The following is a 56,999-nucleotide window of genomic DNA, read 5'->3' as shown; positions in this document are numbered from 1 at the left end:
TATATGTTGCTCTATCTGCCTGTGGCGCTGGCCTTATGCTGGTTTCTGCTGCTGATTTGGGTGTATGTTTCGGCGGTATCCGCCCGCCGCATCACCATCGAAGAAATCCAACCCGCCGATGCCGCGTTGGTGTTGGGCAATGCCGTCAACAAAAACGGCCGCCCCAACCCCTGCCTGCGCTCGCGCGTGGCCGCCGCCGCCGACCTTTATCATGCGGGCAAAGTGCCCAAACTGGTGGTGAGCGGCGGCACCGACAGCGACGGCAGCAACGAAGCCCGCCATATGAAAGCCATCGCCATCGAGCTGGGCGTGCCCGAATCGCGCATCGCCACCGAAGGCAAATCGGAAAACACTTACGAAAACATTTTGTTCAGCTCGATTCCGCTCACCAACAACAGCAACGTCGTTATCGTTAGTGCCGACTACCATCTCAAACGGGCGCGCTGGCTGGCCGACAAGCAATGGGGCCATGAAAAAAACCTACAGGTTTATTCGGGCATAGACGACTGCGACGAAAAAACGCTGGATTATTCGCGCAAAATCGTGCGCGAAAGCCTGGCTTGGGTGAAAGCCTCCGTCAAACCCGAATAAACCGAGCCGCCAAGCGCTTATTGGCAAACCGGCTGTTTGGGTTTCGGGTAAAATGGCGGTTTTCAATACCGGCCTATATCGATTTGAACAGGCCGTCTGAAAAACTTTCAGACGGCCTGAAATCTTTGCCGAACCTGACAAACAAATGACGAACACATCCGACCGCTGGGCCGTCCACCGCCTGCTCGCCCGCAATACCGACGAACGCCTGCAACTGGTGCGCACCGCCCCGCAGCAAATCGTGCTGGCGGGCGCCGATGCCGACGAAAGCCGCCGCCTGCTTGCCGCGCGCTACCCCAAAGCCGCGTTTGCCGAATACGATCCGCGCCCCGCTTTTCTGCAAGCGGCCGCCGACGCGCGCAAAACCGGCTTATGGCAGAAACTCACCGGCAAAACCGTGCCGCAGCACTGCCAAAGCCTTACCGAACCGCTGCCCGAAGCGGCGGCCGATATGTTGTGGTCTAACCTGGGCCTGATCACCGCGCGCGAACCCGTGCCGGTTTTTGAAAACTGGGCGCGCGCGCTGAAGCCCGACGGCCTGCTGTTTTTCACCCATTTCGGCATCGACAGCCTGAACGGTTTGACAGGCCGTCTGAAAGAAGCGGGCATCGCCGTTAACGCGCCGATGCTTTTCGATATGCACGATTTGGGCGATATGCTGTTCCACCACGGCTTTTACGACCCGGTGATGGACACTGCCAAACTCGAGCTTTCCTACCGCCGCCCCGAAACCTTTTGGCAGGATATGGAAACCCTCGGCCTGTGGGCTTCGTTGGATTTCAGCGACGAAGCCGCCGCCCGCGCCGCCGTCAACCGGATGTTCGCCGACGGCGCAACCCTCACCGCCACGCTCGAAACCGTGTACGGCCACGCAATTAAAAAGCGGCAGCTGCCCGCAGGCGAAAGCGAGATTCTGTTTTATCCGAAACCGCGCTGATGGCGGCGGTATCGCAAAACCACTTGTTTAATGGCCGTTTTCAAGTTTGGCCGCCCTATGTTTTCAGACGGCCGAAAGCCTTTGCAAAATTCATTCCGGCCGTCTGAAACTTTCGGCGGCCTGCCTCTCTCTTATCATACAGGCCTACCGCTTGGGCAAAATCCCACGGCATTTTGATAAATTTCGGTACAATACCGCCTGCTCTATATTGCATTGTTTTATTTATGACTTCCCACCAACCGCCCGCCAACCGCCCCCTCACCATCGCCTTGTGCGCCGGCGAAGCCTCCGGCGATCTGCTCGGCGCACACCTGATGGCCGCCATCAAGCAGCGCTGCCCGCAGGCGCATTTCGTCGGCATCGGCGGGCCGCGTATGCTGGCCAAAGGTTTCGAAAGCCTCTACGACCAAGAAAAACTGGCCGTGCGCGGCTTTGCCGAAGTGGTGAAGCGCCTGCCCGAAATCCTGAAAATCCGCCGCGGCCTGGTGCGCGACCTCAAACGCATCCGCCCCGACGTGTTCGTGGGCATCGACGCGCCCGACTTCAACCTCGGCGTGGCCGAAAAACTCAAAAAAGCAGGCATCCCCACCGTGCACTACGTCAGCCCCTCGGTGTGGGCGTGGCGGCGCGAACGGGTCAACACCATTGTGGAACAAGTCAACCGCGTGCTGTGCCTGTTTCCGATGGAGCCGCAGCTTTACCAAGAAGCCGGCGGCCGGGCCGAGTTTGTCGGCCACCCGCTGGCGCAAACCTTGCCGCTCGATGCCGACCGCGACGCCGCACGCCGCCACATGAAAATCGAACCGTGGGAACCCGTGTTCTGCCTGATGCCCGGCAGCCGCGTGAGCGAAATCGACTATATGGCGCCGATATTCTTCCGCACCGCCCGCCTGCTGCTGCAACGCTACCCCTCCGCCCGCTTCCTGCTGCCCGTGGCCACCGTGGCCACCCGCAGCCGCCTGATTTCGATTCTGCACCAAGGCGAATTTATCGGCCTGCCCATCCAACTGATGAGCGCACACGCCGACTTGGCCTGCACCGCCGCCGACGTAGTGCTGGTTACCAGCGGCACCGCCACGCTGGAAGTGGCGCTGTGCAAGCGACCCATGGTTATCAGCTATAAAATCTCGCCGCTCACCTACGCCTATGTGAAACGCAAAATCAACGTGCCCCATGTGGGGTTGCCCAATATCCTGCTCGGCAAAGGCGCCGTGCCCGAGCTGCTGCAAGACGACGCCACCCCCGCCAAACTGGCCGCCGCCGTGGCCGAATGGTATGAATCACCGCAAGACGTTGCCGCCTTGCAGCAGGATTTCCTCAACCTCCACCGGCTTTTGCAGAAAGACACCGACGCATTGGCCGCAAGCGCCGTGCTGGCCGAAGCAGGCATTGCCGCCGCCGTGCCCGAAGCCGCACCCGAGGCCGTCTGAAAGATAACCGCATGAACACCGTTCTCACCGCCGGCGTCGACGAAGCCGGGCGCGGCCCTTTGGTGGGCAGCGTATTTGCCGCCGCCGTGATTCTGCCGCCCTGCCCCAACCTGCCCGGCCTTACCGATTCCAAAAAACTCAGCGAAAACAAGCGCAATGAACTGGCCGCACAAATCAAAGCGCAGGCCGTCGCCTGGAGCGTGGCCAGCGCCGATGTGCAGGAAATCGCCGAACTCAATATCCTAAACGCCACCCTGCTCGCCATGACCCGCGCCGTGCAAGGCTTGGCCGTGCCGCCGCAGAAAGTGCTGATAGACGGCAACCGTGTACCGAAAAATTTAGGCATTGCCGCCGAAGCCGTGGTGAAAGGCGACAGCAAAATCATCGAAATCTCCGCCGCCTCCGTGCTCGCCAAAACCGCACGCGACGCCGAAATGTATGCCCTAGCCGCGCGTTACCCGCAATACGGCTTCGACAAACACAAAGGCTACGGCACCGCCGCCCACCTCGCCGCCCTCGCCGAATTCGGCGCCCTGCCCGAACACCGCCGCGATTTCGCGCCGGTGAGAGCCGTATTGGCGCAGGGTAAGTTGTTTGGGTGAGTGATTGGGTAAGGGCAATAAAGGTTTCAGGCAGAGACCTTTACAAAATTCTTTTCGATACCTTAAAACGCTTGCGTCATGCTCGGGCTTGACCCGAGCATCTGTTTGTTTGAGAAGAAAAAGAGATACTCGGGTCAAGCCCGGGTATGGCGAAATATAAATAAATTCAGGATTAAAACGGCTTTTTTTGCAAAGGTTTCAGGCCGTCTGAAAACTTTTCAGACGGCCTGACCTATTTATAACCATATGAAGATATTAATTTATTTATAACTCTGTCACCTTCTCCACCACCCTGTAACTCACCCCGTCGAACACCTCGAAACACCGTTTGGCACATTGGATTTTCTGCTGCTCGGATTCGTGCAATTTATCCATGTCCACACCTTCCTGTATGCCTTTGCCGGTATTTTTCGTTTCGGCAATGAAATACACTTTTTCCTGATTTTCCATCACCAATGCCCAGTCCGGGTTATAGTTGCCGATGGGCGTAGGAATTTTGAACCACTCGGGCAGTTTAAAATAAAACTTCACATTTTCGTGGCTTTCACAATCGCGGGCAAATTGGTTCTCTGTTCCGGAATCCAGCGGGATATAGTCGGCGAAAATGGTTTTTTCTTTTTTTATGCCGTCTTCCTGATTGATTTCAAAGGTATATTGGTTTTTGAAAAACTCCGCACCGTATTGTTCCAGCTCCTGCCAGCGGGCCAGGCTTTGCCGATAAACCGCATCATCTCTTTCCGGCATTCTGAAATATTCGATACCTTCAATCATCAAGCCGTGCAAGGCCGTTTGGATTTTTTCGGACACCAAATCGATAAACCGCTGAGGGTTGTTGCCGATTTCGCCGATTCTGCCCGATTGGCTCAGAATCTCAAACACGGTTTGCCGAGTCAGCCGGGTTTTCTTTTGGATCTCGTGCAATATATCGGGAATAGCCCAATCAATATCGGTTTGCCCCGCCCTGCTGTTGCGCTCCTCCCCCCAAATGCCGTCCGTCAGGGATTGGTGAATCACCGCCTTTTGCACCACAATCTGCGGCTTTTGGATAACAGGCATCGCTTTGATTTTTTCGCAGGCCGTCTGAATCAGTTTTTCCCGCTCAAACTGCACCGCATAACGCGTTTTATGCTGCAATTTCTGCCAAATTGCCAAAAATTCAGGGTCTAGCGTAAAACCTTTGCGATACGTCTGCCGGGTTCTGTCGCTTGCCCTTTTCGCGCCACCGTTACCAAATTGGATACCGCATTCGTCTTCATACTCTTTTTGCAGATTGGCGGCAAAACTTTCATAGCTTTCATTCGGAATCACAGTAAGAATATTCACGCCGTCATCGCGCACCCGCTCGCCTTTTTGATTGACCGCCAAACGCAAACCGCGCCCGATTTCCTGCCGTTTTTTAATCGGCGAACGCGTTTCGTTGAGCGTACAAATTTGAAACACATTCGGATTGTCCCAGCCTTCTTTCAGCGCGGAATGCGAAAAAATAAAGCGCAATTTGCTGTCAAACGACAACAATTTTTCCTTATCTTTCATAATCAGATTGTAAGTGTCTTCATCGGCCTTGCTGCTACCGTTGGTGTCTTTATCCTTGCCTTTGTCTTGCGAAAAATAGCCGTCATGCACACCGTTTGCACTTTCGCCCGTTTCGCGCTCGTAAATTTCCGCAAACCAACGCGCAAATTTGCCGTTTTCACGATAATTCGCCACTTTATCAATAAAAAACAACGATAAAACCTTAATCCCTTTCGGGTTTAAACGCTTCTCTTTTTTCAAATGCTCTTGAATCGCGCATTCCATCTGCTTTTTCATGATTTCGTCGCGGATTAAATCATCGTCTTCGCCCAGCGTGATGACTTGACCGTTTGATAAGGTTATTTCGCCCGATTCCGCATCCAAGCCATTGACAATAAAACCGTGCCGGTAACTTTCATTCCCGCCTGATTTATCAAACAAATCATCGCCCGAAGATACCTTAACCGTTTTCTTTTTCACTTCTTTTTTATCATTGAAATGAATTTCTACTTCGGCGGTTAATTTTTTCTTGCCTGCTACAAATCCTTTCAACACCACATACGCGCCATTGACATCGTTTTGCGCCAACACAGGTTCCACTTCAATCTGCTTCACCAATTTTTTGTTATAGGCTTGCACGGGATTTAAGCTGTAAATTTTGTGATACGGATTTTTGTGCGTGGCGGAATAACGCAACACAAACAAAGGGTTTAACGAATCAATCGCTTGTTTTGCCAAATCGGTTTCCATGTTTTGTGGTTCGTCCACAATCACAATCGGCTGGGTTTGGCTGATTTGCAATATGGGGGCTTCGCCGCTTTCATTGGCGCGGTTAATCACATTGTCGTCTTTTTTGAAGGCGTCAATATTCATAATCAAAATATCGATATGCGTGCCGGTGGCAAAGCTGCGCAAGCGGTTCAAACGGTCGCTGCTGTACACCGAATGGGCAAAATGCACGCCGTCAAAGGCCGTCTGAAAATGCGCCGTCATCGCGCGAATGCTTTGCAACACACCTTCACGAATCGGCACACTCGGCACAACAATCACAAATTTCCGCCAACCATATCTGCGGTTCAATTCAAAAATCGTCCGCAAATACACATAAGTTTTGCCCGTTCCCGTTTCCATTTCCACGGAAAAATTTAAGCCGTGTTCGCCGATTTGCGTTTTTTGCAGGCTGAAATCTTGTTGCACTTCGTTTAAATTTTTGCCGATTTCGTCCAACGGCAAAACGCGCCGATTGCCTACAACGGGCAAAAAATCCGATTGCAAAGCAAAGGTTTGCTCTTGATTGGGTTCGCCCTGAAACAAACGCACCACCGCATTAACGGCGTCGTGCTGATAATCCAATTGTTCAAACTTCAATTCCATTTTGCACCACCGTTACAGCGTTTCAAAGTCAATATCAGCGTCTTTAAACTGCAAGGCGGCATTGGTTTTCAGCGCATCATCGCCTGCAAACGCCTTATCCAGCACAAACACTTTTTTGGGCGATTGGGCGCGCACTTCGTCCAACACCGCTTGATTGACGGTATCCAACAACAGCGCGGTTTTGCGTGTTTGCGCGGCATTGTTCAGCCACACCACATTATCAGCAAATTCAATGCTGTCCGTTAATTCAAAGCCCAAGCGCAACATCAATTCATAAGCCATATTTTCAACGCCGGCGTTTTCATAGACGATATTTTGAAATTCTTCCAGCAAAGCCAATTGCTGCTGCTCGTTCAGGCTGCCTGAAAGCGGTCTGCGCCATTGTTTGAAATGGCTTTCGGTTAATTTGAATACTTTGAAACCCGTGTCCACCGTAGGTCGGGCATTGATGCCCGACACCGCGCCCGCAGCGGTATCCGCATTTTCAGACGGCATGTTTTGTCGGGTATCAATGCCCGACCTACGGATTTGCGCGCCTGCACGGCGGATGCGTTCTTTGGCAATTTCGGCGATATTGGCGAAACCGGCTTTGCGCGCTTCGGAATTCTCGGCGGTTTCTTCAGGTAATTGCACGCAAATATAACGGCGGCTGCCGCCGTCTTCGGCATTCAGTTGCATTACAGCGTGGGCGGTTGTGCCGGAGCCGGAGAAGAAATCTAGGATTAGGTCATTTTTATTAGAGCAAACAAAACTTACTAAATAAGCAACTAACGATGGGGGTTTGGGAAAGTCAAAAACCGGATCTTCCAGTAAATCAATTAATACATTGCTACCTTGTTTGGTCGTAAATTCCGTAATAATTGTTTTGGGATGAAAGGTGCCTTTTTCTTTTTCATATTGCAGTACCCCATTTGATTTAAAGAAAAAACGGCGAACTTTTTGCCCTTTTTGATCAATAACCTCTTCTCCTTTTAACCAATTTCTTATCATATCCGCCATAGTCCATGCGGCTTCTAATGAAACTGGTTGAGCAAGTTTTCTATTTTTAGATTCAAATTTACCTTTCACTATTTTTATAGGTTCTTTATCACCAATAATATTAGGAAAAACTTTATCTTCACTCTCGAATTCTATTCCTGCTGGAAATTCAATGATTGATAACGGGTTTTTAGAACTTGGTTTTTTAACAGTTCGGTCTGTTACGCATGCCTCACCATCATATTTAAATAGCTCTAGTTCAACCTTACTCTTTGCATAACAAATAATGTTTTCGTGCTCATGCGTAAAATGTGCTGCGGAAGTTCGCCCATTTTTCCAAATCAGAGTTGCCACAAAATTCTCCGCCCCAAACACTTCATCGCAAAGCAATTTCAGTTGCGCTTGTTCATTATCATCAATGCTGATAAAAATCACTCCGTCTTCGCGCAACAGGGTTTTTGCTAAATGCAGGCGCGGCAGCATCATGGAGAGCCAGTTGCTGTGATAGTGTCCGTTGTCTTTGCTGTTTTTGCGCCACGCGCCGGCAAATGCGCCGTCGCGCAATAAATAGCCGTCTTGGTCTTTGTCGCCTACGCGGCGGGCGTATTCGTCGCGGGTTTCGGCGAATTTGTCGGGATAGACAAAGCTGTCGCTGCCTGTGTTGTAGGGCGGGTCGATGTAAATCATTTTGACTTTGCCCGCGTAAGATTTTTGCAGAATTTTCAGGGCTTCCAAATTTTCTGCTTCGATAAATACGTTTTGCGTGTCGTGGAAATTTACGCTTTCGGCAACGCAGGGCGCAAGCGTGTTGAATGTGGGCGATTGCAAGGTGCGGTAGGCATCGGATTTGCCTGCCCAGCCCAGTTGATAGCGTTCGTTTTGGGCGCAAAGATTGTCTTCGCCCAACACCAGTTTGAGTTTTTCAAAATCAATTTGTTCTTCACAAAAGATTTCGGGGAATAATTGTTTTAATTGTAAGATTTTGTTCTGTTTGAAATTATTTTGGTTTTCGTGTATAATTTCGGTTCGGTTCGGTTCGGTTCGGTTCGGTTCGGTTCGGTTCGGTTCGGTTCGGTTCGGTTCGGTTCGGTTCGGTTCGCCATTGTTCCGTCTCCAGTTTCTGAAAAGTTTGGGGCTGACGTCGTTTAAGGACGTCAGCCTTTGGTTTTTAAGCGGATCCTGTCGTTCAGACAGGCAGAGACCTTTGCAAAATTCATTTAGGCCGTCTGAAATATTCAACCATCGTCATTAGCTTCGCAAGTCCGCTGCGCTACCCCCGCGTAGGCGGGAATCCAGTCGTTTTCGTAAACTATTGAAATAAAATACTTAATGGTTTAAAGGCTGGATTCCCGCCTACGCGGGGGTAGCGCAGCGGACTTGCGAAGCTAATGACGAGGCACAAACCTTTTCAGGGTTGAATTGGTTTTTTTTGCAAAGGTCTCAGGCATTCAGTTGCTGCTTGTTAACCCACCTTATCCCCCGGCTGCGCGCCGGCATCCACATCCAACAGCTTCAGTTTGCCGTCGGCGGCGGCGGCGGACAGGATCATGCCTTCGGATACGCCGAATTTGGCCATTTTGCGCGGGGCGAAGTTGGCGACGGCGATCACCATGCGGCCGTTAAGCTCGGCGGGATTGGGGTAGCTGGCGGCGATGCCGGAGAAAATCACGCGCTGCTCGAAGCCGAAGTCGAGGTCGAATTTCAACAGTTTGGTGCTGCCTTCTACGGCTTGGCAGTTGAGCACTTTGGCCACGCGCATATCGATTTTCATAAAGTCGTCGAAACTTGCCTGTTCGGCAACGGGGGTGTATTGGCTGCTTTCTGCGGCCGGTGCGGCTTCGGCAGAGGCCGTCTGAATGCTTTGTTTGTTGGCTTCGATTAAGTCGTCCACTTGTTTTTGCTCCACTCGTTGCATCAGGTGTTGATATGGGTTGATGGTGTGGTTTTCAGACAGGGTTTCGCGGGTGTTGGCCCAGGTGAGGTTGTCTAAATTCAGGAACTTGGCGGCGTTTTGCGCGGTTTGCGGCAACACGGGCGCGAGGTAGGCGGTGAGCATGGCGAAGGCGTTGATCAGCTCGCTGCACACTTGGTGCAGGCGTTCGCTTTGGCCTTCTTGTTTGGCCAGCTCCCACGGTTTGTTGGCGTCGACGTATTCGTTGACGATGTCGGCCAGCGCCATGATTTCGCGCAGGGCTTTGGCGTATTCGCGGGTTTCGTAGTCGGCGGCGATGGTTTCGGATTGTGCGGCGAGTTTGGCCAGTAATTCGCTGCCGGCAACGTTTTTCAGACGGCCTTCGAAGCGTTTGGCGATAAAGCCGGCGGCACGGGCGGCGATGTTGACGTATTTACCGACCAAATCGCTGTTGACGCGGGCGATGAAGTCGTTCAGGTTCAAATCGATGTCTTCGATGCGGCTGTTGAGTTTGGCGGCGATGTAGTAGCGCATCCATTCGGGGTTGAGGCTGCCGTCGAGATAGGAGCGGGCGGTGATGAAGGTGCCGCGCGATTTGGACATTTTTTGGCCGTCGACGGTTAAAAAGCCGTGGGCGAACACGCCGGTGGGGGCGCGGTGGCCGGAAAATTCGAGCATGGCGGGCCAGAACAGGGCGTGGAAATAGAGGATGTCTTTGCCGATAAAGTGGTACATCTCAGTTTGGCTGCCGGCTTTAAAGTATTCGTCGTAATCAAGGCCGATGCGGCTGCACAGGTTTTTGAACGAGGCCATGTAGCCGACAGGCGCGTCTAGCCACACATAGAAATATTTGCCGGGCGCGCCGGGGATTTCGAAGCCGAAATAGGGGGCGTCGCGGGAAATATCCCAGTCGGATAAGCCGCCTTCGCCGTTTTCGTCGGGGTGCAGCCATTCTTTCATTTTGTTGAGCGCTTCGGGCTGCAAGTGTTGCTGGATGCGGCCGTCAATCAGCGTGGTGCTGCCCGAAGTCCATTCTTTCAGGTAATCGGCGCATTCGCCGAGTTTGAAGAAGAAGTGTTCGGATTCTTTCAATACGGGCGCGGCACCGGATACGGCGGAATAGGGGTTAATCAGCTCGGTGGGCGAATAAGTGGTGCCGCACACTTCGCAGTTGTCGCCGTATTGGTCTTTGGCGTGGCATTTGGGGCATTCGCCTTTGACGAAGCGGTCGGGCAGGAACATTTGTTTTTCGGGGTCGAACAGCTGCTCGATGGTGCGGCTTTCGATTTTGCCGTTTGCTTTCAGGGCGAGATAGATTTGCTCGGAAAGCTGTTTGTTTTCGGGCGAGTGGGTGCTGTAATAGTTGTCGTAGCCGATATAAAAGCCAGTGAAGTCGGCCAGATGCTCGGCGTGCACTTTTTCAATCAAGGCTTCGGGAGTGAGGTTTTGCTTTTCGGCCGCCAGCATGATGGGGGTGCCGTGGGTGTCGTCGGCGCAGCAGTAGTGGCATTGGTGGCCGCGCAGTTTTTGAAAGCGCACCCAGATGTCGGTTTGGATGTGTTCGACCATGTGGCCTAAGTGGATGCTGCCGTTGGCATACGGCAGGGCGGAGGTTACGAGGATTTTGCGTTGGGTCATGGTTGGTGCTTGAAAAAACGGAAATTTATAAAGTTTGGAATTATAGCGTATAAAGTGCATGAGGCCGTCTGAAAAGTTTTTCAGACGGCCTTTGAAACTGTTTCTCAAGTAAACAGTCTAATCTTGCGCTCTGCGGCTTTTCTTTATCGGAAAAGCCGCTTTGGCATAACTTTTAACAATAAACCTGCAAAGCGAGCTATTTATGAAAAACCTCGGTATCAAACTTGCGCTGTTTATCAATTATTTTGTGTTTGCGATATTGCTCAACAGCGTCGGCATTGTGATCAAGCAATCGCTGGCCAATTATGGTGTTACGGAAACGGAAGCGAGCATTCTGGAGGCGTTTAAAGACCTGCCGATTGCCATCGTTTCGTTTTTCGTGGCTTCTTTTCTGCCGAAATTCGGTTATAAAAACAGTATGCTGCTGGCGCTGGCCGTGGTGTTCGGCGCGTGTTTATATATGTTTTTCGGCAACAGCTTCGCTGCGTCGAAAGTTTTATTTTTATGCATCGGCGTGTCGTTTGCGTTTATCAAGGTGTCGGTGTATTCGATGATCGGCCTGTTTACCGAAACCAAAGAGCAGCACAACAGCTTTATGAGTTCGATCGAAGGCTTTTTCATGATCGGCATCGCTTCGGCTTATTTTCTGTTTCCCGCGTTTTTCGATGCGGCCGACCCCAACGCCTGGCTGCGCGTGTATCTGCTGCTGGCCGGCCTGATTGCGGTGGCGTTTTTGCTGCTGCTGTTTACCAAAGTGGATGTGGACATCCCCAAATCGGAAGGCAGCCTAGCCGATGATTTTATGGGTATGCTGAAGCTGGTGGCGCTGCCGCTTACCATTTTCTTTGTGTTGAGCGCGTTCTGCTTCGTGATGGTGGAACAAGGCATCATGACTTGGCTGCCCACTTTTAACGAACGCGTTTTGTCGCTGAACGACACCTTAAGCGTGCAAATGGCCAGCATTTTGGCTTTGTCGCTGGCGGCGGGGCGTTTCTTAGCCGGCCAGGCGGTGAAAAAAGTGCATTGGCTGGCCCTTTTGACCGTGTGTCTGCTGGCGGCGGCGGCCATCGTGGCTTTCGTGCTGCCGCAGGCGCTCAACGCCGGCCCGAAAGTGATTCATTCGTTTAGCGAAATTCCCGCCATCGGCTTTATCTTCCCCTTAATCGGCCTGTTTATCGCACCGGTTTACCCGCTAATCAGCTCGGCCACTCTGTCGGCGCTGCCGCAGCGCATGCACAGCTCGATGACCGGCCTGATTGTGATTTTCTCTGCGCTGGGCGGCACGCTCGGCTCGCGGATTATCGGCATGCTGTTCGAGCATGTGGGCGGCGCGCAGGCGTTTTACTTTATGCTGATTCCGATCGCGATTTTGATTGTCGCCCTGTTCCTACTGAACAAATTCATCAAGGATTACGAAAATGCGCATCAACAAAACTGAAACATTGAAAAACCTGCTCGCGCAGGAAGACACCGACGGCAGCAACACCATCACCGTTGACGACCAAGGCCCGAAACGTTTTGTGGTAACCGGCGAAAACGGCGAAACGCTCGAAGTGAAAGGCACTTATTACTTGGCCAACCTGTTGCAGGAAGTGTGGCTGGGCAACGGCGGATTGAACCCCGATAATGTACGGATGAAACCGCTCGAGCGCATCGACTATCTGATGCGCACCCACTATTGGTGCACCCTCAGCCGCCGCATGGATGCCGGCAATATCCTCGCCACGCTGGCCGACGAAAAACGCAGCAGCGACAAAGCCTATTTATATGTGCCCGCCGCCGATTCAGACGGCCTCGAATACTACCGCCGCATTACCGCCGCCCACCCGCAAATCGAAATCATCGAACTGCCCGCGCCGCCGTTTTCAGACGGCCTCTTGGCCGAAATCGACGAAAAACCCGGCCTGCTGGCGCTCAAATACGACAAAGCCGCCGACGCACCACTGCCCTATGTGGTGCCCGGCGGGCGTTTCAACGAAATGTACGGCTGGGACAGCTACTTCATCGCGCTGGGCCTGATGGCGCACGACCAATACGATTTGGCCAAAGGCATGCTCGAAAACACCGCCTACCAAATCAAATATTACGGTAAAATGCTCAACGCCAACCGCAGCTACTACCTCACCCGCTCGCAGCCGCCGTTTTACACCCCCTATTTAAGCGCGTTTTACCGCCGCTACGCCGAACGGCTGCCTGAAAGCTGGCTGGCCGAACACTTGGCCATCGCCATCGACGAATACCAAAACGTGTGGATGAACCCGCAAACCCACCTCTTCGCCGACATCGACCTCAACCGCTATTTCGACGAAGGCCGCGGCCGCCCGAAAGAAACCGAACCCGGCCATTTCAACTTCATTTTGCAGCAATACGCCGCCAAACACGGCGTGAGCGTCGAAGAGATGGAGCGTGCCTACGATGCCGGCGAAATCAAAGATGCCGGCCTCGACCGCTACTTCGTGCACGACCGCGCCATGCGCGAAAGCGGCCACGACACCACCACGCGGCTCGACGACGTATGCGCCGACACCGCCTGCGTTGATTTGAACGCGATTATGTACCGCATCGAAACCGACATCGCAGCCCTAATCGCCGATTATTTCCCGCAAGGCTTTGCGCACAACGGCACGCAACACACCGCCGATATCTGGCAGGCCAAAGCAAAAGCGCGCTACGATGCCGTGCAGCAATATTTATGGAACGAAGCCGACGGCACGTTTTACGACTACAACGCCGCCGCCAAAACGCAAAACCGCTTCGTTTCCGCCACCAACCTGCTGCCGTTGTGGGCGGGATTGTGCAGCCAAGAGCAGGCGGAGCGCATGGTCAAATCGCAACTGGGCACGCTGTTGTGCGCCGGCGGCATCGCCTCCACCGCCCCGATTTCCGCCGAAATCCGCGGCCCCGAACGTCAGTGGGATTACCCCTACGGCTGGGCGCCGCACCAGATTCTGATTTGGGAGGGGCTGCAACGCTACGGTTTCGAGCGCGAAATGCACGAAGCCGCCTATGCGTGGGTGCAGATGATAGTCCGCGCCACGGTGGAATATAACGGCCTGATTCCCGAAAAATTCAACGTGGTCAAAGGCTCGCACAAAACCGATGTGGAATACGGCAACGTCGGCGCCGTGTTCGACTACGTGCCCGCCGGCGGCTTCGGCTGGACCAACGCTTCCGTTATTTTGGGCATCGCCAAACTGACGGACGAACAAAAAGCCGGATTGAACGCGCTGGCCGACAGCACGCCTTAAGGCGGTTATGATTTCATTTGGCAAATGACAAGGCCGTCTGAAAAATTTTCAGACGGCCTTTCAGCAACCCGAAACGGCAGAAATTATTTGTCCAGCCGAACGGTTTTTCCTTTGATTTTGGCGCAAACGCCGCTGCCGTCGGCGCAGCGGGACAGTTTGCCTTTGCCGACGGCGTTATTGATGTCGGCAATCCATTCGGAGCGGATCATTTCCTGACGGGCGTATTTCATCATGAAAGCAGCCGAGCCGATGCTGATAACGGCAGCAACAGCCAGGGCGGCGAATGCCGTCCACTGGAATATTTTCAGCCGCTTGGCGGCTTCGCGCTGCTGTTTGTCCGCATGGGCGGCAATAACGGCAAACTCGCGGCAGAGTTTTTCAACGCCCTGCTCAAATTCCTGCAAAGGCTTTTCCACGGCCGAAGCCACCGTGCCGGCGGTCAGGCTTTTGATGCTGCGCGCCGTATCGCCCAACGAGCGGCCCGCTTCATCCATCGCACTTTTGGCTTTCCAATGCGCCGTTTCAATCAATTTTTGCCGCTGGTCGTTTTTACCCTGAAGCAGAACGATATTCTGAATCAGGCGGTCGATTTTCGTTTCCAAATTCATTTGCTTTTCCCTTTTGCCGTTACAGGCTCATCACCGGCCCGCGCGGGCGCAGCATTTCCTGCTCGCGGTCGTAGTCGATCGCGGCCTGCATGCTTTCGCGTTCAAACTGCTTGGCCTGGTCGGAGGCCATCAGGCTTTCGAGGGCTTTGTCGTGCAGCTCTTCGTCGTCGGAGAGCAGCGCGGCGAAAGCGTAATCGATAAATTCTTGGTCGGTCGCGTTTTTCGGCAGCGGCTGGGAAATATCGACGGTGGCAATATCCGTGTTTTCGGACATACGCTCAAAAAACGGTTCGGAAATTGCGTGGGCGTATTGCGGTTGCTCCGGATTCGGTTCCTGCCGTTGGTTTTCGCCCAAATACCAATACGGGTCGACGGTTTTCCAGAATTTCTCCACCCCGCGCTCGTTTTCGCCGAACGTATAGGTATGCCCGCGGTGTGTTACCGTCAAATCCGCCCCCTGCGGCCTGTGTTTGGCAATCTGTTCGAGAAAGGCATTGACCTGTTTGTCGGGGCGCGCCCAAAACAGCCCGCTGCCGTCGAAGTCTTTGTCGGCCAGCCCGATATAGCCCAAACCCTTACCCGAAAAATCGATGCAGCTGTTGTCGCCCGCATCGTAAACCGAACGGAAGCCGGGGATTCTTCCCGCTGCCGCCAATTTGGGATAGCTTTCCAACTGCTCGAATTGTGCTTTGCTGATTTCTACGGTAATCGAACTGATATTTTTACCTTGGTAGTCTTTCCAGTCGGTTTCGCTGAGATTATCATTTTTGCTGAATTTACTTTCTCCAGTTGACCAGCCCATACTAATTGATGGTTCTCCGCCCAAGTTTTCCCCTGGTTTACGGGCTTCTAACCATACATGCCCCCAAGTGGAAGTTTCCCATTTTTCTGTTTTTTGATTGTAGTAAGATGTTCCACTAGGAGCAAATTTTACTGTTAATGAATAAGTATTTTTCACTACTCTTCCTTTAAAAAATTAATAAAAAATGAGGGTATATGGGAAAATATCTATTGCCGTTCGGACAATACCGGCTTCTTTCAACATGGCTTTGATTTCCGACGGGCTTTCATCCTTAAAATCACAACGGTATCTGCCGTAAGGTAGCCTAAACGCTTTGAGTTGGTGGCTTCTTCCGTCAGCATCAGGATTGTTTGGATTATTAGGGGCCCATCCTCGTCCACCATCTAATATATTTTCATGTCTGATATAGGTTTCATTATCCACCTGATAAGATATATCCCGAATAATATAGATATCTTCGAAAAACAGCACTTCCGCGTTTTTTTCCAAACGATAGCATTTTACGGAAAAACGGTACGGCATATCTGGTATCTTTTTACCCCATTTATTTTCGATATATTCTATTTTTATATTTATGCCATAGGGTTTTTCAATCCACGAAGTAAGCGGGTAACTGATTGTTTTACCCTCGCCCAAAGGAAAATCAACCAATTTGGGTGGAAACAATAATTCGGAAGTTGCGGTGGTTACCAAATCGCATTGCGTTAGCGACAAAGCAGCTATCACACCTCCTGCCAGCAAAACTTTATTTAAGGTTTTCATCTGTCAATTCCTAAATCAATCCTTTCAGACGGCCTTTCTTTAAAGAGCGAATTTTACTGTTAATGTATATTTTCTCGACATTACAAATCCTTTCTATAAATACAATCAATTAAAAATAGAACTTATATGCACCGACATTCACAACAGCTTTGGGAAATTGCCGCTTCGCAGTCTCGGGGCTTTTATCGATAAAATCACAGCGGTATTTTCCCGTCGGTAGAGTGAATCTCGCTAGGCTAAAAAACAAATTGCTAAAGACCTCGCTGTCTAACTCTGATGCCCATTCGGTTTGGTATTTAAAACTCTCTCTCCCGCGATACGTTTGTTGATAGATAACTGTTTTTTCTTTACCGCTTAAGCGCATACAGATAAGTTCCATATCAAGAGTGTCGATATATTTTTTATCTATTGCACCATCACTGTACTTTTCTGCTTCTTCCCTTGGCAGTTCCAGCAATAGATAAGCACGATAAGGTTTCTCTAAAAAATTAACAAATTCAATGGAAGTGGTTTTGCCCTCTCCCAACGGCAGAGGTGTGGTTCGGTTATTAATCAGCTGTGAAGAAACCACCCTGACAAATTCAAATTGTGCAAGCAAACAAATTATTCCTGCCAGCACAATTCCGGTTAACAACGAATATTTGTATTTCTTTTGCATTTTATACTCCTGAAAATATCTTTCCAGATTTGCGGGCTTCCAGCCATACATGCCCCCAAGTGGAAGTTTCGTCTTTATAATCTGTTCCAGGAGGAGCAAATTTAACTGTTAATGTATAGGTGTTCGCCATCTTTTTTCTTTTAAAAAATCAATAAATAAAAGGCTCAAACGGAAAAATTTCTATTGCGGTGCGGACAATACCCGCTTCTTGCAATATGACTTTGATTTCAGGCGGACTTTCGTCCTTAAAGTCACAACGGTATCTGCCGTAAGGTAGTCTGACCTCCTTCAGTCGATAACGTTTTCCTTCTGCATCAGGCACGTTAGGATTATTAAGTTCCCACCAATATCCGTTATCAAAAATATTTTCCCGTACGATACGCGTTTCATTACCAATCCCGTAAGCTATATCCCGTACAACATAGGTGTCCTCAAAAAACAGCACTTCTGCGTTTTTTTCCAAACGGTAGCATTTTACGGAAAGGCGGTATGGTATTTCTGGCACCTCATCTTGTGCCTTTTTATTATTTATATATTCTGCATTTACACTTATTGTATATGATTTTTCAGCCTATGAATCAATTGGATAACTGACTGTTTTGCTCTCACCCAAGGGAAAATCAATTACTTTTGGTGGAAAAAACAAAGTGGAAATGTCTGCTTTTACCCAATCGCATTGTATTAACAACAGGGCAGCTACCCCTCCCTGCCAGCATAACTTTATTTAAGGTTTTCATCTGTAAGCTCCTAAGCAAATTCTTTCAGACGGCCTGATTATTGGCGGTTATTTACCCTCCGGGGCTGCTCTGAAAGTTACGCCTCCTTGTTTTGATTCCATAAATTCCATTTCAACATTGTAATTGCCATTGGTGCATTGAAATTGCCAGATTTCCTCCCAAACTCTCTCTCCGGGTTTGCCGGAAACGTCTTTTTTAACGAAAAAACGGCCATCCTTAACTTGATCACATCCCATAACAGTTGCCTGCCCTCTGGCGGCAAGCATTGCATCGTGTACCAAAGTAGGGTTGCCTAATGTTCCGTTGCGAATAGCGCCTGCAGGCCATTCTTTAGAGGAAGACGGTTCTTTGGCAAAGCTGAAAATGGCACAGCTCATTAAAATAAACGGGAATAGTGCTTTTTTCATAGAAAAAAATCCTTATTTATCGGTGTAATATAAAATTTTTTAGCTTTTTGATTAATCTGCTAATCCGGTTGACTGAAAACTTCAGGCGGTCGAATTATATATTCGATAAGCCGTATTAGCTTGCAAACTCCGACAAACGGTATCCTGATAAATATAAAAATGCTCGTTGCCAGCAAAATCTTGTTGGCCAATTATTTACAATACGAACAAATTCCATAATGACTCAAGCGGAGATGACATTTTTTGCAAAATAAGTATTTTAGGCCTGTTTTCTTAATCTTTTGTGTAAGCAACGCGACGATTTCTAATATCTAACATATAAATAAAGTAAAGTATCTTGCAACGCTTGATTCAAGAGCTTGCATAACGAAGGCCGTCTGAAATCTTTCAGACGGCCTTTCCACATTATGCCACCCGCCTACCAAGCCACATAAAACATGGTTTTCGCCAGCAGCACAATCATCACCATCTGGCAAAACACCGCCAAATGGATATATTTCGACCACGCCGCCGTGAGCGTGCCGCGCCGCATTTTGGTAACGGCAATCAGAAAATGCGCCAACACCCCGAACGCCAGCAACACCTTCAAACACAACTGGGTGTTGAACGGCGCGGCAAACGGTGCGGCGAAAGCGGCGGCATAGCGGTGTGCCATCGTCAGCCCCGACAAAAACACACCGCCCACCACCCACGGCATCACCCGCACGGCGCGCCGCATAATGGCTTTTTCTACCGCTTTTCGCGCTTCCCTCGGCACATCCTTGCTGTGTATGGCTGATAAAACCAAAGTTTCAAAGAAAACGCCGCCCACAAAAACAATGGCGCAAAACAAATGTATGATATGTGCAACAGAATAAACGCTCATAAAATATAATTTCAAACTCTTGCCCAGTTTTAAAACTCTTTACCCCTGCCGATACGCCGTTATCCGCAGCCTATGCCATACTGCGAACGCTCTTACAGGGAATCCCGCCCTTTTACAGGGCTTTCCCGCAATATAACACCTTTTTTAAGGAGGACAACATGAAATCAACCATCGTTAAAGCCATTGCCCTGCTGGCCGTTGCCGGTTCGCTCACCGCCTGCGAAAGCATGAGCCGCACCCAGCGCAACACCGCCACCGGCGCCGTGATCGGCGGCGTAGCCGGTAACCTGATCGGCGGCGACACAGGTTCCACCCTCGGCGGCGCAGCCTTGGGCGGCGTAATCGGCAGTCAGGTAAACCGCCGCTAATCTGGTCGTTTGCCTTAACAAGAGGCCGTCTGAAAATGTTTCAGACGGCCTTTATGTTTTGTTCAAACATCAATCCGAAACCTTTGCAAAAAGCCGGATGCGAATGCAGCCCGAAGCGCAGCAATACACAACGCAGAAATACGCCGCAGACGGCTTTTTTTGGCACAGGCGCCGTCAATCCGGCAAACTTTATCCGCGCCAGCCCTTGAACGCCCGTGCCGCATCATTTAAGCTTGGGGCCGTCTGAAACCCCAACACAAAGGAGCCTGATATGCCGATTACCACCCGCACCGTGGAATACACCACCGCCGGCGGTCTCACCCTGCAAAGTTACCTGTGCCTGCCCGAACACGCCGTCGGCAGTCTGTCGGGCATATTGGTGGCCCCTGAATGGTGGGGTTTGAGCGAACACGCCAAACACGCCGCCGAACGCTTGGCCGAACAGGGCTATGCCGCGCTGGCGATGGATTTATACGGCGGCGCCCGCCTCACCGACGATGCCGCCCAAGCCAACGCTTGGATGACCGAAGCCCTCGCCGACCCCGCCATATTGGCCGAGCGCACCCGTTTGGGCTTGAAAGCGCTGGCCGCGCAGCCCGAAGTGGACGGCAACCGCATCGGCGCCATCGGTTTCTGCTTCGGCGGCCGCGTGGTGCTCGATATGGCGCGCCGTGGCGACGATTTGAAAGCCGTAACCAGCTTCCACGGCATTCTCGCCACGCCCGAGCCTGCCCGAGAAGGCTTTATCAAAGGCGAACTGCTGATCGAATACGCCGGTTTGGATACGATGGTAACGATGGACGCGGTGGAAGCCTTCCGCAAAGAAATGGACGCTGCCAAAGCGCGCTACCATATCGATGTGTTCCCCTATGCCAAGCACGGCTTCACCAATCCGCAGGCAACCCGCAACGGCGAGAAAAACGGCGTGGATTTGGCCTATAACGAAGCCGACGCCGAAGTGGCGTGGCAGAATATGCTGAACCTGCTGGAGCGTACCCTGTAATCATTCTGCCCTGCTTTCCGGCATCGGGTCAGAGATTTGGCGATATACCCCGGCGGTTTGTTGAAAACTGCCGCCATACTCGGGTTTTTACCCGAGTATCTTTTTTATAATCGGATGTTTCATACGGCCTAAACGACTTGCAAAGGCTTCAACCTGCTTATGCGGCGTAAACAAAAGAGCTGAAAAATGCCGTCTGAAAGCGGTTTCAGACGGCATGGTTTCAATCAGCCAGGCGTTTCGGCGCGCCGGCGGTTTAATACATGCCTTCGCGCTCCTCGCGGGTGCTGATATAGATGTTTTTCACCTGGGTGTAGGCGGCCAGCATCATTTTGTGGGTTTCGCGGCCGATGCCGGAGGTTTTATAGCCGCCGAACGGTGCGCCTGCGGGCAGGCGGTTGTAGCAGTTTACCCAAACGCGGCCGGTTTCCAGCGCGCGCGATACGCGCAGGCAGCGGTTGATGTCTTTGCTCCAAACCGCGCCGCCCAAACCGTATTCGGATTCGTTGGCCATGCGGATAACGTCTTCTTCGGTTTTGAACTTGATTACGGTGGCCACCGGGCCGAAGATTTCTTCTTGCGACACGCGCGCATCGTTGCTGTCGGCGGCAATCAGCGTGGGTTCGACAAACTCGCCTTTGGCCAAATCGCCTTCCACTTTCTTGCCGCCGGTTATGATGCGGCAGCCTTCCTGTTCGCCGATTTTCACATAGCTCAGAATGGTTTCCACTTGGTTGGCGTTAACCTGTGCGCCCATTTGGGTGTCGTCTTCCCACGGCAGGCCTACTTTCACTTTTTTAAACTCTTCGGCAAGGGCGGCAACGAATTTGTCGTAAATGCCTTCCTGCACGAAAATGCGCGAACCGGCGCAGCACACTTGGCCTTGGTTGAACAAAATGCCTTTTTGCGCGCCTTCGAGGGCTTTGTCGAAAGGCATGTCGTCGAAGAAGATGTTGGCCGATTTGCCGCCCAATTCGAGCGTGGCGGGAATCAGCATTTCGGCGGCGGCGATGCCGATGCGGCGGCCCACGGCGGTGGAGCCGGTAAACGCCAGTTTGTTGAAGCCTTTGTGGTGCAGCATATATTCGCCGGATTTCGAGCCTTTGCCGGTGATGATGTTCAGCACGCCTTTGGGCAGCAGGTGGTTCACTTTCTGGGCAAACGAAAGCAGGCTCAGCGAAGTGCTCGAAGAGGGGTGGATAACGATGGTGCAGCCTGCCGCCAGTGCGGGGGCGATTTTCCAGGCGGCCATCAGGAAGGGGAAGTTCCACGGGATAATCTGGCCGACCACACCGATAGGCTCGCGCAGCACGATAGACAAATCTTCTTCGTCGAGCTGGTTGCAGGTGCCTTCTTCGCCGCGGATCACGCCGGCGAAATAGCGGAAGTGGTCGGAAGCCAGCGGAATATCGGCGGCGCGTGTTTCGCGTATGGGTTTGCCGTTATCCAGCGTTTCCTGCAGGGCGAACAGTTCGGCATTTTCGTCGATAACGTCGGCGATTTTGTTGAGAATGGCGGCACGTTCGGCTGCGGTGGTTTTGCGCCAGGTTTTGAACGCTTCTTGTGCGGCGGCTACGGCGGCGTCAACGTCTTCGTTGCTGGCGTCGATAAACTTGGCCAAAGCCTCGCCGTTGGCGGGGTTATATGAAACGATGGTTTCGCCTTTGCTGCCTTTGGTCCATTTGCCGTTAATCAGCAGGCCGTATTCTTGGTCAAACACGTTCAGGTTTTTTGCCATAATATTTCTCCTAAATTTTGAGGGTAAGGCCGGGGTGTTGGCATCCGATACCTTGCCAGTAGGTTAAATGAATATCGAAACAATTTAATCCACTGTCAGGTTCGGGGTTCAGAATAGTAGCTTTCGTTGCCGGGTTCAAGCACCGCGGCGGGCAAATATTTTGCAACACTTTTATTCAAGGCATTGTTGTTAAACATTTTATTCAAAATATCGGCAAGACAGGCATAAAGGTAAAACCGAGTAAAAGGCCGTCTGAAAATATTTTCAGACGGCCTTTCTCATCAGTGAAAACGCTTGGGAAAACCGGCGTTATTTATAACCGGCCTGTTTCATCAGCATCACGGCTTTTTTCTGGTTGCTGCCGGCCACCGATACGTTAATCACGTCTTGCTTGAATTTGCCCCACTTGGCCACTTTCGGATCGGGGTTCACTTTCGGGTTGGCAGGGTATTCGTGGTTCAGGTCGGCAAACAGGTTTTGCGCTTCGCTGCCGCTCAACCATTCGATGAATTTCTGTGCTTGGGCGGCTTTTTTGGTGTGTTTGGTTACGCCTGCGCCCGAAACGTTAACGTGGGTGCCTTTGCCTTGCTGGTCGGCGAAGAAGATGCCGATGGGCAGGTTGGGTTTCTTATCCATCAGGCGGCCGTAGTAGTAGGTGTTGGCGATGCCCACGTCGCAGCGGCCCGAGCCGATGGCTTCCAGAAGCGCAGTGTCGTCGGCAAAGGGTTGTGCGGCGAGGTTGGCCACCCAGCCTTTAACCGTTTGCATGGTTTTGGCCTGGCCTTGGTTGGCCAGCATGGTGCCTACCAGAGATTGGTTATAAACGTTGTTGGAGGTGCGCAAACACAGGCGGCCTTTCCATTTCGGGTCGGCCAGCGCGGCATAGGTGGAAAGCTCGGCCGGTTTGACTTTGGCGGTGTTGTAGAAAATGGTGCGGGCGCGCACGGATAAGCCGAACCATTGGTTTTTCGGGTCGCGCAGGTGGGCGGGGATATTGCCTTTGAGCGTGGCCGAGTTAATCGGGCGCAGCAAGCCCATTTGGGTGGCCTGCCACAGGTTGCCGCCGTCAACGGTGATCAGCACGTCGGCGGGGCTGTTGCTGCCTTCGGCCTTGAGTTTTTCCATCAGGGGGCCGGCTTTGTCGTTAACCAGTTTGACGGTTACGCCGGTTTTCTTCTGATAGGCTTCGGCCACGGGGCGCAGCAGGTTGTCGGCGCGCGAAGAATACACCACCAGCTCTTCGGCAAACGCCGGTGCGGCAGCCAACAGCGCCACAGAAACAGCAAGCACCTTTTTCATCATGATTTCTCTTCCTTTATAATAACTTACGAAACAAACAGGGGTTGAAGCGGTTATTCTAAACAACATCAACCGTTAAAACAATATAAATTATCATTTACGATGTAGCAGAATGTATCTGGTTTGCATTCTGAAGCCGCAAAACCGATAATACGCGCTGTTTTCTCTTGAGGCCGTCTGAAACCTTATGAACACGCCCACATCCAAACTGCTGCTGCCGCGCCTGTGGCTGGCGGCCTCTATCGTGCTGATTCTGATTCCGCTTGCGGTGATTGTGGCGGCGTTGGGGGAATTCGACGCCGAAATCTGGACGTTTCTGCTCGACTACCAACTGCCCGAGCTTTTGAAAAACACGCTGTTGCTGGTGGTGGGCGTGGGCGCGGGCACGGCGGTGCTGGGCACCACGGCGGCGTGGTTGACGGCGATGTATGATTTCCCCCTGCGGCGGTTCTTTTTTTGGGCGCTGATGCTGCCGTTGGCGGTGCCGGCTTATGTGCTGGCGTTTACCCAAATCGGCCTGTTTGATTACGGCGGCCCGCTGAACAATTGGGTGCGCGCGCATTACGGCATCGGGCAGTTTTTTCCCGAAATCCGCAACGGTTTCGGGTTGGCGGCGGTGATGAGCCTCACGTTTTACCCTTATGTTTACCTGCTTGCGCGCAATGCGTTTTCGAGCATGGGGCAGCGGGCGCTGGAAGCGGGCGCATCGCTGGGTTTGTCGCCCGCGCGCGCGTTTTTCAGGCTGGCTCTGCCGATGGCGCGGCCGTGGATTGCCGGCGGCGTGATTTTGGCGCTGATGGAAGTGCTGGCCGATTTCGGCACGGTGTCGGTGTTCGGTTACGACACCTTTACCACCGCGATTTACCAGGCCTGGTTTGATTTTTATTCGCTCGAAACCGCCAAACAACTGGCGGCTTTGCTGATTACGCTGGTGTTCGTGCTGTTGGCGCTGGAACAGCTCAGCCGCGGCAACCGCCGTTTCAGCCAGTCGGGCAAAGCGCAGCAGCACCGCCGCAAACCGCTTTCAGACGGCCTCAAATGGCTGGCAACGGCTTATTGCACCCTGATTCTGTTTTTTGCCTTTTTGCTGCCGCTGGTGCAGCTCGGCTTTTGGGCATACGAAACGCGCAACGACGGCTTCAACACCGTTTTGTGGCTGAACGCGTGGCATTCGTTTGCCGCCAGCCTGGCCGCCGCCCTGCTGGTGGCGGCGGCGGCTTTGCTGCTGGCGCTGGCCAAACGCGCCGACAAAAGCCGCTTTGCCGCGGTAGCCGCCCGCATCGCCACGCTGGGCTACGGCATTCCCGGCACGGTGCTGGCGGTGGGTGTGTTTGTGCCGGTGGCGTGGCTGGATAATGTGCTGATTGCACATTTAAACCTGCCGGAGGGCACCACCGCCGTTTTCAAAGGCACGCTTTTGGTAATGCTGATAGCGTATTTAATCCGTTTTCTGGCGGTGGGCTATGCCGCTGTTGAAGCAGGCTTGGAGCGCATCAGCCCCGCTCAGGCCGAAGCGGCGCGCTCGCTCGGCTGCACCGGCGGCGGCCTGTTGCGGCGCATTTATCTGCCCTTGTTGAAAGGCGCGCTCGGCACGGCGGTGCTGATGGCGTTTGTGGACATGATGAAAGAAATGCCGATTACGCTGATGACGCGCCCGCACGATTGGGACACGCTGGCCGTGCGCGTTTATATGTTCACCATCGAAGGGCAATACGCCAACGCCGCGCTGCCCGCCTTATTGATCGTGTTAACCGGTTTAGTGCCCGTGATTCTGTTTTCGCGCACGGAGAAGCATTCATGATTTTAGACGTTTCCAAACTCACGCTCGCTTTCGGCGGCAAACCCGTGTTGCAGGATTTCGGTTTCCGGCTCGAAGAAGGTGAAATCGCCTGCCTGCTCGGCCACTCGGGCTGCGGCAAAACCACCACCCTGCGCGCCGTGGCCGGTTTCGAGCAGCCAAGCGGCGGCAGCATCGCCCTCAAAGGGAAAACCCTTTCAGACGGCCGCACATTCGTGCCGCCGCATTTGCGCCGCATCGGCATGGTGTTTCAGGATTACGCGCTGTTCCCCCATTTAACCGTGGCGCAAAACATCGCTTTCGGCCTCGGCCGCAGCAGCGCTGCCGAACGCAACAAACGTGTGGACGGCCTGCTCGAATTAATCGGCCTGCCCGAATACGGCAAACATTATCCGCACCAGCTCTCCGGCGGCCAGCAGCAGCGCATCGCCCTTGCCCGCGCGCTCGCCCCCAAACCCGAATTGATTCTGCTCGACGAGCCGTTTTCCAATCTCGATGCCGATTTGCGCGCCCGCCTTTCCAAAGAAGTGCGCCGCCTGCTCAAACACGAACAAACCAGCGCGGTTCTGGTTACGCACGACCAGCAGGAAGCCTTCGCCATGGCCGACAAAATCGGCATCATGCACGAAGGCCGTCTGAAACAGTGGGACACGCCCTACAACCTCTACCACCGCCCCGCCGACGCCCACACCGCCCGCTTTATCGGCACCGGCGTGATGCTGCGCGGAGCCGTGCAGGGCGACCGCTGCGTCAGGCTGGCCACCGGCGAATTCTGCGGCACCGTGCCGCTCGCCTGCCGCAGTTGCGGCGAAGTGGAGGTGTTAATCCGCCCCGACGACATCGTGCACGACGATGGGAGCGCCGTTACCGCCGAAGTGCTCGACAAAGACTTCAAAGGCAGCTATTTCATCTACACGCTCAAACTCGACAGCGGCGAAACCGTTTACGCCCACGTTGCCGGCCACCACGACCACCCCGTCGGCAGCCGCATCGGCATCCGCATGGAAATCGAAGATTTGATTGCGTTTCCGGCATAAACCGCACCACAGCGATGAATCAGGCCGTCTGAAAGCTTTCAGACGGCCTGAAACCTTTGCGTTACGCCGCACTTATCCGCCCCGTGCAAATCCGCTACAATAAGCCCACGTTTTCCTGCGGAATATTCATGAACACAACACGTTGGTTTTACACACAGCTTTGGCACATCGCACCGTTTTTCATCCGCCGCTACCTGAAAAAACGCGGCGCCAAAGCCCCCGCCTATCTCGAGCATTGGGGCGAACGTTTCGGCAGCGCGCAGAAAAATCCCGTGCAGCAACCGGTTTGGGTGCACGCCGTGTCGGTGGGCGAAACCCGCGCCGCCGGGCCGCTGATCCGCGAGCTGCGCAGCTATTTTCCCGATGCGCCGCTGCTGCTCACCCAAATGACCCCCACCGGCCGCGCCGCCGCCGAAGCGCTTTACCCCGACGCGCAATGCCGTTACCTGCCCTACGACAAGCCCGAATGGGTGCGCCGGTTTTTGCAGGAGCACCGCCCGCGCTTCGGCATTCTGATGGAAACCGAAATCTGGCCCAACCTGATGCACGGCTGCGCCGAAGAAAACGTGCCGCTGTTTCTCGCCAACGCAAGGCTGTCGGAAAAATCGCAAAACGGCTATTTGAAAGTGCGCCGCCTGGTCGAGCCGGCCATGCAGACCCTGCGCGGCTGCTACGCGCAAACCGCCGCCGATGCCGAACGGCTGCATTTGATCGGCGCCTCTAACGTGCACGTTTGCGGCAACACCAAATACGACATCACCCCCACCGGCGATATGCACGAATTGGCGGCAACGTTCCGCAGCCGCATCGGCAGCCGGGCGGTAACTGTGTGCGCCAGCACGCGCGAGTACAAGGGCGTGGACGAAGCCGAACTGCTGTTGCAGGCGTGGCGCGCCTATCACGGCGATGCCCTGCTGGTTATCGTGCCGCGCCACCCCGAACGTTTTCAGACGGCCTACGATACGGCGGTGCGCCTGGGTTTTAAAACGCAAAAGCGCAGCGATAACGAGGCAATCGCCGCCGACACGCGCGTGTGGATAGGCGACAGCATGGGTGAAATGATGGCTTATTATCTGGCCGCCGACGTGGCGTTTGTGGGCGGCAGCCTGGTCGATACCGGCTGCCAGAATCTGATCGAACCCGTGGCCTGCGGCGTGCCGACCCTGTTCGGCCCTTCCACCTACAACTTCGCTGCCGCCGCACGCGGCGCGGTGGAAGCGGGCGCGGCCAAGCAGGTGTTCAGCGCGCAAGAATGGCAATACACCGCCGCGCAATGGCTGGCCGATGCGGAAACGCGCAACCGCTACGCCGCCTGCGCCGAAGCGTTTGTGGGCAAACACCGCGGCGCCAGCCGCAGAATGGCCGAACGGATAGCGGAAACAGTGCAGGAAATATAGCCGCCGCGATATTCGGTATTTATTAAAGAATCAGGCCGTCTGAAAAATATTTTTCAGACGGCCTGTGTTGTTTAACGGGCTGCTGTTTAATCGAAGCGGATACTGTATTTCACCTCGCCGCCCCACGATACGTTGCCGATGCGGGCCACGGCCTGCACGGCGCGGGAGAGCTGGTAAACGAGTTTGACCGACTGCTCGGCGCTGCCCACGCCGTATTCGTAGCCCATATACAGGTTGTTGGTGAGCTGTTTGCCCACGGTGAGCACCTGTTCGGCGGGGTTCAGCTCGCCCGTTTGGGCGTTGCGGCTGCGCTTGCTGGTGAAGCCGAAGTCGTCCACCAGGCCGAGTTTGTCGTTGACACGGCCGGCCAAAAACGCGCCGGCGGCGGCGGAAAGGGCGGCTTCGTCGCCGTCGCTGCCGCTGCTGGCGCGGTTGAGGATCAGCCACGAGAGTTTGTCTTTTTCGCTCATGGCTTCGTCGGCCACCAGCGAAATGCGCGGGTTGTTGAGGCTGCCCAACACTTCCACGCCCGCACCCACGGGCGAGAGGCGGCGCTCGGCGCGGATGTTGAGGTTGGGGTCGGAAAGCGGGCCGACAAACGAGATGTGGCCTTTGGTGATGTCGAGGTCTTGGCCGTAGGCTTTATAGCGGCCTTTCACCACGGTTACGGTTCCCACACCCTGCACGGTTTCGCCGGGCTTGGCGGTGAGCCTGAGCTGGCCGCCGAGGGTAACGTCCAACCCTTCGCCGCTGAAACGCAGGTTGTTGTTGAGGTCGAGCACCAAATCCATGCTGATGGGGGTGGGGGCGACGGGGGCTTTTTCGGGCTGGCCCAGCACCACCACGTCGTCGTCGAGCGTGGGCATAGACGATTTTTGGAAGCCGAAGTGGCCGGCATCGGCTTTGAGCGTGCCGGTGAGGGTAACGCCGTTGGTTTCGGTGTAGAGCATTTTGGCGTTGCCGCTGAGGGTGAGGCGGCGGTTGGGTTTGTCGAGCGCGTTGTATTTGTTGAACGCCAAATCCACGTTAACGTTCGGCTCGGCGTTGTTCAGGCCCACCGTGCCTTTGAGTTCGACCGTGCCGCCGCGGTGGAAGCGCAGGTTGTCGATAATCCACGTTTGGCCCTGAATGCGCGAACGCAGGATGCCGTTGTCGAGTATCAGCCCCAAATCCTGGTTGCGGTAGTAGAGGTCATTGCCGTTGAGCGTGCCGTTGAACTGCGGCTGGCCGACGCGGCCGCCGATGGTGGCCACGCCGAGCAGGTTGCCGCGCAGGCTTTGGCCCACGGGCAGGAAGTTGCGGAAGGTCTCGAGATTGGGTGCGCTGATGCTGATTTTGCCGCTGACGGGGGCGAGTTTGATGTCGTTGCCGAACTGCTGGCTGATAACCAGGTTGCCGTCGAGTTTGCCGTAGCCGGTTACGCCGTCGAGCGTGCTGTCGATGCGGCCGTTTTGGAAGCGGGTGTTCAGCGAAAGCGTGCCCAAACCGAGCATCTGTTTGCGGTAAGGCAGTTCCACGTCGCCGCTTTGGCGGCGGATGTTGAGGTAGCCGCGGGCGTTTTGGCTGTATGACAAGTCCCAGTCGCCGGCCAGCACAAGGTTGTGCCGCACGGGCGGGGTGTAGAAATTGTGCAGTTGCGCGATTTCGAGGTTGTTGGCGCTGCCTTTGGTGGTGATGCCGTTTTTCTTGTCCCACACGAAGTTTTCGAGGTTGAGGCTGCCGCCCATCGCGCTCCAGCGGGCGGCGGTCATGGCTACGCGCTCGGCGCCGGCTTCGAGGTTGATGCGGTTTTGCAGTTTGAGGTTGAAGGCGCCGCTGATGTCGAGCACGCTGAGCGTGCCTTTCCATTGTTGTTTGTTGTCCAGCCCGCCGTTGGCGTCGATTTCGAGTTTGTAGGGCTTGCCGTCGAGCGCCAGGCTGCCGCCGCCGTGGATGCGGTGGTTGCGGCCGGTGCCGTTGACGAACAGGTTAACGGCGTCGATAACGGTGGGCTGGCTGCCGCCTACGCTGATGCGGTTACCTTTGAGTTCGATGTTTAAGGGGCGGGTGTAGTCGGGCGAGCCTTTGAGTTTGAAGTCGAGCGAGTCGGCTTGTGCCACGCCGGTGATACGTAGCTTGCGCGCCTGGCCGGTCAGGTCGGCTTCGAGCTGTTTGGGTTCGCCGGCGATATAGCCTTTGGCGGTTAGGAGGCCGCCCATGCCGAAGCCGAAGCGGCCCAGATCGGGGGCGTTGATGTCGATATTGAGGCGGTCGCTTTTTTTGCCGAAGCTGCCGTTGGTTTTGATGCTGTTGCTGCCCAAAAGAATATCGGTTACGGCGCGGGCGAGGTGCCCGTTTTCATAAAGCACGTCGGCGCTGCCGCGCAGGGCCACGCCGGAGAGGGTGCTGGGGCCGAACTGCATTTTGCCGCCGTATTTTTGGTTGGTGATTTCGCCGTTGAGGTTGGCTGTGCCGTTCACGTTGCCTTCGGGAAACTGTTTGTTGAGTTTGGCGGGGTTGAAGTTTTTGCTGGTAACGGCCAGTTTCAGGGCTTGGTTTTTAAACAGCTCCAGCGAGCCTTCGGCGTTGATTTCGCCGCCGTTGGCGGGGCGGATGCGGGCGCGTTTGAACAAAAGGGTTTGCTGGCCGTTTTCCGCATCGGTTTGCATTTGGATCAGGCCGTCTGAAAGGGCGTTGCCGGTGTTTAAATCCCAACCGGTTTCAAGATTGCGGAAGGCACCGCCCAAGGTGATGGTGCCGTCGAGGCTGCCGTCGAGTTTCTGCTGTACGGCATCGGCGGCGCTGATGTTGCGCAGGGCGGCGGCCAAGGCGAGCTGCTGTTTGGCGGTGTCGATGTTGCCGGCAAGGTTAACCGTGCCTTTCTGCATCAGCTTCACGGAGGTGTCTTGGATTTTAATCAGGCCGTTTTCGTTGACGGTGAAGTTGCCGATCAGTTCGCGCACGGGTATGCCGCCCGCGTCGGCGGCTGCGGCGCCGTGGTTGGCCAGGTCGATGGAGCCTTCGAGCGCGAGGCCTTTTTCAAACGATGGCACAACGGTGGCGTCGAATTCGAGCAGGGATTTGGGCAGGGTGGATAAAAACGCCTGCGGGTTGATGTTGAAGCCTTTCACCTGCACCAGTTTGATTTTGTCGTTGAGTTTGGCGGCAAACGGGTGCAGCACCGATTCGGCATGCAGGCGCACGTTGTCGCCGTCGATGCGGATGTCGGTTTCCATATCGCGCAGGCTGCCCCACAGGCGGGTTTGGGCGTCGATGGCCTGTCCGTCGAGTTCGCCTTGGCCGTAAATGGCGGCGTTGAGGGCAAACGGGCTTTTCACGCCGAGGGTGGCGCTGCCCGATGCGGTGTTCCACGGGGTTTGCAGGTCGGCCAGTTTCAGGCTGTGCAGTTGGTGGTTGTAAACATATGATGCGCTCAAACGGTTGAGGTAAACGGTTTGGCGGTCGGCGCGCGAGCCTACGCCGATTTTGCCGGTTTCGAGTTTGTCGAGCGCCACTTCAACGGGCAGGCTCACGCTTTCGGGCAGGCCGGATGCCGGTTTTTTTTCAGACGGCGGCACGGGTTTGGTAACGATTTGAATGTCGCCCGCAATCAGGTGTTTGATGTGCAGTTTGCTTTGCGTGAGCTCGCGCGGGTTCCAGCCGAACGAAAAGCGGGTGATGCCGATATCGGCGCCTTCGGTTTCCACGCGCCAGCCGTCGCCGTGAAAGCCTTTCCACAACGTGCCTTGCAGGGTTTTCGAGCTGATGTTTACGCCGAACCACGAGGGGATTTTATACAGGCCGTAACGCAGCCCCGATTCTGTGCCGGCCAGCCATGCCGCTGCGCCGGCCACCGCGGCAACCAGCAGCAGCAACACCAGCAGAAACGCCCACAGCATCCGCCGCCACAGGCTTTTTTTCGGCCGGTTTTCAGACGGCCCGTTATTTTGGTCGGGTGCGGCCGCTGCTTCGGGTGGTGTGATGGTTGCGTCGGGTTGTCGGTTCATATCGTATTGGCCTGTTTGCATCTTTTGATTTATCAGGCCGTCTGAAAAAACGTTTCCGTGTCCGGCGGATGGTTTTCAGACGGCCTGAAGCGTAACGGTGCGGTTAGAAGCGCGTGCCCAAGCTGATGTGCCAGCGCAGTTTTTTGTCTTGGTGTCCGTAGGCGATATCGAACGAGAACGGTGCCACGGGGCTGAACCAGCGCACGCCCACGCCCGTGCCGTGTTTCAGCGACATCTGTTTGAAGTTGAGCGCGGCATCGCCCATATCGTGGAACACGGCGGCGGAAAAGCTCTTGTTGATCGGGTATTGGTATTCGAAGCTCGCCACCGCCAGCGCGCGCTCGGGCAGCACCGAATCATTGGGGCCGGCCAAACCGATGCTGTCGAGTTCGTAACCGCGGATGGAAGTGGCGCCGCCGGTGCGGAATTGCAGCGAAGAAGGCACTTGTTCGTCTTCTTTGGCATACACATAGCCGATCTGGCCGCGTGCGATAAACGTGCCGATTTTTTTGTTTTCGGGCGTGAAATAATAGCCCGCGCTGGCTTTCGCCCGCGCGATGGCGGTGGAAGAGAGCAGCGAGCCTATGGTGGCGCCGACTTTGCCGTCGAGGTAATAGCCGTTTTCAGGGCGCAGGGTGGTTTCGATTTCCTGCCGCTTCCACGAGGCGGTGAGCATGGTGGCGTGGCTGCGGCCCAAATCGTAATTGGTGTCGGGCACGCGGCTGCTTTCGGTGAGAAATTCGATGCCGAGGCGCGATTCGATGTTGTTGCGGTCGCGCACGCGCCAAATACCGCTGCTCACGGCGTGTTTTTCGAGGTTTTGGGTGGTGGAGCGGGTGTAGGATACGTTGCTGGTGAAGTAGTGGCCGTTGTTTTTGCGCGGCTGGCTGATACCGGCCGCCAGCGTGGTTTCGTATTTGTCGGTGTCCACCACCAGCGAGCCGATGTAGCCTCGGTTGAAGAGGTTGTAGTAGTCGTAGCCGATGCGCCCGCCGGGGCCGTATTCCGAATCATAGCGCACGCCCGCCTCTAATTTGTGCCGCTTCATTTCTTCCACCGACACTTTCACCGGCACGCGGTCGCCCTGCATATTGTCGAAATCGGCCTGCACCGATGCGCCCGAATAGTGCCCGTCCTGCTCCAGCGCCTGTTGGTAGTCGAGCAGTTGGTCCAAATCATAGGGCGAACCGGGCTGGAACTGCGCCATGCCGCGCACCACGCTTTCGGGGTAGCGCTTGGTGCCGCTGATGTGGATGTCGCCGAAATAAACGGGCTGGTTGCTCTCTACCAGCACGTTCAAATCGGCGGTGTTTGTGTCGGGGTTGATGGTGGCCTGGGTTTGCGAGAGTTTGGCCAGCGGGTATTTTTTGCGCGTAACCGCCGCAAGCACCGAGGTTTTGCTGCTGCTCCACTGGCTTTGGTCGAAATAGCCGCCCACAGGCAGTTGCCAATTTTCCATGGCGTTTTTGTAATACTGCGCCAAATCTGGGTCTTGCATCACGTCGCCCACGATGGCCACGCCCACATTGTCGATTTTGGTGCGCGGGCCGGGCGTAACATCGACCACATAACCGTAGCCCGAGGGCGACACCGTTACCTTGCCGTTGAAATAGCCTTTGGTTTTGAGCATGGTTTGTACGTCATCGGGCGCTTCTTCGGCCAAAAAGCCCATCTGCTCGCTGTCGAGTTCTTCTTCCTGCTGCTGGGTGATCAGCGGCAGGTATTCTTCGAGCATGGCTTTCACTTCGTCGTCATCGGTGCGGATTTCCACCGGATATTTTACCGGCAGCTTTTCACCGGCCGCCTCGGCGGTTTTTTTCTCGGTTTTTTTAATCCGCACATAATCTTCGGGCGCAGGGTCGGCCGCAAACGCCTGCATGCAGGCGAGCGACAGCGTGGAAAGCAGCAGGGAGGCGGTGTGTTTTTTCATAAGGTTTGCGCAGGTTGGAAAACGGGCCTGTAATCTGGCGGCAATTTTAGCATTGTTTCGACTGTTGTCGGCAGGGGTTGCCCGCCGGATAACCCTGAAAATTGAATTAATTACCGTGTTTATTGTTTGCGGCGGGCGGAAACGGTTCGGTTTGGCGTTTCGTTTTGCTTCGGCTGTAAAAACATCCGTTTTAATGGTTTGCATTTCAAAATTTAGAAATTTTATTTCAAAATAAACGCATTTGTAGATTTTTGTGCCGTATTTTAGCAAGCATAGTTTGGGAAAGGGGTTTTATTTTAGAATATTAGCCTTTTTTAACGTTTATAAAAGGACGAATCATGGCAAGCGGAAACCCCGTGATAGATGCTGTCAACCGCATCAGCCTGGTGCAGCAGATTGTGGTGGGGCTGGTTTTGGGTATGGTGCTGGCGTGGCTGTCGCCTTCTGCCGGATTGGCGGCCGGCCTGTTGGGCAGTTTGTTTGTGGGCGCGCTCAAGGCGGTGGCGCCGGTGCTGGTGTTTGTGCTGGTAACGGCGGCCATCGCGCAACACCAAAAAGGCAGCGAAGCGCATATCAAGCCGATTATCCTGCTTTATGCCATCGGCACTTTTTCGGCGGCGTTGTGTGCCGTGATTGCCGGCTTTGTGTTTCCCACCGAAATCGCGCTGGTTAACGCGGGCAATGTGGATACCACGCCGCCTTCGGGCATTGTGGAAGTGATGAAAACCCTGTTGATGAATCTGGTGTCCAACCCCGTGGGTGCGATTGCCAACGCCAATTACATCGGTATTTTGGCTTGGGCGATTGTGCTCGGTTTCGCGCTGCGCAATGCGTCGGAAAACACCCGCATCATGGTGGCGGATTTCGCCGAGGCGGTGTCGAAAGTGGTGAAATGGGTGATCCGCTTCGCGCCTTTGGGTATTTTCGGTTTGGTGTCGGCAACCATTGCCGAAACGGGTTTCGATGCGTTGGTCGGCTATGCGCGCCTGTTGGCGGTGCTGCTCGGCTGTATGCTGTTTATTGCGCTGGTGGTCAACCCGGTTATCGTGTGGACGCAAATCCGCCGCAATCCTTACCCGCTGGTGTTTACCTGCCTGCGCGAAAGCGGCGTTACCGCGTTTTTCACCCGCTCTTCCGCCGCCAATATTCCCGTGAACATGGCGCTGGCCAAAAAGCTCGGCCTGCATGAAGACACTTATTCGATTTCGATTCCGCTGGGCGCAACGGTGAACATGGCGGGTGCGGCGATTACCATCACCGTGTTGTCGATGGCCGCCGCCCACACGCAGGGCATTCACATCGATTTCGCCACCGCGCTGCTGCTGAGCCTGGTGGCCACGGTGAGCGCGACCGGCGCGTCGGGCGTGGCGGGCGGCTCGCTGCTGCTGATTCCGCTGGCGTGCAGCCTGTTCGGTATTTCCAACGATGTGGCCATGCAGGTGGTGGCGGTAGGCTTTATTATCGGCGTGGTGCAGGACTCTGCCGAAACCGCGCTTAATTCTTCCACCGACGTGCTGTTCACCGCTGCGGCCGATTACGGCAGACAGCGCAAAACAGGGGCATAAGCGCGTTGCAGATTTTTTATTTTTAAACGAACGGAAAGGCCGTCTGAAATCTTTCAGACGGCCTTTTTTATGAGTGTGCCCGAAACGGTGTTTGCGTAAAGCATCATGCGGCTTGCGGCCGGTTTTGCAAAAATCAGTAAGCAAAATGAATAGAATCACGGCGGCAGGTAAAAAGAAGTTTAAAGGCTTGAGGGCAGGCAGGGCGTGGATTACGATGGCGGCCGCTTGTGTGGTTTGCCGTTCTGCTTTGGATGTGCCGGCATACCAAACCGCTTTTTTAACCGACTGTTTTTAAGGAATGCCCAATGAACAACACCAAAACCTTGATCATAACCGGCCTGATGGCTTTATTTTCCACCAGCGCGATGGCGGCACCGATACCGGGTGAAATTTTCAAACCGCGCGGCGCGGAAGTGGTGAAGGCAGACCGCCAAGGCGACGGTGAATTCGAAGCCGAATTCCGCCTGCACGACCGCGACACCAGTGTGAAGCATTTGGCCGGACAAGTGCGCGCCCACGCACAGCGCCACGGTTTTAAAGTGGTCGAGTCGGAAGTGAAACGCGATGACGCCGATTTGAAATTCAAACGCAGAAACCAAGAGCTGGATGTTTCTATCGAACGCAAGGATCACGGTGTAATCGAATACAAAGCCGATTTGGATTCAAACCGCTAATCGGGTTGGCAATAAAGGCCGTCTGAAATCTTTCAGACGGCCTTCTTCTTGCTTTGATGAGTTTGCTGAAAAGGAAGGGTTAAAGGGGTTAAAACATCGGTTTAGAACCGGTAGCCTACGGTGGCCATATAGCTGTTGTTGGTGGCTTTGTCGCCGCCGCGTTTGAAACGGGTTTGCTCCCACTCGCCGCCCACTTCGACATTGGGCGTTACCGCATATTTCAGGCCGGCGCCGTAGCCCAAGCCGTCCATGCTGCGGTCGCGGCCGTTCACGCCTTCAAACTGGCCGTAGTGGTAGCCCACTTTGCCGTAAACCATCGCATCTTGCGCAAAGCGGTAGCCCTGCACATAAGAAGCCGAAGCATCGACTTTCTGTTTGACCTTGCCTGTGGCATTGGTGCCCACGGTGTGGTGAACCGGCTTCACGGCCACTTCGGTACCGCCGATCCAGTTGTTGCCGTATTCGACATTATAATTACCGCGCACGGCAACATCGGCTTTGTGTTTCTCGTTTAAATTGCTGTTTTTCACATCGGTTTTGCTGGTGCCCACGCCGATTTCCACCGAGGGGCCGGTAAATGTGTTGGACAGCGGCTGGGCAGAAACCACAGCGGCAGAACCCAAAGCCAAAACAGTCAATAACGCTTTTTTCATTGTTTATACTCCTATCGGGATAAAATACGGCAGCGCAACCGCGCCTTCCGTGAACACAGTATTGCGCCGGCCGCGCCCGGCCACAAGCGGCAAAAGGGCGGAATTACACGATTTCGCCACCGCTTAACGTTTGTAATTTAAGCACTTTTTGTGATTATACACAGGCGGAAACTATTTCAAAATATTGATGTTGAGTAAATATTCGCCGCCAAAGTGCTGAAACCGCTGCAAAAAAATATATGATCGGCATGGCGCTTGCCGCCGCCGCGTTCCCGTGTGCGCAGGCCGTCTGAAAAAACACGCCAACCGCCCGCAACAGGGTTTACACTTGCCGGTGTGGTTTTTTGCCGCCAATATGCGTATCTTTTACACAAAACAAGCCGGCCGGGGCATATAGCAAAACCATTTGTTCCGTCATACCCGGGCTTGACCCGAGTATGACGTATGTGCTTGTTATTAAGTTGGTTCACTATATAAACAAACCGCCGCCGACCGTTAACCGACCCAGCCCACAAAGGAAACACCATGAAAAAACTAACCGCTCTCGCTTTTTTACTTGCCGCCCCGTTCGCACAGGCCGACGCCGTTTCCGACGAACTCTTGAGCGCGCAGGCCGCCTACCGCGTGGCCCTGAAAGCGCACCACAGCAGCGGCAACCGCATCGCTTCGCTGCAATCAGGCATTTCCGGCGCCCAAGCGCGCATTAAGCAGGCCGAAGCCGATATCGCCAAAATGCAGGGCGAGTTGCAGGAAGAAACCGCCAAAAAAGCACAGGCCGACAGCGCACTCGAAGCAGCCGGCCGCCGTTTGGATGCTGCCTGGCAAGCCTCACGCGATGCGCGCGCCAAACAATAAGCCGGCTTACATTCACCCGACAAGTGCAACTTTCCATCAAACGAAAAGGCCGATATGCAGTAGCATACCGGCCTTTTCTGACAAGAAAGATTGCAATATGGCCTACACGAAACTGACCTCAGAGCAACGATACCGCATTAGACGTTGCCCGAACGGCGGCCAGCGCCCTGAAGCCGTTCAAAAGCATGATTCACACCATCACATCGGATAACGGTAAAGAGTTTGAGACCTTTGCAAAATCCTTTGAGGCCGTCTGAAACGTCCAGTTATCGTCATTCCCGTGCTGGCGGGCATGACGGAATACAAACGTTTTCAAGCGTAAATCGGTTTTGCAAAGGTCTCGGTTTTACCGGCGGAAAAAAGGTTGGTGGAGAATACCAACGGGCTGATACGCCAATATTTTCCGAAGGGAACGGATTTCAGCAAAGTGGGCAGCAAACAGATTAAGGCGGTTGGGAACGCTCTCAACCGCCGACCGAGAAAAACACCCGGTTATGAGATGCCGGTTGATTTGTTTTTACCGGCTCTTGCCACCGGCATTTGAGTGTTGCACTTGATATGCGAGTGCACGGGTCTGAAGCCTTTATGCCCTCTTTTATCAGCGGATAATCCCGCGCGAAGAAGTGTCGAAAAAGTTTTTAAACACCGCCAGCTCGGGGGCGGTTTCGGCCATTTTCAACACTTCGGCCTTGGCTTCCTCCAAACCCAAGCCTTGGCGGTAGAGGATTTTATACACGTCTTTCACGCGGGCGATTTGTTCGGGCGAAAAACCGTTGCGGCGCATGCCTTCGCTGTTGAGGCCGGCCGGCTCGGCGCGGTAGCCCGAAGCCATCACATAGGGCGGCACGTCTTTATGCACGCCGGCAGCGAAGGCGGTCATGGCGTAATCGCCGATTTGGCAGAATTGGAACACCAGCGTGTAGCCGCCCAACACCACATAATCGCCGATGGTAACGTGCCCGGCCAGCGAGGCGTTGTTGGCGAAGATGGTGTGGCTGCCGATTACGCAGTCATGCGCCAGATGCACATAGGCCATAATCCAGTTGTCGTCGCCGACACGGGTTTCGCCGATGCCGGTAACGGTGCCGGTGTTGAAGGTGGTGAATTCGCGGATGGTGTTGCCGTTGCCGATAATCAGGCGGGTGGGTTCGCCGCGCCATTTTTTATCCTGCGGCTGGGCGCCGAGGCTGGCAAACTGGAAGATTTTGTTGTTTTCGCCGATGGTGGTGTGGCCTTCGATCACGGTGTGCGGCCCGATTTCGGTGCCTGCGCCGATTTGCACATTCGCGCCGATAATGGTGTAGGCGCCGACTTTAACGCTGGAATCCAACTCGGCCTTGGGATCGATGATGGCGGTGGGGTGGATGAAGCTCATTGAGGCTTTCCTTTGTTGGCAGGCCGTCTGAAAACCATTTGCCGGGTTTCAGACGGCCTCTGCGGAGTTACTTATCGACTACGCGTTTGGCGCACATAATCACGGCTTCAACGGCAACCTGGCCTTCAACTTTGGCCACGGCGTTGAATTTGCCGATGCCGCGTTTGTTGGTAATCAGCTCCACTTCAAACACGAGCTGGTCGCCCGGAATCACTTGGCGTTTGAAACGGGCGTCGTCGATGCCGGCGAAGAAGAAGAATTCGTCGTCTTTGCGGCCGCCTTCGCTCAGAATCGCCAGCGTGCCGCAGGCCTGCGCCATCGCTTCGATAATCAGCACGCCGGGCATCACGGGCAGGTCGGGGAAGTGCCCCTGAAACTGCGGCTCGTTCATGGTAACGTTTTTAATCGCGGTGAGACTTTTCATGCTCTCGAACGCGGTGATGCGGTCGAGCATCAGAAACGGATAGCGGTGGGGAATCAGTTTGTGGATGTCTTTGGCTTCGATGGGGAGATTGATTTCCATGGTTATTCCTTATTATTTTCTGCGGATTGCAATAACGGTAAGGCTTTTTCAAGCTGCTTGATGCGTTGGTTCATTTCGCTCAGGTGGCGGATATGGACGGCGTTGCGCGCCCATTCTTTATGGGTTTGCATCGGATACGGGCCGGCAATGTGCTGGCCGCTTTCTTTGATGCTGTGGGTGATGCTGCTGCCGCCGCCGATGGTGGTTTTGTCGGCGATTTCGATGTGGCCCACCGTGCCGACGCCGCCGCCGATAATGCAGTAGCTGCCGACGGTTACGCTGCCGGAAATACCGGTTTTGGCGGCAATCACGGTGTGCGAACCGATTTTGCAGTTATGGCCGATTTGCACCTGGTTGTCGATTTTGGTGCCGTTACCCACCACCGTGTCGCTCATCGCACCGCGGTCGATATTGCTGTTGGAGCCGATTTCCACGTCGTCGCCCAGCGTTACGCCGCCGGTTTGCGGAATCTTAAACCACGAATCGCCCGCAAACGCCAAGCCGAAGCCGTCGGCGCCGATAACCGCGCCGGAATGGATTTCCACGCGGTGGCCCAGCGTGCAGCCGTGATAAACCACGGCGTTGGGGTGGATAACGACTTCGTCGCCCAGTTTGCAGTGGTGTTCGACCACCGCGCCGGCCAGAATGCGGCAGCCTTGGCCGAGCACGGTATCGGCGCCGATATAGGCGTGCGCGCCGATTTCGCATCCGGCGGGAACGGTGGCGCTTTCTTCGATAACGGCGGTCGGGTGGATGAGGCCGCTGGCTTTTTCAACCGGCGAAAACAGCCGCGCCACTTTGGCAAAATAAAGATAAGGGTCTTGCGCCACAATCAGGTTGCGGCCGGCAAACTCATCGGCTGTTTTGGGCGACACGATCACCGCGCCCGCCGCACTTTCGGTAACGTCGGCTTTATATTTGGGGTTGGCCAGAAAACTGATGTGCGCGGCAGAGGCATCGGCCAGCGGCTTTACCGCGCTGATCGAAACGTCGCTACCGCGCCATTCGCCGCCCAGTTCGGCGGTGATTTGCGACAAGGTGTAAGAAACGGTGTCCATTAAAGGAAGTGCCTTTGCGGGTAGGAAGGCCGGAATCCCGGCGAAACTGTTTTCAGACGGCCTCTTGCCGCGTTGTGCGTTTGCGCCCTTTCGGGCAGGATGCGGCCTGTTTGCGGGTAACGGATACGCGCCTTAAGCGCATCAGGCAGCTTTGCGGAATATATACAGGCCGTCTGAAAACGTTAACGGGCGTTCATGGCTTTGATAACGCGGTCGGTAATGTCGTATTTGCTGTTCACATAGATTACGTCTTTCAAAATCAGGTCGTAACCTTCTTTTTTGGCCAAATCGATAATCACGCGGTTGGCGTTTTGCTGCAAGGCGGCGAATTCTTCGTTACGGCGCAGGTTGTATTCTTCGGCCAGCTTTTCTTGTTGCAGGCGGAATTTCTGCACCAGCTCGCCGAGCTGGCGCACGGTGGTTTCGCGCTCGGCTTCGGTGAGTTTGCCCGAAGCAAGTTTTTTCTCCAAATCCGCGCCTTCCTGCTGGATTTTCTGCAACGCTTTATGTTTGCCGCTGAATTCTTTTTCCAACGTTTTCTGAATGCCCTGCGCCTGCCTTGATTCCTGATACAGACGCTCGGCATTGATAAAGCCGATTTTCTGCACGCCCTCGGCGGCGGCATTGCCCATCAGGCACAGGCCCAATACTGCAGCGGCGCACCAACGCGCCCAATGTGAAGTCCGGTTCATATAAAGTCCTTCTGCTTATCCCCTGAAGCCGAAAAGGCGGCATCTTGCGCCAAACGGGCAAGATGCCTTCACGTTTTAGAACGTGGTACCCAGCTGGAACTGGAAGCGTTGGATTTCATCGCCCTGCTTTTTCTTAATCGGATAAGCATAGCTGAATTTCATCGGGCCCAGGGGCGACAGCCAGGTTACCGCCGCACCGGCGGAGTAACGCAGCTCTTCTTTAAAGGTGGATTTGTGGGTGGCTCCGGTGCCGTAAACGTTTTGGGCGGCACCGCTGGTGTAATGGGTGTCGCTGCTGCCGTCGTTATAGGTTTTGCCGTCCCACACGCTGCCTGCGTCGGCAAACAGGCTCAAGCGCACGGTGCGCGAATCTTTAATGCCGGGCATCGGGAACAGCAGTTCGGCGCTGACGTTGGCTTTTTTGTTACCGCCGTAGCTGATGACGTCGCCGTAACGGTCATACACTTTCGGGCCGAGCGTACCGCTTTCAAAGCCGCGCACCGAACCCAAACCGCCGCCGTAGAAGTTTTCAAAGAACGGCATTTCTTTGGTTTTGCCGTAACCGTTGCCATAGCCCACTTCGCCGCCGAGCATCAGTGTGAAGTCTTTGCTGAGCGGGAAGAACCAGGTTTGGTTGTGGGTTAGGGTGTAGTATTGCAAATCGCTGCCGGGCAGACCGATTTCGCCGTTTACATTGGTGATGTAACCGCGGGTGGGCCATAAGGCATTGTCGGTTTTGTTGCGTCCCCAGCCGATATTGCCTTTGTAAACCCAGCCTTTGAATTTGCCGATACCGTCGGTGCCTTCGCCGTGTTCGTTAATGAAGTCGCGATAGCGTTTGGGCGCACCGTCATAAGTGTTTACCGCCAAGTGCTCCGCCCCTAAACCGAGGTTGACGCGGTCGTATTCGGTAATCGGAATACCCATGCGCACGCCGGTACCGATGGTAGAGGTTTTATATTGCTGCGCGCTCGAAGAAGATTCGCGCGGGTCATATACCCGGCCGTAGATATCGTAGCCCAGGCTCACGCCGTCGGGTGTGAAATACGGCTCGGTAAACGACAGCGAAGCGTTTTGGGTGGTTTTACTGCGCGACACGCGGGCGGAAACGGATTTACCCGTGCCGAACAGGTTGTCCTGCGCCACGCCGGCCGCCAAAACCAAACCGGTATCCTGCACCCAACCCGCGCTCAAATCGAGCGAGCCGGTCGAACGCTCTTTAACCGACATATCCAAATCCACCTGGTCGGGCGTGCCTTCTACGGGTTTGGCTTCAAACTGCACGTCGTCGAAATAACCCAGCAGCTCCACACGCTCTTTGGAACGCTGCAACTTGGAAACATCGTAAGGTGCGGCTTCCATTTGGCGCAGTTCGCGGCGCACCACTTCGTCGCGGGTTTTGTTGTTGCCGGAAATATTGATTTCGTTTACATAAACTTTGCGGCCGGGATCAACCGTGAGCACGAAATCCACCACGCCGGTTTCGGGATTGGGCACGGGCTGCACGTTGATTTCGCTGAAGGCATAACCGGCGCTGCCCATGGCCGTTTGCATGGCTTGCAGGCTGTCGACCATTTTCTGACGCTCGTAGCGTTTGCCTTCTTTCATCTTCAGCATTTTATACAGATCTTCTTTCGGCACTTCGCGGGTGTCGCCTTCGATCTGCACTTTGCCCCAGCGGTAGCGGGGGCCTTCATGCACTTTCACATGAATGGTTTGGCGGGTTTTGTCTTCGTTGGTTTGGATATAGGTGTCGAGTACGCGGGCTTCGAAGTAACCGTTGTTTTGGTAGAAGTCGGTTACTTTTTCCATATCCTGAGCAAATTTCTGCTCGTTGAAACGGTTGTTGCGGGTGAGCCAGCTCATCGCGCCGGTTTCGCTCAGCGACATCTGGCGGCGCAGTTTGCGGTCGGAATATTGCTCGTTGCCCTCGAATTCGATGTCGGCGATTTTGGTGGTGGCGCCTTCGTCGATTTTCACGTCGATGGCCACGCGGTTACGCGCCAGCTTGGTAACGGTGGGGGTGATCTGCACCGACTGCTTGCCGCGGGTGATGTATTCCTGCTTCAAGCCGGCCAATGCTTCGTTGAGTTTGGCTTGGTTGAACGGTTGCGACTGCATCAGGCCGAAAGCATCGAAGTTTTTCTTGATGGCTTCGTTTTGCAGCATTTTCGCGCCGGTGATGTTGACGCTGCTGATGGTCGGCCGTTCCACCACGGTGAGCAGCACCTGGTTGCCCAGGGTTTCTACGCGCACATCGTCGAAAAAGCCTGTGGCATAGAGGTTTTTAATGATTTCTTCGCTCTTGGCATCGGTGAACGTGTCGCCGATTTTCACCGGCAGATAGTTGAACACCGTGCTCGGTTCGGTGCGTTGGAGGCCTTCTACGCGGATATCCTGAATGGTAAAGTCGGCCATAGCCAGCGGCGAGAGGCCGATTAACATCAAGGTTGCAGCAATCTGTTTCAATTTCATAACATTATCCAAACAAACGGGTTATATCGTTAAAGAAGGCCACCATCATCAACATCAGCATGACGGCAAGGCCGAAGCGCAGGCCGATGGCCTGAATGCGCTCGCTCAGCGGTTTTCCGCGTATCCATTCGGCGGCATAATACACCAAATGCCCGCCGTCCAAAACCGGAATGGGCAATAAATTCATGATTCCTAAGCTGATACTGACCAGCGCGAGAAATTCCACATAGCTTTGCAGGCCGTATGAAGCGGTTTTACCCGCCACGTCGGCAATGGTTATCGGGCCGGAAATATGGCTTAAAGATGCCTGACCGGTCAACAGCTTACCGAAAAATTCCACCATCATCACCGAATAAGCCACGGTTTTCTGCCAGCCCATCTCAAACGCTTGCGGCACGGTGGGGGTGTATTCGTGGCGGATTTTCTCCATCCACGCCTGATCGCTCTGCGGGGCAACGCCCGCCCTGCCGATCAAAGTGCGGTCGGGCAACTCTTCCGAATCGGGGCGCAAACGGGTTTCTAAGGTTTGGCCGTCGCGCAGGTATTGTATGGTCAGGCTTTTGCCCGGGCTTTGGCGGAACAGTGCCGACCAATCCGACCAATAATGCAGCTGTCTGCCGTCGGCGGCCAGCAGTGTATCGCCTTTTTTCAACCCGGCGGCGGCGGCGGGGCTGCCCGGCAGCACTTCGCCCAACGTGTTGGTGATTTTAAACGGCAACAGGCCGATATGGCCCTGCTGTTTGATCACCTGTTCGGCATCCGGGGTGCCGGCGATGTCGATGGTGCGCACGGCGTTTTGGCCACTTTGGGTTTCTACGGCCACGTTTACCTTGGCCGATTCGAGATTGAGCACGATTTCGTTGCGGGCGGCCGACCAGTCGTTTACGGCCACGCCGTTAACCGACACGATTTTGTCGCCGGGCACGAAGCCTGAGCGGGCGGCGATGCTGGCCGGCTCCACCGTGCCCACATACGGGCGCAGCTCGGTAATGCCCATCGAAAAACTCAGCCCGAACAACAGCACGGCCAGCACCAGATTGGTGAGCGGGCCGGCCGCCACGATGGCGATGCGCTTGGCGGGGTGCTGTTTGTCGAAAGCGTAAGGCAGGTCGGCTTCTGCCACGTTGCCTTCGCGGGTATCGACCATTTTTACATAGCCGCCCAGCGGTATCGGCGCCAAACACCATTCGGTGTCGCCGCGCTTTTTCTTCAGAAACGGTTTGCCGAAGCCCACCGAAAAGCGCAGCACCTTCACACCGCACCAGCGCGCCACGATATAGTGGCCGAATTCGTGCAGGCTGACCAAAATCAAGATGGCGACGATAAAGGCCGCAACGGTAGTTAACATGGGTTCCCCAAAGTTTTGTTTTCTTTCAAAAGCTGTTTTGCAACGGTGTTTTCAGACGGCCTGCCGTTTTATCGGGCCGTCTGAAAAGGTTTTGATTTTACAGCAGCCTGTATGGCTTATTACAAGCGGGTTTGCACAATGGTTACAGAACTTTAAACATCGGCCGCCGCAAACCGGCTTTCAGACGGCCTGAGACCTTTGCAAAACCCCCATCTGCGGCGCATTTCTGCGTTGTGCGCTGCTCGTTCGCTTGCCTAACTCCATGTTATGTCTGCGCTCGCTGCGCTGCTACGCCTTGAACTGCATCCACATCTGGGGGTTTTGCAAAGGTCTCGCCCCCTCTACCGCGCCAACGCGGCAATACCGTTTTGTGCTTGCGCGCGTGTTTGCGCATCTTGCGCCAGCAGGCTGCCGACATCGTTGAGGCCGTCTGAAAAGCCTTGTTCCAAACAGTGCGACACCACGCGGGCGATGTCGGTAAAGCGGATTTTGCCTGCCAGAAAAGCGGCCACGGCCTCTTCGTTGGCGGCGTTCAACACGCACGGTGCGCCGCCGCCCGCGTGCATGGCATCGTAAGCCAGCTTCAAACAGGGAAAGCGGGCGAAATCGGGCTTGCGGAAGGTTAAGGCCGACAAGGCGCCGAAATCCAGCGCGCCCGCGCCCGATTCGATGCGTTCGGGCAAGCCCAGGCAATAAGCAATCGGTGTGCGCATATCGGGGTTGCCCATCTGCGCCAGCACCGAGCCGTCGCGGTAGCGCACCATGCTGTGGATAACGCTTTGCGGGTGTACCACCACTTCGAGCTTTTCGGGCGGGCAGTTAAACAGCCAGTGCGCTTCGATAAGCTCCAAACCCTTGTTCATCATGGTGGCGGAATCCACCGAAATTTTCTGCCCCATCGCCCAGTTGGGGTGTTTGACCGCCTGCGCGGGCGTGATGCGGTCGAATGCGGCCAAATCCGTATCGAGAAACGGCCCGCCCGAGGCGGTGAGGATAATCGACTCGATGCCGTGCGCGTTCAGACGGCCTGAATAATCCTGCGGCAACACTTGGTAAATGGCGTTGTGTTCGCTGTCTACCGGCAAAATTTTCGCGCCGCTTGCTCGGGCGGTTTCCATAAACAGCGCCCCCGACACCACCAGCGTTTCTTTATTGGCCAGATAAATGGTTTTGCCTCTGGCCGCAGCCGCCAGCGCCGAGGGCAGCCCGGCCGCGCCCACAATGGCCGCCATCACGCCGCCAACCTCGTCCGCACTGGCCACGTCAATCAGGGCTTGTGCGCCGTAGAGCACTTCGGTGCGGCAGCGGGCGGATTCCAGCAACTGCTCCAGCGCGGCGGCGTGTTCGGCATCGGCCACTACGGCAAACTGCGGGTTGAAGCGTTCGCACTGCGCGGCCAGCTTCTGCACCTGTTTGTGCCCGGCCAGCGCGAAAATACGGAATTTTTCGGGATGACGCGACACCACGTCGAGCGTGCTTTCGCCTATGCTGCCGGTGCTGCCCAAAATAGTTAAGACTTGTTGTGTCATGGTTTGGTTCTTTTGATTCAGGCCGTCTGAAAACGCGATGCGGCCTACGTTTGGTTTCAGACGGCCTATATATAGCGGATGAACAAAAGCCGAAACAAGGCGCATCAACGCCGTATCAACTTTGGTTTATTTCAGCCAAGCAACGCCATCATGGCCGCATACACGCTCAACACGGCAATCAGGCTGTCCACACGGTCGAACACGCCGCCGTGGCCGGGCAGCAGGTTGCTGCTGTCTTTGATGCCCGCCGAACGTTTGAACCAGCTCTCGAGCAGGTCGCCGCCTATGCTCACGGCAGTCAGCACCCAGCCGGTGAGCACCGCGCCGAACCATGAAACGTCGAAAGCCAGCCAGCCTGCGCCGTTCACCCAAATCATATAAACGGCCACGCACAATGCGCCGCCGAGCGCGCCTTCCCAGCTTTTGCCCGGGCTGATGGCGGGGGCGAGCTTGTGTTTGCCGAAGGCTTTGCCGCAGAAATAAGCGGCGATGTCGGCCACCCACACCAAGCCCATGATGGCCAGCAGCGATACGGCCGATTCGGCACCCGGGCGCAGCGAAACCAGTGCAAACCAAAAAGGCAGCATCAGCATCAGGCCGGTGGCGTAGGCTTTCCAATCGGCTTTGAGCGGCCATTTCTTATACAGCCACAAAGGCATCAGCAGCAGCCAAAACGCCAGCACCGCCAGCCACGAAACCGCGGGAAGCTGCCAGCCGCCGGCATAGGCGGTGATGCCGAACACGGTGGTGGCGGCAAGATAGTGGTGATTTTGCGTTTTTTCCATGCCGCTCATGCGGGCGTATTCCCACAGCGCCAACAAGGCGATCAGGCCGCTGAAAGCCGCCCACAGGCCGTCTGAAGCCCAAAACAGCATGCCCAACATCAAGGGCAGCAAAACCAAAGCCGTGATAACACGTTGTTTCAGCATCATTCGCTCCGTTGCTGTTCGACGGGAAGCTGCTCGCTGGTGCGGCCGAAGCGCCTTTCGCGGGTTTGGAAAGAGTGTATGGCGGCATCCAGCGCGGCATCGTCGAAGTCCGGCCACAGGGTGTCGGTGAAATACAGTTCGGCATAAGCCATCTGCCACAGCAGAAAATTGCTGATGCGGGTTTCGCCGCCGGTGCGGATAAACAAATCCGGCTCGGGCGCTTCGGAGAGCATCAGGTGTTTGGCCAGCGCTTCTTCGGTTACTTCGGCGGCGCCCTCTTCTATCAGCCGGTTAACCGCCTGCAAAATGTCCCACCGGCCGCCGTAATCGGCCGCCACGGTAATGGTGAGGCCGGTGTTGCCTGCGGTTAACGCCTCGGCATCGGCGATGCCCTGCCTGATTGCCTCGCTGAAGCGGCTGCGGTTGCCGATTACTTTCACGCGCATATTGTTTTCGTGCAAACGCTGCACCTGCTTTTGTAGCGCCTGCAAAAACAGCCCCATCAAAAACGATACTTCTTCTTCGGGGCGGCGCCAGTTTTCGGTGGAAAACGCAAACACGGTGAGGTATTGCACGCCCAGTTCGGCACAGCGTTTGACCATGTTTTCCAGCGCATCGAGGCCGCGCTTGTGCCCCATCACGCGGGGCAGGAAGCGCTTTTTCGCCCAGCGGCCGTTGCCGTCCATAATCACGGCGATATGGCGCGGGATGCGGGTGTGCGCCAGAATGGTTTGCGTGCTGCTGTCCATGTGTGCATTCCTTGCAGAAGATCGGGGGCGGGAAAGGCCGTCTGAAAACCGCCGCAGGATGTCGGCCCGGGGCTTTCAGACGGCCTTCGGGCGTTAGATCGCCATCAAGTCTTCTTCTTTAACCGCCAGCATTTTATCGACTTCGGCGATGTATTTGTCGGTGAGCTTCTGAATCTGCTCTTCGCCGCGGCGGGCATCGTCTTCGGAGATTTCTTTGTCTTTCAGCAAGCGTTTGAAATCGTTGTTGGCATCGCGGCGCACATTGCGGATGGCCACGCGGCCTTCTTCGGCTTCGCCGCGCACCACTTTGATCAGGTCTTTGCGGCGCTCTTCGGTAAGCATGGGCATGGGCACGCGGATAACGTCGCCCATAGCGGCGGGGTTCAGGCCCAAGTTGGAATCGCGGATGGCTTTTTCCACCGCCGCGGCCATATTGCTCTCATACACTTTCACGCCGATGGTGCGCGCATCAAGCAGGGTAACGTTGGCCACCTGGCTCACCGGCACGGGGCTGCCGTAGTATTCCACTTCCACCTGGTCGAGCAGGCCGGTATGGGCGCGGCCGGTGCGCACTTTGGCCAGGTTCTCACGCAAAACTTCGAGCGAACGCTGCATTTTGGCATCGGCGGTTTTTTGAATGTCGTTAATCATTGTTACACTTTCAAAGCTAATAAAATCAATCAGATAATCACAAAGGCCGTCTGAAAGCCGCAGCCGGGGCGGCCTTTATCCGAGAATAACAAGCCATAGTACCGCGCTTGGCGGTTTCCGACAAGTTTGCCGACCCGAACAATATTGCAATTCAAACGGGGTTATAAACAGGAAATACCCGGAAACCAATACAGCCATTCCCACAAATTTTATGATAAATGCCGTTTATACTAGAGAATTACAGCTTCAGACGGCCTTATGATATAACCGAGGCTGTCTGAAAAAGCAATTTCCCTTAGAAAAGGAGTGAATATGAAATACCGGTTAACCACAATCACTGCAGCCCTGCTGCTGGCGGCCTGTTCCGCCCCGCCCGAAAAGGTTAACAACCATCCGCAACCCGTGAAAAAGGAAACAAAAACCATGCCCGAAACAAAAACTACCCCGCAAACCCAATGGGAAATCCTGACCCGCATACTGGAGATGATGGCCTCCGCCCAATCAGACAAAGACTTTTCCATCGAGCGTTTGGAACAGACGTTTGGCGTGAAAATGAAACGGAGTGAAAAAGACGACGATGATGGTTCTTTCTTTACCAATTTATCCAAAAATTGGGATTGGTATATGGACAAATATAAAGACCCGATAGAAGGGCAGGACGGAGTTGACTTTTCATTCGAGCCTACAGCCGAATATCGCGACACCCATAAAGTTAGCGAAGAACCCAATATTACGGAAATTTGTGATATGGATTACGACGAGTTCGTAAGAAAAGCAGAAACCTTAGGCTTTACCCAAACGCCGAATATCGTGCAGGACGGTATGCAAAGGGGGGGTTTATTTAAATAGAAAGGATCTGCAAGTTAAAGTTATTCCTAACTATGACTATCCCGAAGGCGCATCTGATACCGCCGAGAAAAAAGCCTGTGTCAGAATGATTTTGATTGGTTGATGTGAACAATAATTTGAAAAGGATTTGATGATGGCCGTTCCGGAAACCAACCGTTTGAATAAAAATACCCATGCCGAATTAACAGAATTCCATACCGTCCCCTTTATCAGGGAAGACGGAATGGAAGCACAGGTGCGGCAGTTGGAACAGACATTGAACGCTTCACCGATACCGGACAAACACACCATCAACCTTTTAGGCCGCAAACAAATCCGAGATAACTTTTTCAGACGGCCTTATGATATAACCGAGGCCGTCTGAAAAAGCGATTTCCCTTAGAAAAGGAGTAAACATGAAACCCCAGTTAACCACAATCACCGCAACCCTGCTGCTGGCGGCCTGTTCCGCCCCGCCCGAAACAGGCAGAGCCGATTCCCAACCCGCAAATAAGGAGACCGTAAAAATGTCAGAAAACAAAACACCGCCGACAACCCAAAGAGAAATCTTAGAGCGTATGCTTGAAATGATGAAAACTTCCGAATCGATTAAAGATTTTACCCGCGAACGTTTGGAACAGGTTTTCGGTATAAAAATGAGACCACATGAGAGTGACGCAGACAGCTATGTCTTCTCAAAACAATTAACTGATAACTGGTGGTGGGAAATAGAAAAATACGAAGACCAAGTAGAAAAACTTGATGGCTTCAGGTTTTCATTTATAGAAGCATTTCATAACAATCACAAAGATAATGAAAAACCCGACTTTACGGAAATCTGCGATATGGATTTCGATGAGTTTGTACAAAAAGTGGAAAAGCTGGGCTTTACCCAAAAACCAGTCATTGTTCAAGACGGTATGCAGATGGGGGTTTATCTGAATAAGGAAGATTTACAGATAGAGGCAGCACCTTGGTATTACTATCCTAAAAATAATCCCACGGAAAAGAGGGCCTGCATTAGGAAAATTTCAATAGTTTAGATAGATATATTATTTGACCTAAAAGGAATTTATTATGGCAACTCCCGAAATAAACCGTTTAAATGTACAAACCCATTCCGAACTAAAAGAATTTCATACCGTTCCTTTTCTACAGGACGGCGGCTCGGAAGCACAAACGCAAAGACTACGACAGGCGCTGAATTCATCTCCGATACTGGCAAAAAACATCAATCTTGCCATCAGCAGCAGCGTAGTTGAAGGATTCAGAATAGATAAAAACCCAAACCGCAACGGTTCGTATTCTCCAACTGACGAGATGATACGTATTAGCCCATATATATTAAATGACAGGCAAAAGGGAAGTTTGGGTAATCTGGTTTTTGTAACCGCGCATGAAACCCGACACAGCCTCGACGGACTGGGAGCTGCTTTCCAACAAACCAAAGACTCCATCAACAAACAAGCGCAGCAGCAAGGCAGTAGAGATTATACCGACGAAGTGAAAGCGCATGTCTTACGCCTGCGCAAAGCCGAAGCACGTGCGGAAATCGACGGCTTTAATGCAGTTGTCGATATGGTTAGACAAACCAACCCGAAGCCTACTTTGGAACAGATTTACGAAAAAGCTCCCAGACATATGCACGATTTCATAGATAAAAAAGTAAATCAACTTGGCATCAATATCTACACCCTAAAGCCCAACCTCCAATTGGACAAAGATATGTATCTGCCCATGAATGCCAAAAATATCGAAGGCATGGGGAAGAACTTTTTCGACAAAACAGGGTATTTCGCCATCGACTATCCCGACAATTACGCTTCTTATGCCATTAAATTGGCGGCATATTACGAGCAGAAGCATCACGGCAAAGACAGCAAAATCTATCTGGATATGAAAGAGTTGGGCAAAATGGGCATAGACGAAGCATCTCTTAAAAAAGCAGGGGTGGATTTTAACGGCATCAACACCACGCCGCCCAAGCAGGCCGCACCAAACCAGCCTGCCGCACCGGAAACAGCCGACCAGCTGCAAGCCCGTATGGACGCCATGCTGGATAGAATCAACCGCTCCCTCGAGGCCTACCGGCAAAACGATGCGGAAGCCATACGCGCCGCCAATGCGGAAATGATCGCCGCCAGCCCCGCCGCACAGAAAATGCTCGCCGACCACGATACCTTTACGGAGGCGCTGCGGCAGCAGCAGGAGCAGGAAAACCGCCTCTATTCTTTGGAAAACATGCCCGAGCGCGCGCAAATGCTGCACAGCCGGATACATGAAAAATTCACCGCCTATGTGCAGGAACACAACCTGCCCTACACCGAGCGCGGTATACAGAACAGCGTAGCCGCGATAACCGCCGAAGCCTATGCCAAGAAGCTGTCGGATATAGACGATTTGGTTGTTAATAACGGCAGATTGTCGGTAAAGCAGGAGGGGCGCGTGGTTGGCAGTTATGCGTGGGTTGATGCCGATAAGGCTGCGTCCACCCCCGAGCGCGAAAGCTTCAAAGAAACCCTGCTGGCGGAGCAGAACCTCGCCCGCGAAGCCGAGCAGCGCGAAATGGCCAGACAGGCGGAGCAGTCGCGCGGTATGGGCATGAGCCGTTAGGCAGGCGGCGGGAAATTTTCCGGCGCACCGGATTAATTGATTTTTTAGGAATTGGAATAAATGGATACGGAACAGTCTTTAAAACAGATGGAGCAGTTTTTGGGAGCGGCTGCGGCCTTAACACAGCAATATGAGCGGCAGATGGGCGCTTTTGCGGAGCAGGCGCGGCAACAGTTGGACTCGGCCGTCTCGCAGCAAAAGCGGGAAATGATGCAATTTGTGCGGGAAAATATCCAAAGCGAACTGGATTCGGTATTAAAAGGGTATGCTGCGGATATGGAGGAGGTGCGGCAAAAAATGGTTGCCCAATCTTCCGAATTCAATACTTACCTGAGCTTTGTCAATCGGAAAAACAGGCAGCTGGCTTTCAGAAGCTGGCTGGCGGTATCGGTGAGTTTGGCCATCCTGCTTATCGGTGGTGCTTGGATTGCTTATTATTATGCGCAGGTTATCGGTAAAAACAAAGTGGATGCCGAAACGGCGCAGCTTATCGGGCAAGCGGATTTGGTGCGCTGCGGTGATGATTTGTGCGTCAAGGCCGGCAAGGTGCAGAAAAACGGTTATCGGGTGGTGTTCAAACGGTAAAACCGTAACAATACGGCTGTTACAACAAAGCATAAAAAGGCCGAGACCTTTGCAAAAATACCTTAAGGCCGTCTGAAATGCTTAAATCCCGTCATTCCCGCGTAGGCGGGAATCTAGATGGAAATATTGAAGTATTGATTAAACAAATACTTGGATGCCAAGTGTCTGGATTCCCGCCTACGCGGGAATGACGGAATTCAGGTTTTTTCAGATAGTAATTTGAATTTTGCAAAGGTCTCAGGCCGTCTGAAAATATTCAGACGGCCTTTGTTTAACGTACCGGAACCTTTGTCAAATTCAAAAAATATCACAATAAGAGACCTTTGCAAAACCCTCAGATGCGGATGCAGTTCAAGGCGTAGCAGCGCAGCGAGCGCAGACATATCAAGTAGATAGGCAAGCGAGCGAGCAGCGCACAACGCAGAAATGCGCCGCAGATGGGGGTTTTGCAAAGGTCTCAATAAGGTTTGTTTGCCGTCAATACCGCACAGGCGTGAATGACAACGGTTGGACAGACGGCCTGAACGAATTTTGAAAAGGTTAAGTATTTCCGCTTAGCAATGCACCAGCGTGCCTTCGTCTTCGCCGGCAATCACGCGTTTGAGGGCGCCGTCTTTGGCGATGCCGAACACGACGATGTTCAGCTTCTGTTCGCGGCAGAGGGCGAAGGCGGTGGCATCCATCACACGCAGGTTTTTGTTAATGGCTTCGTCGAAGGTGATGGTTTGGTAACGGGTGGCGGAGGGGTCTTTTTTCGGGTCGGCGGTGTACACGCCGTCGACATTGGTGGCTTTGAGCATGATGTCGCAGTTCATTTCGGCGCCGCGCAGCGAGGCGGCGGTGTCGGTGGTGAAGAAGGGGTTGCCGGTGCCGGCGGCGAAAATCACCACTTTGCCCTCTTCGAGATATTGGATGGCTTTGGGGCGGGCATAGGTTTCTGCGATTTGCTGCATGGAAAGGGCGGATTGCACGCGGGCTTTTATGCCGAGCGATTCGAAGGCGTCTTTCAGGGCCAGCGCGTTCATCACGGTGGCCATCATGCCCATGTAGTCGGCGGTGGCGCGGTCCATGCCCTGCGCCTGGGTGGCCACACCGCGGAAGATATTGCCGCCGCCGATAACCACGGCCACCTGCACGCCCATATCGACCACTTCTTTCACTTGGCCGACAATCTGCATGATGGTGTCGCGGTTGATGCCGAAGGCGTCTTTGCCCATCAGGGCTTCGCCGGAAAGTTTCAATAAAACGCGCTTGTATTTGGTTTGCTGTGTCATGGGATACCTTGCTTTCTTCGGGTTTGGGGAGGCCGTCTGAAAAGTTTCAGACGGCCTTTTCGATATTCGGCGGCAACGTTTTCCGAAAACAATGTGATTGTAGTGTGTTCTTATTGGTTTTCAAAGTGTTGTGCAAAACTGCTTTCAAAAAAAAGCACCCCGATTCTGCATGAACCCGAGTGCTTTTTCTGTTACGCGGCGGTTTACACCTTGGCAGCGGCGGCTACTTCGGCGGCGTAATCGACTTCTTTTTTCTCGATGCCGTCGCCCACTTTATAACGCACGAAACGCACGACTTCGGTGCCGTTCTCTTTCAGGAACTGGGCAACGGTTTGGTCGGGGTTCATCACGAACGCCTGGCCGTTGAGGGTGATTTCGGCCAGGAATTTTTTGATGCGGCCTTCAACCATTTTGGCGGCGATATCGGCGGGTTTGCCGGATTCGATGGCTTGCTGGGTGTAGATGTGGCGTTCTTTTTCAACGGTTTCGGCATCTACTTCGGCTTCGCTCACGCATTGCGGTTTGGCGGCAACGATGTGCATGCCTACTTTGCGGGCGATGTCTTCGGAGCCTTTGTATTCAACCAAAACGCCTTCGGTAGCCAGCGCGCCGTGGATATAGGCGGTGAGGCTGTCGGGGGTTTCGATAACTTCGAAACGGCGCACGGACATATTTTCGCCCAGTTTGGCGATGATGGCTTTGCGCTCTTCTTCCACCAGTGCGCTCAGCTCTTCAACGGTGGCCGGTTTTTTGGCGGCGGCGGTTTGGGCTACGGAATTGGCGAAAGCCACGAAGCCGGCGTCTTTGGCAACGAAGTCGGTTTCGCAGTTCACTTCCACCAGCGCGCCGGTGTTGCCTTCGATGGCGAAGGCCAATACGCCTTCGGCGGCGGTGCGGCCTGCCAGTTTGCCGGCTTTGGCGCCGGATTTGATGCGCAGGATTTCTTCGGCTTTTTCCATGTTGCCTTCGGCTTCAACCAGCGCTTTTTTGCATTCCATCATGCCTAAACCGGTGGCGGCGCGCAGATCGGCAACCATTTTTGCAGTAATTTCTGCCATTTTGAATCTCCTAGAATTTTGAGGGCGCGGCAATCAGGCCGCGTTGGGAATCTTGGGGCCGTCTGAAAGGGTTTGCGGTGTTTTGAAAGTATTTTCAGACGGCCTGTTTTAGAAAAAGGGGCATACCGCCCCTTGTTTCAACAAGCCTTATTCGGCAGCGGCTTGGGCGGCTGCTACGGTTTCCTGCAAGGCTTGGTTTTTGCCTTCCAAAACGGCGTCGGCGATGCCGCGGCAGTATAAGCGGATGGCTTTGGCAGAGTCGTCGTTGCCGGGGATCACGTATTTCACGCCGTCGGGGCTGTTATTGGTGTCCACCACGGCAATCACGGGAATGCCCAGTTTTTCGGCTTCTACCAGCGTGCCTTTTTGGTAGCCGGTGTCAATCACGAAAATGGCGTCGGGCAGGCCTTTCATGTTTTTGATGCCGCCCAAAGAACGCTCCAGTTTTTCAACTTCGCGCTGCATTTCGAGAATTTCTTTTTTGCTGTAACCGCTCTCGGCAGCGTTTTCCAAAGCCGCGGTTTTTTCTTCGAGGCGTTTGATGGACTGCTTCACGGTTTTGTAGTTGGTGAGCATGCCACCCAACCAGCGGTAGTCAACAAAGGGCATACCGGCGCGGGTGGCTTCTTCGCGCACGATTTCGCGGGCTTGGCGCTTGGTGCCTACGAACAGCACGGTGCCTTTGTTTGCAACCAGACGGCGCACGGCTTCTTGGGCCTCTTGGAACAGCGGCAGGGTTTTTTCCAGGTTAACGATGTGGATTTTGTTGCGCGCGCCGAAAATGTATTGCTCCATTTTCGGGTTCCAGTAGCGGGTTTGGTGGCCGAAGTGAACGCCGGCTTCGAGCATCTGGCGCATGGTAATTTGAGACATGATTTTCCTTTAAAGGGTTAAGGCATACACTTTCACGCATAGAACCGGCCTTGCGGCGGCACCCTTTCGCGTAAAGTGCGGGCGTTGTTAAAAAATAATAAAAGTTTTCACGAATGAAAACCGGCGGATTATATAGGATTAGAGGCCGTCTGAAAAGGGTTTTTCTTAATGGCTTAATGGCGGATTAAATTCAAGCTGCCATCGGGCCGGTTTGTTAGTCCACTCTTTCTTCCGCCTTATCTTCCTGCATTTTCATCAATTTGTTGCGCCGCCGCGTTTTCACCACCCAAAATGCAAACAGGCTCGGTAACACCGACCAAAACAGCAAATAAATCAGGGCGCGCGCGATACTGGGCTGGGCGGCGGCGAACAGCACGGTAACGAATAAATAGCCGATGGCGATGATGTGCCACATGGGTTGGTTCCTTGAAATCGGAGTTTGGCAGATTCAAACGGTGCGCTTTTTGTGTCTCTCGCCCCAAGCGTTGAGGGCCATTACTACTTCGCGCAAAGTGGTGCCGTATGCTGTCAGACGGTATTCCACTCTCGGCGGCACTTCGGGGTAAACCGTTCTGCTGATGATGCCGTCGGCCTCGAGCGCCCGCAGCTGCGCGGTAAGTGTACGCTGCGACACTTCCGGCAGGATGCGGCGGATTTCGTTGAAACGCAGTATTTCATCAGTAAACAGCCGATAAAGTATCGTGCCTTTCCATTTGCCGCCGATAACTGCCAGCGCTGCCTCTACCGAACAGCCTTCGGCACAGTCAAACCGGGGATGCGGGATTCTGCTCATTCAGTATCTTTTCATGAGTATCTTTTAAGTAACTATCTGAAAAATAAGTGCTCTCTTGCAGGAGATTTTTTCAGACGGCATCATACACGCTTTCCAGACCCTTAAGAAAGTTTCATTATGAAAGCCATTGGTTTCAACCGCCCTTTGCCAATCAACCACCCCGAATCACTGCTTGATATCGAACAGCCCGAACCCGAATTGAATCCGCGTGATATTTTAGTAGAGGTTCAGGCCATATCGGTTAACCCCGCCGATGTAAAAGTACGTGCTTCGCATACGCCTGCT

The 56,999-nt window shown here is 54.2% G+C and carries 52 protein-coding genes and 3 pseudogenes (2 of these 55 running past the window's edge); 22 read left to right on the top strand and 33 right to left on the bottom strand.

The annotated features are described in order from the left end of the window. The 4 genes from H3L92_RS12080 to rnhB all read left to right on the top strand — a co-directional run. Nucleotides 1-591 carry the 3' portion of a YdcF family protein gene (locus tag H3L92_RS12080; RefSeq protein WP_245945440.1) on the top strand. It extends 15 nt beyond the left edge of the window, so 591 of the gene's 606 nt are visible here — the last part of the coding sequence; its start codon lies off the left edge, out of view; it ends in the stop codon at nt 589-591. A gap of 145 nt (nt 592-736) precedes the next feature. Continuing rightward, nucleotides 737-1,528, top strand: coding sequence for a methyltransferase domain-containing protein (locus H3L92_RS12075; protein WP_085365486.1), 792 nt, complete (start codon nt 737-739; stop codon nt 1,526-1,528). Nucleotides 1,529-1,752: 224 nt separating this feature from the next. After that, the gene (lpxB, locus tag H3L92_RS12070) at nt 1,753-2,958 is read left to right on the top strand and encodes a lipid-A-disaccharide synthase (protein WP_085365485.1); all 1,206 of its coding nucleotides are present in this window, start codon (nt 1,753-1,755) and stop codon (nt 2,956-2,958) included. Nucleotides 2,959-2,969: 11 nt separating this feature from the next. After that, the gene (rnhB, locus tag H3L92_RS12065) at nt 2,970-3,560 is read left to right on the top strand and encodes a ribonuclease HII (RefSeq protein ID WP_115336251.1); all 591 of its coding nucleotides are present in this window, start codon (nt 2,970-2,972) and stop codon (nt 3,558-3,560) included. 264 nt (nt 3,561-3,824) lie between these two features. On the opposite strand, the gene H3L92_RS12060 is transcribed toward rnhB, so the two are convergent. The 3 genes from H3L92_RS12060 to metG form a co-directional block, all read right to left on the bottom strand. Next, nucleotides 3,825-6,446 (bottom strand): restriction endonuclease, encoded by a 2,622-nt coding sequence (locus H3L92_RS12060; RefSeq protein WP_085365483.1) that lies wholly within the window; start codon nt 6,444-6,446, stop codon nt 3,825-3,827. 12 nt (nt 6,447-6,458) lie between these two features. Further along, nucleotides 6,459-8,663 (bottom strand): site-specific DNA-methyltransferase, encoded by a 2,205-nt coding sequence (locus H3L92_RS12055; protein ID WP_373887775.1) that lies wholly within the window; start codon nt 8,661-8,663, stop codon nt 6,459-6,461. Between the two features lie 223 nt (nt 8,664-8,886). Next, complete coding sequence (gene metG, locus H3L92_RS12050) at nt 8,887-10,974, bottom strand: methionine--tRNA ligase (protein WP_085365498.1); 2,088 nt, start codon at nt 10,972-10,974, stop codon at nt 8,887-8,889. 202 nt (nt 10,975-11,176) lie between these two features. Here metG and H3L92_RS12045 point away from each other — a divergent pair, with 202 nt between their 5' ends. Both H3L92_RS12045 and H3L92_RS12040 read left to right on the top strand, forming a co-directional pair. Then, nucleotides 11,177-12,412, top strand: a complete 1,236-nt coding sequence (locus tag H3L92_RS12045; RefSeq protein WP_085365481.1) for an MFS transporter — start codon at nt 11,177-11,179, stop codon at nt 12,410-12,412. Next, entirely contained in the window at nt 12,393-14,222 is a 1,830-nt protein-coding gene (locus H3L92_RS12040; RefSeq protein WP_085365480.1) for a trehalase family glycosidase, read from the top strand. Before H3L92_RS12045 ends, H3L92_RS12040 begins: the two co-directional genes overlap by 20 nt. Before the next feature lie 83 nt (nt 14,223-14,305). On the opposite strand, the gene H3L92_RS12035 is transcribed toward H3L92_RS12040, so the two are convergent. From H3L92_RS12035 to H3L92_RS12005, 8 genes are all read right to left on the bottom strand, one after another. Then, on the bottom strand, nt 14,306-14,830 hold the full coding sequence (locus tag H3L92_RS12035; protein WP_085365303.1) for a hypothetical protein: 525 nt from the start codon (nt 14,828-14,830) through the stop codon (nt 14,306-14,308). A gap of 19 nt (nt 14,831-14,849) precedes the next feature. Further along, the gene (locus H3L92_RS12030; RefSeq protein WP_085365479.1) at nt 14,850-15,632 is read right to left on the bottom strand and encodes a hypothetical protein; all 783 of its coding nucleotides are present in this window, start codon (nt 15,630-15,632) and stop codon (nt 14,850-14,852) included. Nucleotides 15,633-15,806: 174 nt separating this feature from the next. Beyond that, complete coding sequence (locus H3L92_RS12025) at nt 15,807-16,394, bottom strand: hypothetical protein (protein WP_085365478.1); 588 nt, start codon at nt 16,392-16,394, stop codon at nt 15,807-15,809. Nucleotides 16,395-16,503: 109 nt separating this feature from the next. Further along, nucleotides 16,504-17,052, bottom strand: a complete 549-nt coding sequence (locus H3L92_RS12020) for a hypothetical protein (protein ID WP_143824320.1) — start codon at nt 17,050-17,052, stop codon at nt 16,504-16,506. Nucleotide 17,053: 1 nt separating this feature from the next. Further along, nucleotides 17,054-17,182 (bottom strand): hypothetical protein, encoded by a 129-nt coding sequence (locus H3L92_RS13470; RefSeq protein WP_259345785.1) that lies wholly within the window; start codon nt 17,180-17,182, stop codon nt 17,054-17,056. Nucleotides 17,183-17,200: 18 nt separating this feature from the next. Further along, nucleotides 17,201-17,515, bottom strand: coding sequence for a hypothetical protein (locus H3L92_RS12015; RefSeq protein WP_115336249.1), 315 nt, complete (start codon nt 17,513-17,515; stop codon nt 17,201-17,203). 321 nt (nt 17,516-17,836) lie between these two features. Further along, the gene (locus H3L92_RS12010; RefSeq protein ID WP_085365475.1) at nt 17,837-18,196 is read right to left on the bottom strand and encodes a hypothetical protein; all 360 of its coding nucleotides are present in this window, start codon (nt 18,194-18,196) and stop codon (nt 17,837-17,839) included. A 418-nt stretch (nt 18,197-18,614) separates the two neighbouring features. Continuing rightward, on the bottom strand, nt 18,615-19,061 hold the full coding sequence (locus tag H3L92_RS12005) for a CopD family copper resistance protein (protein ID WP_085365497.1): 447 nt from the start codon (nt 19,059-19,061) through the stop codon (nt 18,615-18,617). A gap of 158 nt (nt 19,062-19,219) precedes the next feature. Between H3L92_RS12005 and H3L92_RS12000 the strand changes: the two genes are divergently transcribed. Beyond that, nucleotides 19,220-19,429 carry a YMGG-like glycine zipper-containing protein gene (locus tag H3L92_RS12000; protein WP_085365474.1) on the top strand — a complete coding sequence of 70 codons (210 nt, stop codon included), beginning with the start codon at nt 19,220-19,222 and terminating at the stop codon, nt 19,427-19,429. Between the two features lie 271 nt (nt 19,430-19,700). After that, nucleotides 19,701-20,432 (top strand): dienelactone hydrolase family protein, encoded by a 732-nt coding sequence (locus H3L92_RS11995; protein ID WP_085365473.1) that lies wholly within the window; start codon nt 19,701-19,703, stop codon nt 20,430-20,432. Between the two features lie 253 nt (nt 20,433-20,685). Here the strand turns inward: H3L92_RS11995 and H3L92_RS11990 are convergent, their stop codons facing one another. Both H3L92_RS11990 and H3L92_RS11985 read right to left on the bottom strand, forming a co-directional pair. Continuing rightward, nucleotides 20,686-22,167 carry an aldehyde dehydrogenase family protein gene (locus H3L92_RS11990; protein WP_085365472.1) on the bottom strand — a complete coding sequence of 494 codons (1,482 nt, stop codon included), beginning with the start codon at nt 22,165-22,167 and terminating at the stop codon, nt 20,686-20,688. A 309-nt stretch (nt 22,168-22,476) separates the two neighbouring features. Then, nucleotides 22,477-23,466, bottom strand: a complete 990-nt coding sequence (locus tag H3L92_RS11985) for an extracellular solute-binding protein (protein ID WP_169710484.1) — start codon at nt 23,464-23,466, stop codon at nt 22,477-22,479. Nucleotides 23,467-23,653: 187 nt separating this feature from the next. Between H3L92_RS11985 and H3L92_RS11980 the strand changes: the two genes are divergently transcribed. From H3L92_RS11980 to waaA, 3 genes are all read left to right on the top strand, one after another. Beyond that, entirely contained in the window at nt 23,654-25,267 is a 1,614-nt protein-coding gene (locus H3L92_RS11980; RefSeq protein ID WP_085365470.1) for an ABC transporter permease, read from the top strand. Further along, complete coding sequence (locus H3L92_RS11975; protein ID WP_085365469.1) at nt 25,264-26,301, top strand: ABC transporter ATP-binding protein; 1,038 nt, start codon at nt 25,264-25,266, stop codon at nt 26,299-26,301. The genes H3L92_RS11980 and H3L92_RS11975 overlap by 4 nt, the downstream gene beginning before the upstream one ends. 128 nt (nt 26,302-26,429) lie before the next feature. After that, the gene (gene waaA / locus H3L92_RS11970) at nt 26,430-27,698 is read left to right on the top strand and encodes a lipid IV(A) 3-deoxy-D-manno-octulosonic acid transferase (RefSeq protein WP_085365496.1); all 1,269 of its coding nucleotides are present in this window, start codon (nt 26,430-26,432) and stop codon (nt 27,696-27,698) included. Between the two features lie 86 nt (nt 27,699-27,784). Here the strand turns inward: waaA and H3L92_RS11965 are convergent, their stop codons facing one another. The 3 genes and pseudogenes from H3L92_RS11965 to H3L92_RS11960 all read right to left on the bottom strand — a co-directional run bounded on the left by H3L92_RS11965 (nt 27,785) and on the right by H3L92_RS11960 (nt 33,614). Next, nucleotides 27,785-31,684, bottom strand: coding sequence for a translocation/assembly module TamB domain-containing protein (locus tag H3L92_RS11965; protein ID WP_115336347.1), 3,900 nt, complete (start codon nt 31,682-31,684; stop codon nt 27,785-27,787). Between the two features lie 32 nt (nt 31,685-31,716). Beyond that, nucleotides 31,717-31,848: pseudogene (locus tag H3L92_RS13755) on the bottom strand (hypothetical protein); the annotation flags it as partial. Beyond that, nucleotides 31,788-33,614: an autotransporter assembly complex protein TamA gene (locus tag H3L92_RS11960; protein ID WP_115336248.1), complete on the bottom strand. Its 1,827-nt coding sequence runs from the start codon at nt 33,612-33,614 to the stop codon at nt 31,788-31,790. The pseudogene H3L92_RS13755 and the gene H3L92_RS11960, both read right to left, overlap by 61 nt. A 338-nt stretch (nt 33,615-33,952) precedes the next feature. On the opposite strand from H3L92_RS11960, the gene sstT reads away from it, so the two are divergent. Then, a complete protein-coding gene (sstT, locus tag H3L92_RS11955) occupies nt 33,953-35,179 on the top strand; it encodes a serine/threonine transporter SstT (protein WP_085365466.1) in 1,227 nt (408 codons plus the stop codon). 305 nt (nt 35,180-35,484) lie between these two features. Continuing rightward, entirely contained in the window at nt 35,485-35,853 is a 369-nt protein-coding gene (locus H3L92_RS11950) for a hypothetical protein (protein ID WP_085365465.1), read from the top strand. 101 nt (nt 35,854-35,954) lie between these two features. Here H3L92_RS11950 and H3L92_RS11945 read toward each other — a convergent pair whose 3' ends face one another. Continuing rightward, complete coding sequence (locus tag H3L92_RS11945) at nt 35,955-36,506, bottom strand: porin family protein (RefSeq protein ID WP_085365464.1); 552 nt, start codon at nt 36,504-36,506, stop codon at nt 35,955-35,957. 525 nt (nt 36,507-37,031) lie between these two features. Between H3L92_RS11945 and H3L92_RS11940 the strand changes: the two genes are divergently transcribed. Beyond that, nucleotides 37,032-37,361 (top strand): hypothetical protein, encoded by a 330-nt coding sequence (locus tag H3L92_RS11940; protein WP_085365463.1) that lies wholly within the window; start codon nt 37,032-37,034, stop codon nt 37,359-37,361. A 367-nt stretch (nt 37,362-37,728) separates the two neighbouring features. Beyond that, entirely contained in the window at nt 37,729-37,905 is a 177-nt protein-coding gene (locus H3L92_RS11935) for an IS30 family transposase (protein WP_143824319.1), read from the top strand. A 54-nt stretch (nt 37,906-37,959) separates the two neighbouring features. On the opposite strand, the gene lpxA is transcribed toward H3L92_RS11935, so the two are convergent. The 6 genes from lpxA to rseP form a co-directional block, all read right to left on the bottom strand. After that, nucleotides 37,960-38,736, bottom strand: a complete 777-nt coding sequence (gene lpxA / locus H3L92_RS11930; RefSeq protein WP_085365462.1) for an acyl-ACP--UDP-N-acetylglucosamine O-acyltransferase — start codon at nt 38,734-38,736, stop codon at nt 37,960-37,962. A 67-nt stretch (nt 38,737-38,803) separates the two neighbouring features. Then, nucleotides 38,804-39,259 (bottom strand): 3-hydroxyacyl-ACP dehydratase FabZ, encoded by a 456-nt coding sequence (gene fabZ, locus H3L92_RS11925; protein ID WP_085365461.1) that lies wholly within the window; start codon nt 39,257-39,259, stop codon nt 38,804-38,806. A 2-nt stretch (nt 39,260-39,261) separates the two neighbouring features. Continuing rightward, nucleotides 39,262-40,317, bottom strand: coding sequence for a UDP-3-O-(3-hydroxymyristoyl)glucosamine N-acyltransferase (gene lpxD / locus H3L92_RS11920; RefSeq protein ID WP_085365460.1), 1,056 nt, complete (start codon nt 40,315-40,317; stop codon nt 39,262-39,264). A 182-nt stretch (nt 40,318-40,499) separates the two neighbouring features. Next, complete coding sequence (locus H3L92_RS11915) at nt 40,500-41,009, bottom strand: OmpH/Skp family outer membrane protein (protein WP_085365459.1); 510 nt, start codon at nt 41,007-41,009, stop codon at nt 40,500-40,502. Between the two features lie 75 nt (nt 41,010-41,084). Further along, nucleotides 41,085-43,484 (bottom strand): outer membrane protein assembly factor BamA, encoded by a 2,400-nt coding sequence (bamA, locus tag H3L92_RS11910; protein WP_085365458.1) that lies wholly within the window; start codon nt 43,482-43,484, stop codon nt 41,085-41,087. Between the two features lie 4 nt (nt 43,485-43,488). Continuing rightward, nucleotides 43,489-44,832 (bottom strand): RIP metalloprotease RseP, encoded by a 1,344-nt coding sequence (gene rseP / locus H3L92_RS11905; RefSeq protein ID WP_085365457.1) that lies wholly within the window; start codon nt 44,830-44,832, stop codon nt 43,489-43,491. A gap of 189 nt (nt 44,833-45,021) precedes the next feature. Between rseP and H3L92_RS13465 the strand changes: the two are divergent. Further along, nucleotides 45,022-45,171, top strand: a pseudogene (locus tag H3L92_RS13465) (signal peptidase); the annotation flags it as partial. Nucleotides 45,172-45,173: 2 nt separating this feature from the next. Here H3L92_RS13465 and ispC read toward each other — a convergent pair. From ispC to frr, 4 genes are all read right to left on the bottom strand, one after another. Continuing rightward, a complete protein-coding gene (gene ispC, locus H3L92_RS11900; RefSeq protein WP_085365456.1) occupies nt 45,174-46,361 on the bottom strand; it encodes a 1-deoxy-D-xylulose-5-phosphate reductoisomerase in 1,188 nt (395 codons plus the stop codon). A gap of 131 nt (nt 46,362-46,492) precedes the next feature. Beyond that, nucleotides 46,493-47,290 carry a phosphatidate cytidylyltransferase gene (locus H3L92_RS11895; protein WP_085365455.1) on the bottom strand — a complete coding sequence of 266 codons (798 nt, stop codon included), beginning with the start codon at nt 47,288-47,290 and terminating at the stop codon, nt 46,493-46,495. Then, nucleotides 47,290-48,039 (bottom strand): undecaprenyl pyrophosphate synthase, encoded by a 750-nt coding sequence (gene uppS, locus H3L92_RS11890; protein ID WP_085365454.1) that lies wholly within the window; start codon nt 48,037-48,039, stop codon nt 47,290-47,292. The genes H3L92_RS11895 and uppS overlap by 1 nt, the downstream gene beginning before the upstream one ends. A gap of 93 nt (nt 48,040-48,132) precedes the next feature. After that, the gene (gene frr / locus H3L92_RS11885) at nt 48,133-48,690 is read right to left on the bottom strand and encodes a ribosome recycling factor (protein ID WP_085365453.1); all 558 of its coding nucleotides are present in this window, start codon (nt 48,688-48,690) and stop codon (nt 48,133-48,135) included. Between the two features lie 312 nt (nt 48,691-49,002). Between frr and H3L92_RS11880 the strand changes: the two genes are divergently transcribed. The 5 genes from H3L92_RS11880 (at nt 49,003) to H3L92_RS11860 (ending at nt 52,716) form a co-directional block, all read left to right on the top strand. After that, nucleotides 49,003-49,539 (top strand): hypothetical protein, encoded by a 537-nt coding sequence (locus H3L92_RS11880; protein ID WP_085365452.1) that lies wholly within the window; start codon nt 49,003-49,005, stop codon nt 49,537-49,539. A gap of 130 nt (nt 49,540-49,669) precedes the next feature. Beyond that, on the top strand, nt 49,670-49,903 hold the full coding sequence (locus H3L92_RS11875; RefSeq protein ID WP_143824318.1) for a hypothetical protein: 234 nt from the start codon (nt 49,670-49,672) through the stop codon (nt 49,901-49,903). A 31-nt stretch (nt 49,904-49,934) separates the two neighbouring features. After that, on the top strand, nt 49,935-50,561 hold the full coding sequence (locus tag H3L92_RS11870; RefSeq protein WP_085365450.1) for a hypothetical protein: 627 nt from the start codon (nt 49,935-49,937) through the stop codon (nt 50,559-50,561). 325 nt (nt 50,562-50,886) lie between these two features. Continuing rightward, the gene (locus H3L92_RS11865) at nt 50,887-52,131 is read left to right on the top strand and encodes a hypothetical protein (RefSeq protein ID WP_115336247.1); all 1,245 of its coding nucleotides are present in this window, start codon (nt 50,887-50,889) and stop codon (nt 52,129-52,131) included. A gap of 60 nt (nt 52,132-52,191) precedes the next feature. Next, a complete protein-coding gene (locus H3L92_RS11860) occupies nt 52,192-52,716 on the top strand; it encodes a hypothetical protein (protein WP_085365448.1) in 525 nt (174 codons plus the stop codon). Nucleotides 52,717-53,033: 317 nt separating this feature from the next. On the opposite strand, the pseudogene H3L92_RS13460 reads toward H3L92_RS11860, so the two are convergent. From H3L92_RS13460 to H3L92_RS11835, 6 genes and pseudogenes are all read right to left on the bottom strand, one after another. Continuing rightward, nucleotides 53,034-53,198 (bottom strand): annotated as a pseudogene (locus H3L92_RS13460) (lipoprotein signal peptidase); the annotation flags it as partial. A 72-nt stretch (nt 53,199-53,270) separates the two neighbouring features. Then, nucleotides 53,271-53,990, bottom strand: a complete 720-nt coding sequence (pyrH, locus tag H3L92_RS11855) for a UMP kinase (protein ID WP_054600429.1) — start codon at nt 53,988-53,990, stop codon at nt 53,271-53,273. A gap of 203 nt (nt 53,991-54,193) precedes the next feature. Then, a complete protein-coding gene (gene tsf, locus H3L92_RS11850; RefSeq protein ID WP_085367174.1) occupies nt 54,194-55,048 on the bottom strand; it encodes a translation elongation factor Ts in 855 nt (284 codons plus the stop codon). Between the two features lie 147 nt (nt 55,049-55,195). After that, nucleotides 55,196-55,921: a 30S ribosomal protein S2 gene (rpsB, locus tag H3L92_RS11845; RefSeq protein WP_085367173.1), complete on the bottom strand. Its 726-nt coding sequence runs from the start codon at nt 55,919-55,921 to the stop codon at nt 55,196-55,198. A 214-nt stretch (nt 55,922-56,135) separates the two neighbouring features. Further along, nucleotides 56,136-56,336, bottom strand: a complete 201-nt coding sequence (locus H3L92_RS11840) for a hypothetical protein (protein ID WP_085367172.1) — start codon at nt 56,334-56,336, stop codon at nt 56,136-56,138. A gap of 33 nt (nt 56,337-56,369) precedes the next feature. Then, nucleotides 56,370-56,714, bottom strand: coding sequence for a winged helix-turn-helix transcriptional regulator (locus H3L92_RS11835; protein ID WP_085367171.1), 345 nt, complete (start codon nt 56,712-56,714; stop codon nt 56,370-56,372). A 117-nt stretch (nt 56,715-56,831) separates the two neighbouring features. On the opposite strand from H3L92_RS11835, the gene H3L92_RS11830 reads away from it, so the two are divergent. Beyond that, on the top strand, nt 56,832-56,999 hold the 5' end (the start) of the coding sequence (locus tag H3L92_RS11830; RefSeq protein WP_085367170.1) for a zinc-binding alcohol dehydrogenase family protein. It continues 846 nt past the right edge of the window; the window shows 168 of its 1,014 coding nt (coding positions 1-168); it begins with the start codon at nt 56,832-56,834; the stop codon falls past the right edge of the window.

It is taken from the genome of Neisseria dentiae, assembly GCF_014055005.1.
In the GTDB taxonomy this organism is placed as follows: domain Bacteria; phylum Pseudomonadota; class Gammaproteobacteria; order Burkholderiales; family Neisseriaceae; genus Neisseria; species Neisseria dentiae.
Note: the sequence above shows the minus strand (reverse complement) of the source record. Positions and strands in the feature narration are given on the sequence as shown.

What these genes read in the sequence shown, in the direction of transcription:
- H3L92_RS12075 (WP_085365486.1), top strand. Translation starts at nt 737, where the DNA reads ATGACGAACACATCCGACCGCTGGGCCGTCCACCGCCTGCTCGCCCGC.
- lpxB (WP_085365485.1), top strand. Translation starts at nt 1,753, where the DNA reads ATGACTTCCCACCAACCGCCCGCCAACCGCCCCCTCACCATCGCCTTG.
- rnhB (WP_115336251.1), top strand. Translation starts at nt 2,970, where the DNA reads ATGAACACCGTTCTCACCGCCGGCGTCGACGAAGCCGGGCGCGGCCCT.
- H3L92_RS12060 (WP_085365483.1), bottom strand. Translation starts at nt 6,446, where the DNA reads ATGGAATTGAAGTTTGAACAATTGGATTATCAGCACGACGCCGTTAAT.
- metG (WP_085365498.1), bottom strand. Translation starts at nt 10,974, where the DNA reads ATGACCCAACGCAAAATCCTCGTAACCTCCGCCCTGCCGTATGCCAAC.
- H3L92_RS12045 (WP_085365481.1), top strand. Translation starts at nt 11,177, where the DNA reads ATGAAAAACCTCGGTATCAAACTTGCGCTGTTTATCAATTATTTTGTG.
- H3L92_RS12040 (WP_085365480.1), top strand. Translation starts at nt 12,393, where the DNA reads ATGCGCATCAACAAAACTGAAACATTGAAAAACCTGCTCGCGCAGGAA.
- H3L92_RS12035 (WP_085365303.1), bottom strand. Translation starts at nt 14,830, where the DNA reads ATGAATTTGGAAACGAAAATCGACCGCCTGATTCAGAATATCGTTCTG.
- H3L92_RS12030 (WP_085365479.1), bottom strand. Translation starts at nt 15,632, where the DNA reads ATGGGCTGGTCAACTGGAGAAAGTAAATTCAGCAAAAATGATAATCTC.
- H3L92_RS12025 (WP_085365478.1), bottom strand. Translation starts at nt 16,394, where the DNA reads ATGAAAACCTTAAATAAAGTTTTGCTGGCAGGAGGTGTGATAGCTGCT.
- H3L92_RS12020 (WP_143824320.1), bottom strand. Translation starts at nt 17,052, where the DNA reads ATGCAAAAGAAATACAAATATTCGTTGTTAACCGGAATTGTGCTGGCA.
- H3L92_RS13470 (WP_259345785.1), bottom strand. Translation starts at nt 17,182, where the DNA reads ATGGCGAACACCTATACATTAACAGTTAAATTTGCTCCTCCTGGAACA.
- H3L92_RS12010 (WP_085365475.1), bottom strand. Translation starts at nt 18,196, where the DNA reads ATGAAAAAAGCACTATTCCCGTTTATTTTAATGAGCTGTGCCATTTTC.
- H3L92_RS12005 (WP_085365497.1), bottom strand. Translation starts at nt 19,061, where the DNA reads ATGAGCGTTTATTCTGTTGCACATATCATACATTTGTTTTGCGCCATT.
- H3L92_RS12000 (WP_085365474.1), top strand. Translation starts at nt 19,220, where the DNA reads ATGAAATCAACCATCGTTAAAGCCATTGCCCTGCTGGCCGTTGCCGGT.
- H3L92_RS11995 (WP_085365473.1), top strand. Translation starts at nt 19,701, where the DNA reads ATGCCGATTACCACCCGCACCGTGGAATACACCACCGCCGGCGGTCTC.
- H3L92_RS11990 (WP_085365472.1), bottom strand. Translation starts at nt 22,167, where the DNA reads ATGGCAAAAAACCTGAACGTGTTTGACCAAGAATACGGCCTGCTGATT.
- H3L92_RS11985 (WP_169710484.1), bottom strand. Translation starts at nt 23,466, where the DNA reads ATGAAAAAGGTGCTTGCTGTTTCTGTGGCGCTGTTGGCTGCCGCACCG.
- H3L92_RS11980 (WP_085365470.1), top strand. Translation starts at nt 23,654, where the DNA reads ATGAACACGCCCACATCCAAACTGCTGCTGCCGCGCCTGTGGCTGGCG.
- H3L92_RS11975 (WP_085365469.1), top strand. Translation starts at nt 25,264, where the DNA reads ATGATTTTAGACGTTTCCAAACTCACGCTCGCTTTCGGCGGCAAACCC.
- waaA (WP_085365496.1), top strand. Translation starts at nt 26,430, where the DNA reads ATGAACACAACACGTTGGTTTTACACACAGCTTTGGCACATCGCACCG.
- H3L92_RS11965 (WP_115336347.1), bottom strand. Translation starts at nt 31,684, where the DNA reads ATGAACCGACAACCCGACGCAACCATCACACCACCCGAAGCAGCGGCC.
- H3L92_RS11960 (WP_115336248.1), bottom strand. Translation starts at nt 33,614, where the DNA reads ATGAAAAAACACACCGCCTCCCTGCTGCTTTCCACGCTGTCGCTCGCC.
- sstT (WP_085365466.1), top strand. Translation starts at nt 33,953, where the DNA reads ATGGCAAGCGGAAACCCCGTGATAGATGCTGTCAACCGCATCAGCCTG.
- H3L92_RS11950 (WP_085365465.1), top strand. Translation starts at nt 35,485, where the DNA reads ATGAACAACACCAAAACCTTGATCATAACCGGCCTGATGGCTTTATTT.
- H3L92_RS11945 (WP_085365464.1), bottom strand. Translation starts at nt 36,506, where the DNA reads ATGAAAAAAGCGTTATTGACTGTTTTGGCTTTGGGTTCTGCCGCTGTG.
- H3L92_RS11940 (WP_085365463.1), top strand. Translation starts at nt 37,032, where the DNA reads ATGAAAAAACTAACCGCTCTCGCTTTTTTACTTGCCGCCCCGTTCGCA.
- lpxA (WP_085365462.1), bottom strand. Translation starts at nt 38,736, where the DNA reads ATGAGCTTCATCCACCCCACCGCCATCATCGATCCCAAGGCCGAGTTG.
- fabZ (WP_085365461.1), bottom strand. Translation starts at nt 39,259, where the DNA reads ATGGAAATCAATCTCCCCATCGAAGCCAAAGACATCCACAAACTGATT.
- lpxD (WP_085365460.1), bottom strand. Translation starts at nt 40,317, where the DNA reads ATGGACACCGTTTCTTACACCTTGTCGCAAATCACCGCCGAACTGGGC.
- H3L92_RS11915 (WP_085365459.1), bottom strand. Translation starts at nt 41,009, where the DNA reads ATGAACCGGACTTCACATTGGGCGCGTTGGTGCGCCGCTGCAGTATTG.
- bamA (WP_085365458.1), bottom strand. Translation starts at nt 43,484, where the DNA reads ATGAAATTGAAACAGATTGCTGCAACCTTGATGTTAATCGGCCTCTCG.
- rseP (WP_085365457.1), bottom strand. Translation starts at nt 44,832, where the DNA reads ATGTTAACTACCGTTGCGGCCTTTATCGTCGCCATCTTGATTTTGGTC.
- ispC (WP_085365456.1), bottom strand. Translation starts at nt 46,361, where the DNA reads ATGACACAACAAGTCTTAACTATTTTGGGCAGCACCGGCAGCATAGGC.
- H3L92_RS11895 (WP_085365455.1), bottom strand. Translation starts at nt 47,290, where the DNA reads ATGCTGAAACAACGTGTTATCACGGCTTTGGTTTTGCTGCCCTTGATG.
- uppS (WP_085365454.1), bottom strand. Translation starts at nt 48,039, where the DNA reads ATGGACAGCAGCACGCAAACCATTCTGGCGCACACCCGCATCCCGCGC.
- frr (WP_085365453.1), bottom strand. Translation starts at nt 48,690, where the DNA reads ATGATTAACGACATTCAAAAAACCGCCGATGCCAAAATGCAGCGTTCG.
- H3L92_RS11880 (WP_085365452.1), top strand. Translation starts at nt 49,003, where the DNA reads ATGAAATACCGGTTAACCACAATCACTGCAGCCCTGCTGCTGGCGGCC.
- H3L92_RS11875 (WP_143824318.1), top strand. Translation starts at nt 49,670, where the DNA reads ATGATGGCCGTTCCGGAAACCAACCGTTTGAATAAAAATACCCATGCC.
- H3L92_RS11870 (WP_085365450.1), top strand. Translation starts at nt 49,935, where the DNA reads ATGAAACCCCAGTTAACCACAATCACCGCAACCCTGCTGCTGGCGGCC.
- H3L92_RS11860 (WP_085365448.1), top strand. Translation starts at nt 52,192, where the DNA reads ATGGATACGGAACAGTCTTTAAAACAGATGGAGCAGTTTTTGGGAGCG.
- pyrH (WP_054600429.1), bottom strand. Translation starts at nt 53,990, where the DNA reads ATGACACAGCAAACCAAATACAAGCGCGTTTTATTGAAACTTTCCGGC.
- tsf (WP_085367174.1), bottom strand. Translation starts at nt 55,048, where the DNA reads ATGGCAGAAATTACTGCAAAAATGGTTGCCGATCTGCGCGCCGCCACC.
- rpsB (WP_085367173.1), bottom strand. Translation starts at nt 55,921, where the DNA reads ATGTCTCAAATTACCATGCGCCAGATGCTCGAAGCCGGCGTTCACTTC.
- H3L92_RS11840 (WP_085367172.1), bottom strand. Translation starts at nt 56,336, where the DNA reads ATGTGGCACATCATCGCCATCGGCTATTTATTCGTTACCGTGCTGTTC.
- H3L92_RS11835 (WP_085367171.1), bottom strand. Translation starts at nt 56,714, where the DNA reads ATGAGCAGAATCCCGCATCCCCGGTTTGACTGTGCCGAAGGCTGTTCG.